The 42,382-nt window shown below is 51.2% G+C and carries 38 protein-coding genes; 34 read left to right on the forward strand and 4 right to left on the reverse strand.

Annotated features, from left to right (window positions below):
- Positions 1–124: 124 nt before the first annotated feature.
- The gene (locus NDA02_RS23815) at positions 125–1,021 is read right to left on the reverse strand and encodes a LysR family transcriptional regulator (RefSeq protein WP_190791215.1); all 897 of its coding nucleotides are present in this window, start codon (positions 1,019–1,021) and stop codon (positions 125–127) included.
- 176 nt (positions 1,022–1,197) lie between these two features.
- On the opposite strand from NDA02_RS23815, the gene NDA02_RS23820 reads away from it, so the two are divergent.
- The 6 genes from NDA02_RS23820 to NDA02_RS23845 all read left to right on the forward strand — a co-directional run bounded on the left by NDA02_RS23820 (position 1,198) and on the right by NDA02_RS23845 (position 5,462).
- Positions 1,198–1,902 carry a pirin family protein gene (locus NDA02_RS23820; protein ID WP_190791216.1) on the forward strand — a complete coding sequence of 235 codons (705 nt, stop codon included), beginning with the start codon at positions 1,198–1,200 and terminating at the stop codon, positions 1,900–1,902.
- Between the two features lie 41 nt (positions 1,903–1,943).
- Positions 1,944–2,564: a glutathione S-transferase N-terminal domain-containing protein gene (locus NDA02_RS23825; RefSeq protein ID WP_348256043.1), complete on the forward strand. Its 621-nt coding sequence runs from the start codon at positions 1,944–1,946 to the stop codon at positions 2,562–2,564.
- Between the two features lie 164 nt (positions 2,565–2,728).
- The gene (locus tag NDA02_RS23830; RefSeq protein WP_190791218.1) at positions 2,729–3,394 is read left to right on the forward strand and encodes a hydrolase; all 666 of its coding nucleotides are present in this window, start codon (positions 2,729–2,731) and stop codon (positions 3,392–3,394) included.
- 115 nt (positions 3,395–3,509) lie between these two features.
- Positions 3,510–4,106 carry an isochorismatase family protein gene (locus NDA02_RS23835; protein ID WP_190791219.1) on the forward strand — a complete coding sequence of 199 codons (597 nt, stop codon included), beginning with the start codon at positions 3,510–3,512 and terminating at the stop codon, positions 4,104–4,106.
- 10 nt (positions 4,107–4,116) lie between these two features.
- The gene (locus NDA02_RS23840) at positions 4,117–4,761 is read left to right on the forward strand and encodes a flavodoxin domain-containing protein (protein WP_190791220.1); all 645 of its coding nucleotides are present in this window, start codon (positions 4,117–4,119) and stop codon (positions 4,759–4,761) included.
- A 122-nt stretch (positions 4,762–4,883) separates the two neighbouring features.
- Entirely contained in the window at positions 4,884–5,462 is a 579-nt protein-coding gene (locus tag NDA02_RS23845) for an antibiotic biosynthesis monooxygenase (RefSeq protein ID WP_190791221.1), read from the forward strand.
- Positions 5,463–5,500: 38 nt separating this feature from the next.
- Here NDA02_RS23845 and NDA02_RS23850 read toward each other — a convergent pair whose 3' ends face one another.
- Positions 5,501–5,896, reverse strand: coding sequence for a transposase (locus tag NDA02_RS23850; protein ID WP_190791222.1), 396 nt, complete (start codon positions 5,894–5,896; stop codon positions 5,501–5,503).
- 43 nt (positions 5,897–5,939) lie between these two features.
- Entirely contained in the window at positions 5,940–6,305 is a 366-nt protein-coding gene (locus tag NDA02_RS23855; protein WP_190791223.1) for a winged helix-turn-helix domain-containing protein, read from the reverse strand.
- Positions 6,306–6,708: 403 nt separating this feature from the next.
- On the opposite strand from NDA02_RS23855, the gene NDA02_RS23860 reads away from it, so the two are divergent.
- The 10 genes from NDA02_RS23860 to NDA02_RS23905 all read left to right on the forward strand — a co-directional run bounded on the left by NDA02_RS23860 (position 6,709) and on the right by NDA02_RS23905 (position 19,975).
- A complete protein-coding gene (locus tag NDA02_RS23860; protein WP_348256044.1) occupies positions 6,709–7,293 on the forward strand; it encodes a thioredoxin domain-containing protein in 585 nt (194 codons plus the stop codon).
- A gap of 256 nt (positions 7,294–7,549) precedes the next feature.
- Positions 7,550–10,762, forward strand: coding sequence for a filamentous hemagglutinin N-terminal domain-containing protein (locus tag NDA02_RS23865; protein ID WP_348256045.1), 3,213 nt, complete (start codon positions 7,550–7,552; stop codon positions 10,760–10,762).
- Between the two features lie 42 nt (positions 10,763–10,804).
- On the forward strand, positions 10,805–13,483 hold the full coding sequence (locus NDA02_RS23870) for a CHAT domain-containing protein (protein ID WP_348256046.1): 2,679 nt from the start codon (positions 10,805–10,807) through the stop codon (positions 13,481–13,483).
- A gap of 4 nt (positions 13,484–13,487) precedes the next feature.
- A complete protein-coding gene (locus tag NDA02_RS23875) occupies positions 13,488–14,213 on the forward strand; it encodes a DUF928 domain-containing protein (protein WP_190793833.1) in 726 nt (241 codons plus the stop codon).
- Positions 14,214–14,254: 41 nt separating this feature from the next.
- Entirely contained in the window at positions 14,255–16,516 is a 2,262-nt protein-coding gene (locus NDA02_RS23880) for a CHASE2 domain-containing protein (protein WP_348249479.1), read from the forward strand.
- A 7-nt stretch (positions 16,517–16,523) separates the two neighbouring features.
- Positions 16,524–17,153, forward strand: a complete 630-nt coding sequence (locus NDA02_RS23885; protein ID WP_348249463.1) for a response regulator transcription factor — start codon at positions 16,524–16,526, stop codon at positions 17,151–17,153.
- A gap of 644 nt (positions 17,154–17,797) precedes the next feature.
- A complete protein-coding gene (locus tag NDA02_RS23890) occupies positions 17,798–18,013 on the forward strand; it encodes an MOSC domain-containing protein (protein ID WP_348256047.1) in 216 nt (71 codons plus the stop codon).
- A gap of 157 nt (positions 18,014–18,170) precedes the next feature.
- Entirely contained in the window at positions 18,171–18,740 is a 570-nt protein-coding gene (locus NDA02_RS23895; RefSeq protein ID WP_348249465.1) for a DUF981 domain-containing protein, read from the forward strand.
- Between the two features lie 119 nt (positions 18,741–18,859).
- A complete protein-coding gene (locus tag NDA02_RS23900; RefSeq protein ID WP_348256048.1) occupies positions 18,860–19,042 on the forward strand; it encodes an alpha/beta fold hydrolase in 183 nt (60 codons plus the stop codon).
- 276 nt (positions 19,043–19,318) lie between these two features.
- Complete coding sequence (locus NDA02_RS23905) at positions 19,319–19,975, forward strand: VTT domain-containing protein (protein WP_348249466.1); 657 nt, start codon at positions 19,319–19,321, stop codon at positions 19,973–19,975.
- A 93-nt stretch (positions 19,976–20,068) separates the two neighbouring features.
- Here NDA02_RS23905 and NDA02_RS23910 read toward each other — a convergent pair whose 3' ends face one another.
- Positions 20,069–23,266 (reverse strand): filamentous hemagglutinin N-terminal domain-containing protein, encoded by a 3,198-nt coding sequence (locus NDA02_RS23910; protein ID WP_348256049.1) that lies wholly within the window; start codon positions 23,264–23,266, stop codon positions 20,069–20,071.
- A gap of 881 nt (positions 23,267–24,147) precedes the next feature.
- Here NDA02_RS23910 and NDA02_RS23915 point away from each other — a divergent pair.
- The 18 genes from NDA02_RS23915 to NDA02_RS24000 all read left to right on the forward strand — a co-directional run bounded on the left by NDA02_RS23915 (position 24,148) and on the right by NDA02_RS24000 (position 41,975).
- On the forward strand, positions 24,148–24,585 hold the full coding sequence (locus NDA02_RS23915; RefSeq protein WP_348249468.1) for a response regulator transcription factor: 438 nt from the start codon (positions 24,148–24,150) through the stop codon (positions 24,583–24,585).
- Positions 24,586–24,979: 394 nt separating this feature from the next.
- Positions 24,980–25,447 carry a VOC family protein gene (locus NDA02_RS23920; protein ID WP_348249469.1) on the forward strand — a complete coding sequence of 156 codons (468 nt, stop codon included), beginning with the start codon at positions 24,980–24,982 and terminating at the stop codon, positions 25,445–25,447.
- 44 nt (positions 25,448–25,491) lie between these two features.
- Positions 25,492–26,346 carry an oxidoreductase gene (locus NDA02_RS23925; RefSeq protein ID WP_348256050.1) on the forward strand — a complete coding sequence of 285 codons (855 nt, stop codon included), beginning with the start codon at positions 25,492–25,494 and terminating at the stop codon, positions 26,344–26,346.
- A gap of 52 nt (positions 26,347–26,398) precedes the next feature.
- Positions 26,399–27,109 carry an SDR family oxidoreductase gene (locus tag NDA02_RS23930; protein ID WP_348249471.1) on the forward strand — a complete coding sequence of 237 codons (711 nt, stop codon included), beginning with the start codon at positions 26,399–26,401 and terminating at the stop codon, positions 27,107–27,109.
- Between the two features lie 4 nt (positions 27,110–27,113).
- On the forward strand, positions 27,114–27,443 hold the full coding sequence (locus NDA02_RS23935) for an NIPSNAP family protein (protein WP_348249480.1): 330 nt from the start codon (positions 27,114–27,116) through the stop codon (positions 27,441–27,443).
- Between the two features lie 296 nt (positions 27,444–27,739).
- Positions 27,740–29,434, forward strand: a complete 1,695-nt coding sequence (locus NDA02_RS23940; RefSeq protein ID WP_348249472.1) for a GMC family oxidoreductase N-terminal domain-containing protein — start codon at positions 27,740–27,742, stop codon at positions 29,432–29,434.
- A 142-nt stretch (positions 29,435–29,576) separates the two neighbouring features.
- The gene (locus tag NDA02_RS23945) at positions 29,577–30,257 is read left to right on the forward strand and encodes a VOC family protein (RefSeq protein ID WP_348249473.1); all 681 of its coding nucleotides are present in this window, start codon (positions 29,577–29,579) and stop codon (positions 30,255–30,257) included.
- Positions 30,181–30,927, forward strand: a complete 747-nt coding sequence (locus NDA02_RS23950) for a DUF6130 family protein (RefSeq protein ID WP_348256051.1) — start codon at positions 30,181–30,183, stop codon at positions 30,925–30,927. Before NDA02_RS23945 ends, NDA02_RS23950 begins: the two co-directional genes overlap by 77 nt.
- Positions 30,928–31,146: 219 nt before the next feature.
- Positions 31,147–32,499, forward strand: a complete 1,353-nt coding sequence (locus NDA02_RS23955; protein ID WP_348249476.1) for an epoxide hydrolase family protein — start codon at positions 31,147–31,149, stop codon at positions 32,497–32,499.
- Positions 32,500–32,501: 2 nt separating this feature from the next.
- The gene (locus NDA02_RS23960; protein ID WP_348256057.1) at positions 32,502–33,506 is read left to right on the forward strand and encodes a nitrilase-related carbon-nitrogen hydrolase; all 1,005 of its coding nucleotides are present in this window, start codon (positions 32,502–32,504) and stop codon (positions 33,504–33,506) included.
- Between the two features lie 41 nt (positions 33,507–33,547).
- A complete protein-coding gene (locus NDA02_RS23965; protein WP_348256052.1) occupies positions 33,548–34,639 on the forward strand; it encodes a redoxin domain-containing protein in 1,092 nt (363 codons plus the stop codon).
- Positions 34,640–34,687: 48 nt separating this feature from the next.
- Entirely contained in the window at positions 34,688–35,623 is a 936-nt protein-coding gene (locus tag NDA02_RS23970) for an SDR family NAD(P)-dependent oxidoreductase (RefSeq protein ID WP_348249478.1), read from the forward strand.
- 57 nt (positions 35,624–35,680) lie between these two features.
- A complete protein-coding gene (locus tag NDA02_RS23975) occupies positions 35,681–36,619 on the forward strand; it encodes an alpha/beta hydrolase (protein WP_348256053.1) in 939 nt (312 codons plus the stop codon).
- Between the two features lie 113 nt (positions 36,620–36,732).
- Complete coding sequence (locus tag NDA02_RS23980; protein ID WP_348256058.1) at positions 36,733–37,329, forward strand: redoxin domain-containing protein; 597 nt, start codon at positions 36,733–36,735, stop codon at positions 37,327–37,329.
- A gap of 11 nt (positions 37,330–37,340) precedes the next feature.
- Positions 37,341–38,420: an alpha/beta hydrolase gene (locus NDA02_RS23985; protein ID WP_348256054.1), complete on the forward strand. Its 1,080-nt coding sequence runs from the start codon at positions 37,341–37,343 to the stop codon at positions 38,418–38,420.
- Positions 38,421–38,470: 50 nt separating this feature from the next.
- On the forward strand, positions 38,471–39,835 hold the full coding sequence (locus tag NDA02_RS23990; RefSeq protein WP_348256055.1) for an epoxide hydrolase family protein: 1,365 nt from the start codon (positions 38,471–38,473) through the stop codon (positions 39,833–39,835).
- Between the two features lie 267 nt (positions 39,836–40,102).
- On the forward strand, positions 40,103–40,534 hold the full coding sequence (locus NDA02_RS23995; RefSeq protein WP_348256056.1) for a cupin domain-containing protein: 432 nt from the start codon (positions 40,103–40,105) through the stop codon (positions 40,532–40,534).
- 64 nt (positions 40,535–40,598) lie between these two features.
- Positions 40,599–41,975, forward strand: coding sequence for an FAD-dependent oxidoreductase (locus tag NDA02_RS24000; protein ID WP_348250073.1), 1,377 nt, complete (start codon positions 40,599–40,601; stop codon positions 41,973–41,975).
- Positions 41,976–42,382 lie beyond the last annotated feature (407 nt).

Genomic DNA, 42,382 nt, shown 5'->3' on the forward strand with positions numbered 1-42,382 from the left:
TCCTCCAATTCTCATCCAGCTAAAAAGGCTTGTGTCACTTTAGCTTGAGTCGATGAAAGTTGAAGCAGATAGAGGCTTCCAGACAAATTCACCCAGAGAGCAAAACCCGCAACCAGTTGAGATTCTAATTTGATCGATCGCCAAAGTGTTCCTGAAGGAAATGGACCAGTAAGCGAACCTTGGTAGACAGATGACGATTGACCGGATAAATCACCGAAATCGAAAGTTCAGGCGGATGATAACTAGGCAACACTCTTTGCAGCGTCCCTTGTTGCAATTCCGGTTCCACAACAAACGTCGGCAATATCGTAATTCCTAACCCGCGAACTGCCGCATCTCGAAGGACTTCCCCATTGTTAGAACACAATACCCCAGTCACTGAAATCGTTTGTTCTCCCTCGGCTCCAATCAGTGTCCACTGACTTTCAACCGCAAGCTGACCGTAGTGCAAGCAGGAATGGTGGCGCAGTTCATCGGGATAAGTCGGTGTTCCGTTCGCCTCCAAATAGCTCGGAGCCGCACACAGAACTCGTGGAGCTGGAGTTAGCGGATGCACAATCAAACTGGCGACCTCTTGGGGTTTAGCAATTCGCACCGTCACATCGAAGCCTTCTTCGATCGGGTCTACAAAGCGATCGTTCAAGGTCAACTGCACTTGAAGATCAGGATACTGCACCAGAAAGTCAGCCAAAGCAGGCGCTAAGTGCATTGTGCCAAACGTCATTGGCGCATTCACCCGTAGTCTCCCTCTGGGTTCTGCCTGAAGCTGAGTGATCGATCGCTCCGCTTCTTCCAAACTCGCTAAAATCTCAACACAGCGCTCATGAAACGCCAGCCCGCTTTCGGTTGGCGTCACCACTCGTGTACTGCGATGCAGCAACTGCACACCCAGTTCGTTTTCCAGGGCAATCACCAACTTATTGACCTGCGATCGCGACAGTTCCATCTCTCTTGCCGCTGCCGCAAAGCCACCGGCGTTGACCACTTGAGTAAAGGCACGAATGCTTTCAAACTTATCCATCACTCACCATTGTAGCTTTTTAGGAGACAATCTGTAGATAAAATAGCATATTGTCTTTTATTTGAATCTATATCATAATCATAGTGTCCCCACGAAGGAAAGCGCGAACGGAACTTTCAGGCAGTTCGCCCTTAACCTTTCCCCTTTTCCTCTCAAACCCACTGGAGGTTTGTTCGATGATTACCTTACGACCCGCTCAAGCTCGAGGTGCTGCAAACTTTGGTTGGCTCGATAGTCGTCATACCTTTTCCTTTGGCGAGTATTACGATCCCAATCACATGGGCTTCGCTGACCTGCGCGTAATTAATGAAGATAAGGTAGCCCCTGCTCAGGGCTTTAGTACGCATAGACACCGCGATATGGAAATCATTTCCTATGTCCTTGAAGGCGCACTAGAACATAAAGACAGCCTTGACACAGGATCGGTGATTCGTCCTGGAGATGTGCAGCGGATGTCGGCTGGAACGGGCATCAGGCACAGTGAATACAATGCCTCAAAGACTGAGCCTGTGCATTTCCTGCAAATCTGGATTCTGCCAGAACAGAAAGGCATTGAACCAGGCTACGAGCAGAAAACATTCACCGACGAAGACAAGCGCGGTCAGTTGCGTCTGGTTGGGTCGCGCAATGGTCGCGATGGCTCGATTACGATTCATCAAAATGTTGACCTCTATGCGGCTGCGCTACACGATGGCGACGAAGTTAGCTATACCTTTGTCAATGGGCGAGTGGCTTGGCTGCAAGTGGCACGAGGTGCAGTGCAACTTAATGGTCAAACACTGACGGCTGGCGATGGGGTGGCGATCGCGCAGGAATCCCTGATTACGCTGCGAGGCGCTGCGGATGATGCGGAAGTGTTGCTGTTCGACATGGCGGCATAGGTTAGCGCGACAATTGGGCGATCGCCCCCAAGGAGAATGTGATGAAACTGTTCTACATGCCCGGAGCCTGTTCGCTTGCCCCTCACATCGTTCTGGAATGGATTGGCAAACCGTTTGAACTCGATCGAGTGGAACGGGGCAAAACTCGTGAACCGGAATTTTTAGCTGTCAATCCAGTCGGTAAAGTGCCAGCCTTGATTGAGGAGGATGGGCGGGTGCTGACGGAGGCAGAAGCAATCCTGCTGTATCTAGCTGAGAAGTTTCCAGACGATCATTTGGGTGCCAGTCCAACGCTAGAGGCGCAGTATGAAATGCACAAGTGGATGTCTTACCTGACTGGAGATGTTCACCCTGCTTTCTATCCATACTTTTTGCCACAGCGCTACATCACGGACGAGCATCAGTATCCTGCCGTGCGCGAGGCGGCTTACAAACAGATTGATGCCTGCTTTCAACTGCTCGATCACCACATGCGCGATCGCACCTACATGGTTGAGAAGCGACGCACCGTTCTCGATCCGTATCTGTTCGTTTTCTGTCGCTGGGGTAAGTCGCTGTCAAAACCCTTCACCGACTACCCCAACTTGCACCGCTTCCTGATGCAGATGGCAGACGATGCGGGTGTACAACGAGCGATGCAGGCACAACGTATCACGCTTTAAGTTTTATTTGTCGAAGGTTCAATTAAAGGGTAGTAAGTCGATCCTTTTGCACAAACATAGTCTTTGTCTCCGCTGACAAGGAGTATGGCAGGGAAGTGTCACCGCGCTCCCCAATTCCATGCTGCAACAAACTCGGTTCTTCAACCTTCAGGAGTTATTTCATCATGACTGTTCACAGCTTGTTAACGCCCGAAAATTCCACCGTCATCTTCATCGATCATCAACCCCAAATGATGTTCGGAGTGACGAATATCGATCGCCAAACGCTGATCAACAACACAGTTGGTTTAGCAAAAGCCGCTAAAGTGTTCAACGTGCCTACCATTCTGACGACTGTTGAAACCCAAAGCTTCAGCGGCTATATGTGGCCCCAGCTGCTAGAAATCTTCCCCGACCAAACTCCGATCGAGCGCACCAGCATGAACTCCTGGGAAGACACCAAATTTGTGGCTGAGGTTGAGCGAATTGGTCGCAAGAAGCTGGTGATCGCAGCGCTGTGGACAGAAGTGTGTCTCGTCTTTCCAGCGATTCAAGCGATTGAAGCAGGTTACGAAGTCTACTTTGTTGTCGATGCTTCTGGTGGCACCTCTCAAGTCGCCCATGACATGGCAGTACAACGGCTCATTCAGGCGGGTGCTGTACCCGTCACCTGGCAACAAGTGTTGCTGGAATACCAGCGCGATTGGGCACGCAAGGAAACCTACGATGCCGTGATTGAGATTGTCAAAGAACACTCTGGCGCATACGGTGTGGGCGTGGAGTATGCCTACACGATGGTACATGGTGCGCCTCCCAGTAATGCAAAAGCGACTGCTTTAACTCATGCATAATTGATGATTTGTGTTATCTCCGCTGAGCTGGCGATCGCACTTCAAACTCAGCGGAGATAAACATTTCTGTCTGATAACGATCTGTAAAGTCCTTTCAGAACCCTAGGAAAATCCCATGAAGAACAAGTTTACCGTTGAGAACACGGCAATGCTGTTGATTGATCATCAGCAGGGCACGATCAAACTGGCGCGTAACTTGCCCCGTGAAGAAATTGTGCAAAATACTCGTGCGTTGGCTCGTGTGGCAGTTGAAAGTGGAATGTCGCTAGTGTTAACTAGCAGCATGGAAGATCACTTTCAGGGTTTGCTGCTCGATGATCTACAGGAGATCGCACCTGAAGCCTATAGCAAGCGAATTAAGCGTCCGGGCGTGGTGGACTGTTGGGAATACGACGAGTACAAAAATGCAGTAATCGCCACGGGTAAGAAAAAGCTGATTATGGCAGGGCTGACGAATGATGTATGCATCGTCTATCCCGCCATCAGCGCGATCGAAGATGGGTTTGAAGTACAGGTTGTGGTGGATGCAGGCGGCTCACCTACAACGCTGGCAGACGAAACTGCCCTCCGGCGCATGGAAAAGCATGGGGTTACATTGACCTCAACCAACCAGGTGATGGCAGAGCTTGCCAATTCATGGTCAGAAGGAGTTGGGCAGACGATCCAAACCATTATGTACCAGGAAATTCTGTCTAAATTCCTGGAAGCGTAGGATAGTTGCCATGACAAACATCCTGGTGGTCTACACATCAACGCTGGGGAATACGCACAAAATGGCTGAGGCTGTTGCGGACGGGGCACGATCAGTAGAAGCAATGAGTGTCATTCTACGCGAGGCAACAGCGGCAACCAAAGAAGAGGTTCGCGCTTGTGATGCGCTGTTGCTCGGGACGCCTGTGCGCCATCGCTCCGCTGATGCACGGGTGAAGCAGTTCATTGAGAACACGATCGAAATCCTGTGGCTGACCGATGAGTTGGTCGGTAAAGTTGGCGGTGTGTTTTCTGTGGGCGGTGGTTATGGCAATGCCGGAGCGGGCGTTGAAATTACGCAACTGGGACTGCTCGCAGCCATGGCTGCGGCAGGAATGATCATCGTGCCGTTGCCCAAAACCACACCCGGAGCAGGCGTGGCTGGCAGTCACTGGGGCGCGCATGGCAGAAGTGGTGGGCCGAATATGGAGCCGATTGGCATCACCGATGAGATGCTTCAGTGTGCTTATCATCATGGAGCAAATGTGGCGCGGGTGGCAGCAGCACTACAGGGCAAAGACTTGATGGCACGGGGTAATCAAGCTCCTTCACCCGAGCTAATTGCCTTATTCTCGGGGTCTGGACCCCCTGTGGATGAGCAGCAGATGTCACTATAGCCATGCTGCCTCGATGACGATCGCTGGCTTGCGATCACCATCGTCCATCCTGCCCCAAATTGCGATTATTCAGGAGTAGTGCCCTATTGCTTAACCCTTAGCCTATTGGAGATACAAGCTTTATGTTGGAAGATTCGCTCACTATCGGTAAAGACGAAGACGCTCAAGTCACCGCCATCATCTCTCATGTAATTCGTTCAGGGCGCGAGCAGGGATACGAGAAGTGGTTTCAGGGCATTGCCGCAGATGCCCGAACCTTCAAAGGACATTTGGGCGTGAGTGCGATTCGACCGCGTGATCATGTGCATCCTGAGTACGTGGTGATTCTCAAGTTCGATCGCTACGACAACCTCAAAACCTGGCTAGAATCTGATGTTCGACGGCAATGGATTGAGCGCTTGCAGCCGCTGATTGAAAAGCCAGAGTTAATTCAAACGCTGACCGGACTAGAGACCTGGTTTACGCTGCCGAAGCAGCCGCTTAGATCTCTGCCGCCTCGCTACAAGATGGCAGCCGTCACTTGGCTGGGTGTGTTCGTTACACTCGCTGTCGTGAGTCGTCTACTGGCACCGCTTTTTTCCCGGTTACCAATACTGCTCAACCAACTGATTACGACGGGACTGGTTGTCGCACTCCTCACTTACGTGATCATGCCTCGCCTAACTCAGCTATTCCAACGCTGGTTATACCCTGAACCCTAATCTCCTGGGGTAGCGTTTTACATTTGTTGATGCTTTAGTTAGAGTTGAAGCCCGAACTCATAATGATTGATGTACAACCCTATCACTGTATCGTGCATTTGCTCAGATTTTGAAAAGCAAATAGTCTGCCCTAGAAATTCCTGCACGACCTTTGAGCGGTGGTAGCTCACCCCATCCCAAACAATCACCAAGCGCGTGTCCTCAGCATACAAAGACTGGAGATACTGCAAGAAGGCAACCGTATTGTCTTCGTTGCCTGCGCTGTACTCTTTGACAACAAACTGCTTGGTGAGATAATCCAATGCCCCATAATAGGTCTGCCGTTGCTTGGTAGACTTGATTTCCACATCCACTCGTTGCTTGCGCCGACTCCACCCATAGCCGCTGATATCACCCCACAGCAGTTGGCATTTATCGAGAAATAAAACTCTCAATTGTTCGCTAGCGATTTCGGATTGATGCGTTGCCAGTAGCGATTCAAGTTCTCTTTTTTTCCTGGATCAGGGTTTCATTCTTGTCGGGGTGAGAGAGTTGTGCCTTCTTCCAACTGAAGCCAGCGTCTTTGAGCAGAGCATAGTAGCTCTGAAGCGATTGGTAGACCACCCCATACTCATCCTCAACATGGTCAATCACCTCCTCCAGCGTCCAAGCATTCTGCCCGTCGAGCCACCGGAACAACGCTTGCTTCTGCTCGGCATCAAGATAGCCTTGGGTGCCCCAATAATTAGAGCGCAGTCCCTCCACACCTGAGCATTTGTAGCGTTGATAGCTGGCTGGGATGAAGCCAACCGACACTTGCAGGATGTCACGGATCTGCGGATAACTGTAACCACTCTGACTCATCTGCACGGCGAGCGTGCTTAAGTTCCAACGGAGGTGGGTTACTTTGAATAAACTGCTCGAGCGTTTCCATCGGCTGAGCGAATAGAATTTGGGGCACACCCTCAACCTACCATTTGTTCAAATCCTATCTAGGATACCTATAGTTGCATAGGTTCTACATCGTGCAAACTGCAAGCTATATTCATCATGAGCAACTTAAGTTGGATGTGAGCTTGAACTTAAGTTCATATGCAGACTAGTACTTAGGACTAACTCATTACTGATCGTTCTATTGCTTACAGGACGAACCCTAGTTTGATGACAAGTTTTCGTTAATTCCATAAGTTAAGGTTACATAAATGAATAGAGCATTGAAGAGAAGCAATTTTTACATGATTATTGCTCCCTTTTTTAAAGATTGAGAATGAGTCAAGATATTTTTGCTGAATCTGCTGGCGATCGTCAGCTATTAGCGGTGTCTCCCTCTGAACGAGATCATCGGCAGGGTTCACTAGACGCACGAGTTGTACTCGTTGAGTATGGGGATTATCAATGCCCGCAAAGTGGAGAACTTTATGCTTTGATTCAAGCAATTCAAGTACAGCTTAATAGAAATCTTAATGAGAAGAACTATTTATGCTTTGTGTTTCGACATTTTCCTCAACCTCAACTCAATCCGCAATCTCAGAAGGCAGCCGCAGCAGCAGAAGCAGCAGGAGCGCAAGGACAGTTTTGGCAGATGTCAGAAATTTTATGGGAGCATCATCAGGATTTAGGGGATGGCTATTTAGTGGAATATGCTGCCAATTTAGGACTAAACGTTACTCAGTTTTTGCGAGATATTGCTGGAGAAGTGTATGGCGATCGCATTCGCCAAGATATTGAAAGTGGAAGGCGCAGTGGCGTAACCCGCACACCAGCTTTGTTTATCAATAGCATTCGTTATCAAAATGCGTTGGAATTTGGGCCACTATTAAATGCAGTGATTGAATCTGGAGGTCTGGTGTAATAGGGTTTATCTATACTCACCATTAGCATTAAGCAGTCGCTCGATCGAAATGTTGCAATTGTGTGGTAAATGTACAAGTGAAAGGAAGATCAGTGATATGTTGCATAGGTGTGAAGAGCAATATTAGATATCTGTCAATCTTAAAGTAGGCTAACAGCCATAGACCGAGCACAGGTAATTGTTTTATCTGAATAAGGGTTGTCTGTCTTAAATAGAGGCACGATCGCATCGAGTAACCGCAAAAGGTGAGACAGCCATGAGCAAGTCGTATCTGGGTCGATGGATGTTGATAGGCAGTGCACTGTGGGTACTCAGTTGCCCTCAACCGATCGCCGCTCAAGTTGTACCTGATGATACGTTGCCAGTGGGAGAGCGATCGCAAGTTTCAGGCAATCCCAACTTCCAGGTTGACGGGGGAGCCAGACGAGGCGGCAATCTCTTCCACAGCTTCAGCCAGTTCTCAGTGCCCACAGGTGGGTCTGCCTTCTTTAACAATGCGACTGATGTGCAGAACATCTTCAGTCGAGTTACAGGTGGGTCAGCCTCAAATATTGATGGGATAATTCGGGCAAACGGCACGGCAAATCTATTTTTGCTCAACCCCAGCGGCATTCTGTTTGGTCCGAATGCGTCGCTTAATATTGGCGGTTCCTTTATTGCCACGACTGCTAACAGCATCAACTTTGCCGATAATTTTCAGTACAGTGCCACGAATCCCCAAACGACATCGCTACTGACGGTGAGTGTTCCAGTTGGCTTGCAGATGGGAACGAATCCAGGACGAATTGAGGTGCAGGGGAATGGCTATAACCTATCCGGGTCCACTCAGTCAGTCACTCCCGTGATTCGAGGCAATGCCTCAAGCCGTCTGCAAGTACCAACCAGACAAACCCTGACATTGCTTGGGGGAGACATCAATATTCAAGGCGGTATGCTGACGGCAGAGCAAGGACGCATTGAGTTAGGCAGTGCGCGGGATGGAATTGTGAATTTGGGGGCAGGGTTTGCTCTTAGCTATTCAAGGATTCAAGGATTTGGTGATATTCACCTATCACAAAGGGCATTAGCAGATGCAAGTGGTTCTCCGGGTGGTTCGATTCAAGTGCAGGGAAATCGCGTTTTACTGACCGATGGCTCACTCCTCCTGATTCAAAATCAAGGGGAGCAAGCGGCAGGAAGTCTACAGGTTAATGCTACCGATTCTTTAGAACTGAGTGGCGTCAGCCCCGATGGTCAGTTGAGCGGTGGGTTGAACACGGGGACGACCAGCAGTGGACGGGGAGCGGATATTGTCGTGTCTACCCGTCAACTTCTGGTTCAAGATGGCGCAGGCATTATAAATTCATCCTATGGCGCTGGTCGTGGAGGAGATGTCACGGTTGCTGCGACTGATTCTATCCAATTAATTGGATACTCCTTAGGCAATTTGGTCACCCGTATTGCCGGTGTGACAAGCAGTTCTGGTAATGGTGGAAATATCACGCTGTCTACTGGACGATTAAGCCTGCTTAATGGAGCACTGATCGGAACTAGCCCACTTGTTGGTAGTGGCAATGCAGGAAATTTGACGATTAATGCGACCGACTTGGTAGAACTGATTGGATTTGGGTCTGCCTCAATCAGTAATGTGAATTCCACTGCTGCTATCGGAGGGAATACTGGAAATGCTGGAAATGTGACTATTAATACCTCTAGGCTTGTCGGTCGCGACGGGGGCACCGTCACTGCTTTGACCTTCGGAGCGGGTAGAGCCGGAAGTATCACTATCAACGCCACCGAGTCAGTAGAATTCAGTGGGGTTGCACAACTTCCTCTGACCGGTATTCGCTTTCCCAGCCAGGTGAGTGCATCTGCTCAACTGCTTCCGCCAACGGTGTTCTATCCAAACACACCTATCCCGAATCAACCCTCTGGCAACGTGAGCATCTACACCGGACGCTTGAGCGTGACTGATGGGGCAAAAGTGGATGTGAGCCATGAAGGCACAGGGAGCGCAGGCACCCTACAAATCAATGCCAACTCCATCTTGCTCGATCGAGGCGGCTCGATTACTGCCGCGACCGCATCCGGGGAAGGCGGCAGCATTAACCTCAACGTGCGAGATACTATCCTGCTGCGAAACAACAGTCCGATTACCGCGTCGGCAGGTGGCACAGGCAATGGTGGCACGATCGATATCACAGCAGGCACACTCTCACTGCTGGGTGACACTCAACTCTCGACTGCGGCTTCTGGAGTCGGAAACGCAGGTGACATCACCGTGAGTGCCGATGCAGTGCGACTGAGTGGTGGTGCTCAACTGCTTACTAGCACTTCAAGTCGTGGTCAGGCAGGCAATATCACCCTCAATACGCCCAACCTCCAGCTATCCGGAAGAACCAGCGGTCTGTTTGCAGGCACGACCAGCACGGGCAATGCAGGGAACTTAACGATTCAACCCCGTGGAGACGGGCAAGCTGTGCGGGTAGACCTGCAAGACGGTGCACAAATCTCTGCTTCTACCTCCAGCAGCGGTCGGGGTGGACAATTAACCATTACCGCGCCTGAGTCCATCACCCTCACTGGAAATGGCTCCATCATCTCAGCCGAAACCAGCGGCAGCGGAATCGGAGGTAACTTAACGCTCCAAACCGGAGACCTCAACATCCAAAACCAAGCTCAAGTCACCGTCAGCAGTTCTGGCAGAGGTAGTGCAGGTTCTTTGTTTGTGGATGCCGATCGCATCTTCCTGGACAACGGCGGCAGAATCCGAGCGGACACTTCGGGTGGTGGCGGGAATATTAGTTTACGATCGCCTTTCATCGTCTTACGTAACGGCAGCAACATTACCACCAATGCGACTGGAGCTAACATTCCTGGTGGCAACATCGACATTGATACTCGGTTTCTAGTTGCAGTGCCAAACGAAAACAGCAACATCAGCGCCAACTCCCAGGACTTTCGCGGGGGCAATGTCAGCATTAATGCGATCGCACTCTATGGCATTCAGCCCAGTTCAACTTCCACTCCCTTGAGTGACATTACTGCCACCGGAGCAACTTCTGCCTTACCCGGCACAGTGGATGTCACCACCGCAACGATTGACCCAACATCAGGATTAGTGGCATTACCTGCTGACGTAGTAGATGCATCTCAGCTTATTGCTCAAGGCTGCCCTGCCGACGAGGGCAACTCGTTTGTCGTTACGGGTCGCGGGGGGTTACCTCCCACCCCAGAGCAGCAACTCGACGACGATGCCGATTGGCAGGATCGCCGCAGGCTCACCATCCCTCAGCAGACTGCCCCTCAGCAGACTACACCCGACAGCCCCAGCGATCGCCCTTTCCCTGGCACAGCTGATGCCCTGATTGTGGAAGCAACCGGATGGCAAACCACTGCCACAGGAGAGGTGAGGCTTGTTGCTACCCCTGCTGATTCCACGGTGCACACAGCGCTAAATCACTCGATCGCCTGTGAGGGGCGGGACTAACTCAGTTGCTCACATCAGCACCAGAAGGAGCCACAACATCAGATGAATGAGGGATATCCAAACAAGCGAACCAATCAAAAAGCGTCGATCGAGCAGCGCCACTCTGTCAACAAACGCTGGCTGCGATTTCTGCGATCGACTCTGTTAGGGCTGCTTGTTACCGTTATCCTTCATGCCGAGATCGCCGTTGGAATTGGTATAGAGAATACCGGGCAGCAGGTAGAGGCTGTACCTAATTTCATTCAAACTGATGCCACTTCTCCCCTGGCTCAACTCGTGCAGCAGGCAGAAGAGCGCTATCGGACAGGGCAGGTTTCAGAGGCGATCGCCCTTTGGCAGCAAGCAATGACCCGCTACGAAACAGCAGGCGATGTTCTCAATCAAGCACTCACGCTCAGCTTTCTCGCGACAGCTTTTGCCGATCTGGGACAGTGGACGCAAGCCAATGGTGCGATCGAGCAGGCGATGACGCTGCTAGCAGCTCAAAACTCAGCATCTAATCCGGAGATTTCATCTGCTCTTGCCCAAGTGCTGACGGTTCAGGGAAAACTCCAGCTTGATCAAGGTCAAGTGTCAGAGGCTGTGACAACCTGGAAAGCTGCTGAAGCAGCCTATCGCGAGACAAACGACTCAATCGGCATTGTGGGCAGTCAAATCAATCAGTCCAGAGCTTTACAGTCAGCCGGACTATACAGACGAGCCACAGATCTCCTGACACAGGTCGAACAGTCGCTGCACAACCAACCTGATTCGCGGCTTAAGGTGACGAGCTTGCGAAATCTGGGCAAGATGCTGAGACTAACGGGCGAGCTGGCTCAGTCTCGAACGGTTTTAGAGCAGAGCTTGGCGATCGCTCAAGCACTCCAAGACGGAACGCCCGAATCAGCAGCAGATCTTAGCGGGATTCTGCTAAGCCTAGGAAACACAACTCGCGCCCAAGGAGAAACTGACACAGCACTGGCACTCTACCAGCGGGCAGCAGCAATCGCGCCTTCGTTGATGGCAAAAACTCAAATTCAGCTTGTTGAGTTTAGTCTGCTAGTTGAAGTCGATCGATCGGCTGACGCGCAACGCCTGCTGCCAGATATTCAAGCTCAGCTTGCCCAATTTCCGCCAGGGCAGCAGGCAGCTTATGCTCACATCAGTTTGGCTCAAAGCTTAATCAAACTGCGAGAGCCTGCGAATCTGACCGCTTCGGCTCAAGCACTCGCCGCTGTAGTGCAACAAGTTCGGGCTATAGGTGATCACCGGACTGAATCCTACGCGCTAGGCACATTGGGGGGCCTGTATGAGGCAACTCACCAGTGGGACAGTGCTAAAACGCTGACTCAGCAAGCGCTCAGCCTATCTCAATCCATTGATGCACCTGACATTGCTTATCAATGGCATTGGCAGCTTGGGCGCATCTTCTGTCAAGACGCACAGCCTTGCCTGTCAAAAGGTCTGCAAAACGCTACAACTGTCTATGGCGAAGCGGTTAAAACGCTGCAATCGCTACGTACCGATCTCGCTGCCATTAGTCCAGATGTCCAGTTTTCGTTTCGAGAAAGTGTCGAACCCGTCTACCGACAGTTTGTGGAACTGCTGTTGCAGTCGGACGGCAATGCGGCTAGTCAGGACAATCTGAAACAGGCGCGTGAAGCGATCGAAGCACTTCAGCTTGCAGAACTTGACAACTTCTTTCGAGAAGCCTGCATCACGGCGAATCCAATCGAAATTGAGCAGATTGATCCGCAAGCTGCCATTATTTATCCCATTATTTTGCCGAGCCAGTTGGCGGTGATTGTGGCTTTGCCCAATCAGCCATTGCGCTATCACAAGACAGACTTGACGCAAGCAGAAGTCGATCGCATCCTCAGCCAGATGCGGCAATCCCTCAGACCGACCGCCTTTGTCGAAGACTGGATGCCCAGCGTTCAACAGGTCTATGATCTGCTGCTGCGCCCTGTAGAAACGGAGCTGGAAGCAAGTGGCGTTAAAACCCTTGTGTTTGTGCCTGATGGCTTGCTTCGCAGTTTGCCAATGGCTGCCCTGCACGATGGACAGCAATATCTGATTGAAAAATATAGTGTTGTGCTGACGCCCGGTTTACAGCTTCTGCAACCCCAACCGATCGAACAGTTGCAGCTGCGTGGACTGCTAGCCGGATTAAGTGAAGCACGGGAAGGCTTTTCGGCACTGCCAAATGTTGTGGTTGAAATTGATCAAATTCAAGCCGAAATTCCCGCTCAGGTGCTGCTTGATCAGACGTTCACCAATCGATCGCTGCAAACCCGTATGGATTCTACGGACGCGCCGATTGTTCACTTGGCAACGCATGGTCAGTTCAGCTCGAATGCCGAGGACACCTTTATCTTGGCATGGGATGGACGCATCAACGTGAAACAACTCGATCAACTGCTTCGCGCCAGGGAAGAGCTTAGTCCGATCGAGCTGCTAGTGCTGAGCGCGTGCCAAACCGCAACGGGCGATCGTCGAGCGGCTTTAGGAATGGCAGGCATGGCGGTGCGATCGGGAGCTAGAAGTACGCTGGCTTCGCTATGGTCAGTGAGCGATCAATCTACCGCAGCTTTAATGATTGAGCTTTATCGCGAGTTAGGTCTGCCTGGGGTGACAAAAGCTGAGGCACTCCGTCGTGCTCAGGTCAGTTTGCTGCACCAAAGCAATTACACGTCCCCTTACTATTGGGCACCGTTTGTTCTTTTAGGAAATTGGCTATAAAACCATGATGCATTTCATTAAATCTCTGTTTTGCAGTCTATCCATTGTTATTACTCTGAGTTTAGAACTGGCGATCGCCCCCGCTGTCGCAGCAGAAAGTCAGCAGGCAGGGAGCAATCCGCCGCCGCCACCGAGCAATCCAGGTAGCTCAGCCGCAGGGGGACGGCGCAACCCACAGACCTGTCCTCAAGATACAAGCACAGCAGCAACCACTCCAGTATTGACTGCCCTTAGCCCAACCCGCGAACCAGGTTTAACGGTGGCAGAGCGTCCGACATTTCTCGTCTATGTGCCTAGAACGAGTGCTGAGAATGCAGAATTTAGCCTTCGTAGTCAAGAGGGTCAGGGTGTTTATCGAACCACTGTTGCCTTAACCCAAACTCCTAGTCTAATCAGCATTACCCTCCCCGATCAGGTAGCGCCTCTGGAGGTTGACAGACCCTATGTGTGGTCGTTTGCCTTGATTTGTAATTCGGACGATCGCCTTGAAGATCGATTTGTCACCGGCAGTATTCAACGCATTGCACTAAATCCAACTCGCCTACAACAAATTGAGAAATCGTCTCCCAGACAACGCATTACGTTATACCGGGACGATAACATTTGGTACGATCCCCTTGCTCTCCTGTTTGAGTTGAGGCGCACTCAACCAGATGATCCTAGCCTCAACGCCGCTTGGCGCGAATTTCTGCAACTAAACGGCATCAGTATCATGATAAGTAGCAATTGAATTGGTAAAAATCATTAACCTTGAGCGATCGCATTTATCCAGTGTGGACAACTCTGAGACAGCAATTATGGCAATGGCGTGGAGTCCTGATAACAGTCCCCTGCATCGCTGGAGGATTGCTGACTTTACGATTGGCAGGAGCGCTCCAATTTATGGAACTGATGGCGCTTGACCAAATGGTTCGTCTACGTCCGTCTGAGCCTGCTGACTCTCGAATTGTTCTGGTGACGATCGACGAATCTGATATCCAGCAGCTTGGGCAGTGGCCGATGTCAGATGCTGTGCTTGCTCAGGTAATCTCATCGCTTAAACAGCAACAGCCCAGGGTGATTGGTCTTGATATCTTTCGAGATTTGCCTGTAGAACCGGGTCATCAAGCATTAGTCGAGGTCTTCACTTCCACACCCAATTTGATTGGCATTGAGAAGGTGATCGAAACAGCTAAGGGTGAAGTCATTCAAGCTCCACCCCTTCTAAAACAACGAGATCAAGTTAGCGCTAGCGATCTGTTATTAGATAGGGATGGCAGAATTCGCCGCAGCTTGTTGTATTTGAGAACTCAGGACAATCGCTCAATTCTCACGTTGGGCGCACGATTAGCATTCTTTTATCTTGATCGTCAGGGAATCACCCGGCAATCTCTAAACTCTGAACAGACGCAGTTTCGATTGGGTCGAGCCACATTTATGCCTCTGCAATCCAATGATGGTGGTTATGTTGGCGTTGATGCACGTGGATATCAGATTCTGTCTGGTTTTCCTAAATTCCAACCTGGGTTTCATACAATTTCGCTTACAGATGTATTGCACAGACGCATACCACAAGATTTGATGCGCGATCGCATTGTCGTAATTGGGCTAACCGCAGAAAGCCTTGAAGACCGCTTTTTTACCTCCTATACAACTGACTCGATTGCTGCTCCCGCTGGGGTTGAAGTTCATGCGTTGTTAACCAGTCAGTTGCTCAGCGCTGCGCTAGATGGACGACCTCTGCTGCGCGTATGGCCGGAACCGATTGAAATTTTATGGATTGTCGCTTGGTCAGCGATCGGAGCAGCCATCGGTTGGACATCTCCATCTCCACGAAAAACCGCGTTGGGAGTGATTCTATTGGGAGTTGCATTATGCGGTAGCGCCTACGGATTATTTTTAGCAGGTTGGTGGCTAATTATCATTCCACCACTCCTAGCTTTAGTTGGATCTGCGATTACAAGCAGCGGCTACCTACTGTGGGACAACCTCAGAGAGTATGCTCGAACGCTGGAACAAAGGGTTGAAGAGCGGACTTTGAAGCTAGAGCAAGAAATTGTTGAGCGCAAACAGGCAGAAGAAACGTTGAGTCAGCAAAAACTTCTTTTACAAACGATCGTAGATCATATTCCAGTTATGATTACGCTCTACAACTCAGATGGACAAATTGAGTTTGTGAATCGTCAGTTTGAGCAAATTTTAGGCTGGTCGATCACAGATTTAAATCATATTGACCTGATTGCTGAATGTAGTCCTGATTCAGAACAGCGCCAGCAAATTTTAGAGCATATGTTAGCTGCAACGGGCACCTGGTTAGACCTGAGAGTTAGAACAAAAGACGATCGCTTCATCGACACCTCTTGGGCAAATGTTCAATTGGCGAATTGCTTATTCGTTGGAATTGGTCAGGATATTAGCGATCGCAAACGTGCCGAGGAAGCCTCAATTTTAGACGAACGCAACCGCATGGCGCGGGAAATTCACGATACCCTGGCACAAGCCTTTACAGGTATTTTGCTACATATCGGAGCAGCCATGGAACTGATTACTAAAAAACCCGCAACGGTACAAGCACGCTTAGAAACCGTTGATGAATTGGCGCGGACAGGATTGTCTGAGGCGCGGCGATCGGTGGCAGCCCTGCGACCAAAATTATTAGAAAAGGGTAGCTTATTTGATGCCCTCAAACACTTAACTGCTCAAATGAAGTCGTCCACGGATACTTCTCTCATTTGTGAAGTCATTGGCACAGCTTATCCCTTATCACCCAATGTTGAAAATAATCTACTTCGCATTGGACAAGAAGCCTTAACCAATGCCATTAAATATGCTCATGCCAGCGAAATTCGCGTTGAATTGGTTTACGAAGAGACTCATTGTCTTTTACGGGTTAAAGACAATGGACAAGGATTCGAGATTGACCAGATACCTCTAAATCAGGGATTTGGTTTAGTAGGAATGAGTGAGCGAGTTGAGCAGATTGGCGGTGAATTAATTATTCAAAGTCAACCTGATCAAGGTACAGAAGTTGTTGTCATCCTGAATCGGGAGTAGGTACCTCATGAGTCAGCCAGCCGTCATTCGGGTTTTGATTGTGGATGATCATGCGATCGTTCAGCAGGGAATTGCCGCTATTATCCAACAAGAATCAGATATGACGGTGGTTGGTCGAGCCAAGGATGGGATTGAGGCGATCGCTCTGTTTCGCCAGGAACAGCCAGATGTGACCTTGATGGACTTACGAATGCCTCAAATGGGAGGGGTGGAAGCAATTACTGCAATTTGCGCCGAATATAACACAGCTCGCGTCATTGTGTTGACCACCTATGATGGAGATGAAGATATCTATCAAGGTCTACGAGCAGGGGCAAAGGGCTATCTGCTCAAAGACTCTAAACCCAGCGAGTTACGAACTGCCATTCGCACCGTTCACAAGGGGCATCAGTATATTCCACCTGATGTGGCTGCCAAGCTAGTGCAGCGAATGTCCAATCCAGAGTTGAGCGATCGCGAGTTAGAAGTGCTTCAGTTAGTGGCAAAAGGCATGAGCAATCTAGAGATTGGTGCTGCCTTGAATATTACTGAAAGCACCGTTAAATCAAATGTAAACCGAATTTTAAGTAAGCTGGGAGTAAAAGACCGCACTCAAGCAACCATTATTGCCTTAAAACGAGGGCTTACTAGCCTGTAAGTTTGCTATGCCCCACTTAGGTTTGATGTAAGCTTGAACTTAAGTTTGATTCTCTCGGCCCCTCAGATTGCCTAATAATCGATCGTTTTGTTGCTTAAGATATAGCTTCTGAGTTGACGACAGACCTGAGTTTCTCCTCTACATTAAAGTCATACAAACAACGACTTGTGCATTTCTAGCTCAAGCAAGTTTAGAAACGTATAAGTCTGTCAAAACGATGCTGTCAATGAGTTGAATTAGTACGTTGGAAGAAGTGGTGAATGTCATGCTATGGCTCAGTTCAGACGCTTCTAGTTTTGTCACTACGCGATCGATCGCGGTTGGTGGTGAACATACCAAGTAGTAACAAAAAGTTGATCACACAAATTATTCACCAATAGGGGCATCATGGTACAACCTCCCTAGTTTTTTGGTACTCGTCTCACCATCATTGCTGATCACACCACGACCGGAGGGCAATACGGGCCGATTGAAGGCTACTTTCCACCTAGCACGCAGTCTCCTCCCCACCACCACACGTGCTACTCTGAACAAACAAGAAGATGAAACTTCTCTCTGTCAACGTGGGACTGCCACGTGAAGTAGTCTGGAAGAGAAAAACAGTTAAAACTGTGATTTTCAAAGAGCCAGTCAGAGATCGAGTAATGGTGCGCGCAGCGAAGCTGATCCCTTTAGGATCGCCCAATCTAGACGACGATGAACAGGTTGACCTTAGCGCTCATGGTGGGGCAGACAAAGCAGTTTATGGCTATCCGTCTGAGCATTACGATGACTGGCAAAGTGAATTGCCTGACACAACGCTAACACCAGGCAACTTTGGTGAAAGCTCAACTGAAAGCTTTACCCGAAAGTTGGCGTAACTACTTTCAGGAGCAAAGCCGTCGTCAGGATGTGAAATAGAGGCTGTTATTTTGAGTATCTCTAAAGCCGAAACGGTTGCAGAAAGCAATGCAACAGGCGTCTTCGCTTCAGTTTTTGTCTAATTCCCAATAAAACCAAACATTTGTAGGAGATCTAATGTTTATCGACTACGTTACACTCATGCTCATTAACCTGGTGGCTGGACTCGTTTTGTTAGCTGCCTATGTATACTTTGGCCTTGGTAGTTCAAACCAGAGACGCTGGATTCCAGGCTTTGGTGTCGTTGGTGCGATCGCGTTAGTCACTGGCTTACACATGACGTTTACCTGGCCTATTCCTGGTAGTTTCAATATTGCCTTTGGTGAAACAACTACCCTGTTTGGCATTCTGTTCGTAGCAACTTCACTTACTCTGGCAATGGGTTGGGAGTTATTGAGCCTTGGTATTTATGGATTCTTTGCAGGGCTTGTATCGCTTCTCATTGGCTTTCGCTTCATCAACCTGGGACTAACACAAATTGCTGTGCCAGCAGGAACTGGGTTCATCTTAGTTGGTTTAGGAGGAATTTTTGCTGCACTGACGCTCTATCTCAAAGAAAACCGCTTCTTGCGAGCTACTGGAGCAATTGTGTTAATTGTGGCAGCCCTCATCTTTGCTTATATTGGATTGATTAGCTATTGGATACATCTTGCTGACTTCTCGACATGGCAACCCTTACCAAGATAGTGGCTATGATCGCGGACTAGTGCGACTAGTAGGAACAATCTTGATCCGAGTGACACTCAAGAAAATGATAGTGAATTAGGTCTTGAATGAGTTCGTGTAGATTTACAAGGAGAAAACCCATGACTACATTCCGCATGGTCTCGATCAATCGTTTAGATATTTTTTATCGTGAATCAGGTTCTCGTGATAATCCGACTATTCTACTGTTACATGGCTTTCCAACTTTCTCTTACATGTTTCGCAACTTGATGCCTGCGCCTGCTGATAAATTCTGTCTCATTGTCCCTGATTATCCTGGTTAAGAGCATCTTCCCTGCTGAAGGCACTTATCCCTACCAGCGCGACCTAAAAAACATTGAGTTTCATTTACTTGACACTGGGCATTTTGCCCTAGAAAAAGATGGGGACGCGATCGCAAATCACACCACCCAATTTCTCGGACCACGACTGCAACCTCTTCATGCCTGACGGGCCAAAGAAACATCACTTGGTTAGTAAGTACCAGACAAAAGCTTGCGAAGACAGGCTAGGAAGGATTTCATACTGTTGATCGATAAATTAAAAAGGTGGTTTTTGCAATGCAGCAAAGAATCATTAAAGTTCTTGAGTTTAGTTTGGTTGTCCTGCTAATTGCGAGCGCAATTTGGTTTGTTAATCAAGTCGGAATTGATCAGCTCAGAGCCAATGTTGCTCAATTTGGCATTTGGGCACCGTTCACGATTCTGTTACTGAGACTGACAAGTATTGTGGTTCCTGCATTACCAGGTACAGCTTATGCAGTTTTGTCCGGTGCTTTGTTTGGGTTTGCAAAAGGTTTAATTGTGATCGCGATCGCAGATTTTCTTGCCTGTGCGATTAATTTTTTCATTGCTCGTCGCTATGGTCGTGGGGTAGTGCGAAGGCTTGTCGGGAAGCGATTTATGAACAAGCTCGATCGCTGGAGTCAGAAATATCTGGAAGGCAATTTCTTCTTGATGACCGGCGCTTTGATGACGAGCTTTTTCGACTACATTTGCTACGCTGCTGGCCTTAGCCGGATGTCCTGGAAGCGGTTTATCAGTGCTGTGGGATTGAGTATTGCGATCGTCAAGCCTCCCATTGTGGCGGTTGGCGCAGGCATTTTGGAAGGTGAAAAGCTATTGATAGGCGCTTCAGTTATTGGGGTGTTGGCGATCGCCATTATCACCGCTTGGATTCGGCGCAAAGGAAATCAAACTGCTACTTTAGACAAATAAACATTACACAGCCTTGTTACGAAATAATGTAGATATTGAAGAGCTAAAGCTCTGATGTTGTGGCTCCTTCTGGTGCTGATGTGAGCAACTGGGTTAGTCCCGCCCCTCACAGGCGATCGGGTAATTTAGCGCTGTGTGCACCATGGAATCAGCAGGGGTAGCAACAAGCCTCACCTCTCCTGTGGCAGTGGTTTGCCATCCGGTTGCTTCCACAATCAGGGCATCAGCTGTGCCAGGGAAAGGGCGATCGCTGGGGCTGTCAGGTACACTTTGCTGAGGTGCACTCTGTTGAGGGAGGGTGAGCCTGCGGCGATCCTGCCAGTCGGCATCATCATCAAGTTGCTGCTCTGGGGTGGGAGGTAAACCCCCGCGACCCGTAACGACAAACGAGTTGCCCTCATTAGCAGGGCAGCCTTGAGCAATCAACCCGGATGCGTCCGCTACGTCAGTCGGTAATGCTACTAATCCTGATGTGGGGTCGATGCCTGCCGTCGTGACATCAATCGTGCCAGGTAAGGCAGACGTGGCTCCAGTCGCGGTGAGGTCGCTCAAGGGAGTGAGTGTTACACTGGGCTGAATGCCATAGAGCGCGATCGCATTAATGCTGACATTGCCCCCGCGAAAGTCTTGGGAGTTGGCGCTGATGTTGCTGTCTTCGTTGGGCACTCCCACCAAGAATCGAGTATCAACATCAATGTTGCCACCCGGAATATTAGCGCCAGTGGCGTTCGTGGTGATGTTGCTGCCGTTACGTAAGACGATAAACGGCGATCGCAAGTTAATATTGCCGCCACCCCCCGATGTATCGGCTCGAATACTGCCTACATTGTTCAGGAAGATGCGATCGGCCTCCACCAACAAGTTGCCTGCCCTGCCTTGCCCCGAACTACTAACAGTCACCTCAGCTTGGTTTTGGATGTTGAGGTCTCCTGTCTGCAACACTAAGTTCCCTCCGGCTCCTCTGCCGCTAGTTTCAGCGGAGATGATAGAGCCATCTCCAGTGAGGGTAATGGAATCTGGAGCGGTAATGGTGAGCCTACCTCCACGACCGCTACTAGAAGTGGAGGCAGAGATTTGGGCACCAGCGCTCAGTTCTACCCGTACAGCTTGCCCGTTGCCACCCGGTTGAATGGTTAAGTTTCCTGCATTTCCAGTATTGGTTGTGTCTGCAAACAGACCGCTGGTTCTTCCCGATAGCTGGAGGTTAGGTGTATTGAGGGTGATATTGCCTGCCTGTCCACGACTTGAGGTGTTGGTCCGCAGTTGAGCGCCACCGCTCAATCGCACTGCATCGGCACTCACGATGATGTCACCTGCGTTTCCAACCCCAGAAACCGTAGCTAAGAGTCGAGAGTCATCAAGAAGTGAGAGTCTACCTGCATTAATCTGAATGTTGCCGCCATTGCCATTGCCACCTGCTGATGCAGTAATCGAACTGTTGTTTCGCAGCAGCACAAGATCTCGCACGTTGAGGTCAATGTTGCCCCCCTCTCCAGAGACAGTCGCTGCAGTAATTGAACCGCCACGACCAAGAGAAATGGAGTTGGCGTTGACCCACAGGGTGCCAGCATTTCCAATTCCATCATTACTAACAGTAAGGTTTGCTCCATCAGTAATACTTAAGTGGGGCGTGTTAATAGTCACGCTGCCTGAATTTCCGCTTGGCCTGTCAGGCAACCCAAAAGCCTGTTGTACGGATTCAGGCACAACAGGGGCAGGCGAACCAATATGGCTTGGAAGAGAAGCCCCCGGGGGGTGTCCACTGAGTTCTACGGACTCTCTAGCATTAATAGTGACACTACCTGCGTTACCAAATCCTGCAGTGGAGGTTGCAATAACTCCTCCATCTTGAATTGCCAATCTTGAGGTATTAACTATAAGGCGACCAGCGTTCCCAGCACCTAGAGTAATAGCAACCACACTACTTTGACCGAAGCTAGTGGTTTGCCCAGTTATTCTGATCAAGTCAGACGCATTCACCATTACAGTTCCACCTTCACCAGTTCCAAAAGCGGCAGTTCCTAAACTTCCTCCTTCTAAAAGATTTAACTGCCCTGTTGATACCGTCACCACTCCTCCATCTCCAGAGTTGTACGAGCCATTACCGATAGTACTACCAAGAGTAGGGTTTAAAGGCGCAAAACCAATTAGTTGTGTAGAGTCAGAAGCATTTACAGTTACATTGCCAGTATCCCCAGAACTGTAGGAATTAGCAAGAATTGCCGCTCCACCCTGTAGGAGTAACTGCTGAGTTGAAACTGTAAGATCTGCTCCACGTCCAACTCCCGCAGTATTACTGATCAAGCCGCCATAAAACCTGCTATCTGGGCTACTTTCACTCAGTTCTAAAGACTGAGAAGCATTCACTCTAATGCTCCCCCCTGCCTGAGTGCTTTGGTTTTGAATCAACATAATTGAACCATCTGCCAGCGAGACTTGGCTCCCCTGCACCTGAATTGAACCGCCTCCACTGGCATTGGCTAATGCCTGTTGCGAGAGACGAATATTGCCAAAGTTTCGTACTCCTGGATAGCTCAAGGCAAAGCTATCACTAAGGCTCACTTGCCCACCGCGAACGCTACCCAATTCAATTCGTCCTTGCTCCGCCGTCAGCGTGCCACCATTAATGTCTATATCCCCGCCAATCAAAGCGAGAGTTCGACCTGTTGGCACCTGCAACCCTACTGTACTACCACCTCTAACAATCGGGGAAAAACGAGGCACTGCAACGGATAAATTATATCCATTCCCCTGCACCTCAATCCGTCCAGGATTAGTTCCCATCTGCAAGCCAATCGGAACGCTGACCGTCAATAGCGGGATGGCTTGAGGATTGGTAGCGCTGTACTGAAATTGATCGGCAAAGTTGATGCTATCAGCTGTACTGGCAACAAAGGAACCCCCAATATTGAGTCGTGCGTTGGCACCAAATAGAATGCCATTCGGGTTGAGCAAAAACAGATTCGCGGTGCCATTCGCCCGAATTACCCCATCAATATTCGAGGCAGACCCACCCGTAACGCGGCTAAAAATGTTTTGCACATCCGCCGCATTGTTGAAGTAAGCAGATCCACCCGTCGGCACCGAGAACTGACTGAAGCTGTGGAATAGATTGCCGCCTCGTCTGGCTCCACCATCGATTTGAGCATTGACATCGCCTCTCACTTGCGATCGCTCTCCCGCAGGTAGGGTATCGTCAGGCACAACTTGAGCAGCGATCGGTTGAGGGCAACCGAGTACCCATAGCGTACCGCCTATCAACGTCCATCGACCCAGATACGACTTGCTCATGGCTGTCTCACCTCTTGCGGTTACTCGATGTGATCGTGCCTCTATTTAAGACAGACAACCCTTATTGAGATAAAACGATTACCTGTACTCGGTCTATGGCTTTTAGCCTACTTAAAGATTGACAGATCTCTGACAGCGCTCTTCACACCTATGCAACATATCATTGATTCTCCGATCAGTTGTATATTAACTGTACAATCGCAACATTTCGATCGGAACTAAATCATGCACTTGAGGGTACTGCCATTCCACAATCGGCATCTCCTCTAACGATGTCCCCCATCCTTGGCACGTCTCAATTTGGTGCTGCTCAATCTCATCGGGCGCATCCACCCTTCCCAAAAAGCAGTGGATACGTTTGATGTGTGAATCGGTATACGCTTTGCCACCAAAAGCGGTTGCAAGCTCGACAAAATTGACAGTTTTAACTTGTAAGTTGTACTTAAGTTTGCTTTTGCACTCCAACTTAAGTTGGAATCAATTTCATCCTTGAGCGTTTGATTGCCCACTCTCTTGATGGTGCAAAAATGCCAACTTCAGATGGGTTACAAACCAAAGGTAACTCCCTATAGTTGATTCACGCTAACAGGCATAGTCAATGACTAATCTATAGGATTTCAGTTCACTTAAATCAATCAAGAAGACGTTGTAGATGATCGATTGTAAGTAGCATACTCTCCATCGGAAGTATCAGTAAAGCATGATCATAAACCAAATTTTGTTGTCAGTTCAACCCTCTATAGCGTCAAATTTATTCTCGTGTTCAACGGGCTGCGGAAGCAGTCGAAGCGGCAGAAGTTCAAGGTTTGCTCTGTAGTAATGCTGCAAGTGGCTGGAGATTTTCAGGCTTACTTCAATCAATATCTGAATGAGGAGCGTTCATGGTTTTTACTCAACCACTGACTAAAAATAAGTTTGAGTATTTGGAATTGCCAACTCAGGAATTATCAATTCAAATTAATCCTTCTGAGAATTTTTCGGTTGATCATGCACTTATTCACGTTGCACAAACAGTCGCACAGACGCTGAAACATACTTATTCTGCTCAAGTTGAATGCTGCAATTACACTCAAACCATTTCAATTCGAGCAATCGAACCAGAGTACAAACATCTCGTGTGCACTGAACCTTTAACTGCTCGTGAATTAGAGGTGGTACAACTGATTGCTAATGGTGATAAAAATTTTATCATTGCTCAAAAACTTCACATTACTGTGGCAACGGTTAAAACTCACGTTCGCAACATTCTAAAGAAGCTTTGTGTGAACGATCGAACTCAGGCAGCAATTCGGGCACTCCGCTCCGGTTTAGCTCATTGAGCAACTCCACAACCGAGTTATGTCCGTTGCACTTCTTGTGTATTTCAAGAAGATTGACCATGCAATTTCAGCAAATGATCAGCAGCATAACCCTGGCAACCGCAACCACGGTGGGTTTGTCATCAGCATCTCATGCTTCAACTAAGTATGAAGCCCAGGAGGACACCCATCATGAATATCACAGCACAGGGCCACTCAATCGCTGAATGATGCAATCTCTACCTGAAGCATATCAGGTCTAACTATTTCCGGCTCACTTCCTGTTGCTTTCCTCGAATGCCAAATAATTGAATTGCGTTCTAACTCAAGGAACTTGAGTGGTGTGCATAGAGCGATCGCTCAATGAAGAGTAACCAATCTGAACATCAAACCTACTAACCAAAAGGAGAACAAAATGAGTAGCAATCAAGTCACCAATCAAACCATGAAACTCGAAGTTGTGGTACTGCCTGTTGCCGATGTCGATCGCTCCAAAGACTTCTACAAAACGTTGGGATGGCGACTCGATGCCGACTTTGTCACCAGTGAAGACTTTCGAGTGGTGCAATTGACTCCTCCTGGATCGGCAGCCTCGATCATTTTCGGTGAAGGAATTTCATCATCCGCGCCGGGTTCAGTTCAAGGTTTGTACCTCATCGTTTATGACATCGAAGCCGCCCATGCTGAACTGGTCGATCGGGGGGTCGAGGTAAGTGAGATATTCCACGACGTCGGCGGGATCTTCCCCCACGCTGGAACTGAAGGACGAGTGCCAGGTCCTGATCCAGAACGTCGCGACTATGCCTCCTATGCCTCGTTTAGTGATCCAGACGGCAACGGTTGGGTGCTTCAGGAGATCAGGGTGCGGAAGCCCGGACGGTAATGAAACATCAGCAAACTAGAAACCACCTAAACCAAGGACATACCATGAAAACCCAGAAAGTATGGTTCATTACCGGAGCCTCTAGGGGCTTTGGATTAGAAATTGCCAGAGCCGCTCTAGCAACGGGCGACCAAGTCGTAGCAACGGTTCGCAGCCAGCCCACACAACTCGCCACTATCCTGCACAACCATCCAAATCTGTACATGGTGCAGATGGATGTCACCCAGGAGAATCAGGTGCAGGCGGCTGTTCAGCAAAGCATTACCCGTTTCAATCGGATTGATGTCTTAGTCAATAATGCTGGGTACGGCATGGTAACGGCGATCGAAGAAGCCACGGATGCCGAAGTTCGCAACCAGTATGATACCAACGTGTTTGGGTTACTCAATGTGACTCGTGCTGTATTGCCGCACCTGCGTCAGCAAAAGTCTGGGCATATCATCAATATCTCATCGTTGTTTGGCTACGATGCAATTCCAGGTTGGGGATTGTACGGGTCTACTAAGTTTGCAGTTGAAGGTCTTTCCAAAGGGCTGGCAGTTGAACTAGCACCACTCGGCATCCACGTTACGGTAGTTGCTCCCGGTCTTTTTACGACCGATTTCCTCAGCACTGACTCCTATGTTGCGGCTGAAACCATCATCGCCGATTACCAGGAAACGGTAGGACTAATGCGGAGCGGAGCTGATGCGCTACACGGGAACCAGCCCGGTGATCCAAAGAAGTTTGCTCAGGTAATTCTCCAACTCGCCACTACAGACCATCCTCCGCTGCATTTACCTGTTGGAAAGGACGCGGTTGCAATGTATCAAAACAACGCCGCAAAAGTAGCACAGGACATCGAAGCATGGTTGCCCGTCGCGACCAGCACTGACCATGACCACCGCGTTGCAGCTTAGATCATCGCCTGACTTACAACATTCACCCATGATTTCCAAAGGAGTTTTTACGATGAGCACTGAACAGAAAGTTGCTGTGATTACCGGCGCGTCCCAAGGCATTGGCGCAGCCCTCGTCAAGGCGTACCGCGATCGCAACTATCGGGTAATTGCAATCTCACGCTCAATTAAACCATCAGACGATGATGAAGTCCTCGCAGTGTCAGGTGACATCGCCGATCGAAAAACTGCCGAGCGTGCAATCATCGAGGGCGTAACCCGATTTGGGCGCATTGACACGCTGATTAACAACGCTGGCACCTTCATCGTCAAGCCATTTATCGAATATACCGAGGCAGATTACGCAGCGTACTTGGGCACCAACATCGCTGGCTTCTTTCACATGACGCAACTCGCCATCGCTGAGATGGAGAAGCAGGGTAGCGGTCACGTCGTGCAAATCTCAACGAGCCTAGTTGACAACGCGATCGCTGGCATACCCTCCGTACTCGCGTCGCTGACCAAGGGCGGACTGAATGCCGCAACCAAATCACTGGCGATCGAGTATGCCAAACGCGGCATCCGGGTGAACACGGTCGCGCTGGGTATCATCAGGACACCAATGCATCCCCCTGAGACCCATGCTCAGCTCGATGCCCTACACCCAGTCGGTTATATGGGCGAGATTTCCGACGTCGTCGATGCAATCCTCTACCTCGAATCAGCCAACTTTGTGACGGGCGAAATCCTTCATGTTGATGGTGGACAGAGTGCGGGGCATTGAAGGCATGATCTACGAATTACGCATTTATCACGCCATGCCTGGCCGACTACCAGCCCTGCTCGCACGCTTTCAAAACCACACGCTGCAGATTTGGGAAAAGCATGGCATCTGCCAGGCAGGATTTTGGACAACGCTGATCGGCAAGAGCGAGAGTAACCAACTCACCTACCTACTTACCTGGAACAGCTTAGCTGAGCGTGAGGAGCGATGGAACGCATTCCTCGCTGACCCTGAATGGATCGCGATCAAAACTGAAACCGAGAAGGACAGTCCACTGGTGCAGAACATCAGCAACGAGTTGTTAGCACCGACCGCCTTTTCCTCGGTGAAGTGAGCGGTGGAGCGAGTGACGGAACTCGAACCTGTAGCATCCGACCTATAGACTCCTCTCTACCATAACAATTGGATGGCGCGGATAGGCAATAGCCGTGATGCCGTTGTAGTAAACGCGACGGGCTTGGAGAGCTGGACGGAGTAGCGGCATTCATTTGTAAATGCAATCTAGGCAGAACCTCAAGATGCTGCAGACAATTTCTCACATGAGCGCTAACGGTCGCGCTCATAGAGCGGTGATGGCAACGGACAGGAAGCAGCCTGAGTGAATTCGATTTTGCAAACGAGCTAGGCACAATGAAAACGAATTTTGAGAACGAGTCCTTTGAGGATGGTGACAGCTATCAACGTGAGACTGATGACCGCGATAGTTTCGCCGAGCGTGTCTGCAGCAACCAGCGCCAGCTCACCTCTGAGCTAAGGCACCAGTACGATTTTATTGTTTGCGGATCTGGCTCTTCTGGCTCGGTGGTTGCCCGCAGACTGGCTGAGAATCCCGATGTCAGCGTTCTGCTGCTTGAAGCTGGAGGCAGCGATGACGTGCCAAGTGTCATGGCAGCGAATCAATGGCCGCTAAACCTTGGAACTGATCGAGACTGGAGCTTCCCGGGCCAGCCGAATCCACACGTGAACGGTCGTTCGATTCCGTTTTCGATGGGCAAGGTACTCGGCGGTGGATCGAGCATCAACGTCATGGTTTGGGCACGCGGACACCAACAGGATTGGGATTTTTTTGCCTCCGAAGCTAACGATCCGGCTTGGAGTTATGAATCCGTCTTGCAGATTTATCGCCGCCTGGAAGATTGGCATGGCGCACCAGACCCAATGTATCGCGGCACGGGAGGAGCTGTATTTGTCCAGCCTGCGCCAGATCCAAACCCGATCGCACCTGCAACGGTCGAAGCAGCGCGGACGGTGGGTATTCCTACTTTTGAAAATCCGAACGGGCGCATGATGGAAGCGGCGAAGGGTGCTTCTATCACCGATGTGCGAGTCCGCAATGGCACACGCGAATCAATATTCCGTTCCTACGTCTTCCCTTATATGGATCGGCCAAACCTGACGGTTCTCAGTCATGCACTGGTCACACGGCTGACATTCCAGGGCAAGCGGGCTACTGGCGTGGAGATCTCTTATCGGGGCGCAATCTATCGCATTGGTGCGGCAGTCGAAGTCGTGCTGTCGCTCGGTGCCATCCATACGCCGAAAGTACTGATGCAATCCGGTATCGGCGATGAGGCCGAGTTGCGGCGATTTGGAATTCCTGTTGTGCAGCATCTTCCCGGTGTAGGGCAAAATTTTCAAGACCACGTTGCATTTGATTGTGTCTGGGAATATCAAACTGTTCTCGAACCGAGAAACAACCTGTCCGAGGCAATCTTTTTCTCGACAAGCCAGCCCGGGCTTGACAGCCCAGATTTATTTGTTTGTCAGGCCGAGGTACCAAAATCCAGTGCCGAGAATGCCGTCCGGTTTAGGCTGCCTGATGCGGGCTGGACGTTATTTGGAGCGATCGTGCACCCCAAAAGTCGAGGTCGTCTGCGCCTGACAGGAGCCGATCCATCCGACCCGATTCTGATTGATGCAAACACGCTGTCTGACGCGGAGGATCTCAAAACTGCGATCGCCTGCGTAGAACTCTGCCGCGAAGTTGGCAATTCCACTCCGCTGCGTCCGTTCGTCAAGCGCGAAGTCATGCCAGGAAATTTGAAAGGGGCCGAACTCGAACGCTTTATTCGGGATGCGGCAACAAGTTTCTGGCACGAAACCTGCACCGCGAAAATGGGTCGCGATGCCATGTCGGTGGTGGATAGCAACCTGAAAGTGTATGGAATCAACAATCTCCGAATCGCGGATGGATCGGTTATGCCGCAAATCACCACCGGTAACACGATGGCTCCCTGCGTGGTCATCGGGGAGCGGGCAGCAGAAATTCTACAGCTCGAACATCAGCTGCAAACCACCGTAGAAACAGTCTCAAGCACGCAATAAAACTACCGCACTTTTCATTGGCGAACACCCATTTAAGTCGCGTGTTAACTCAAAGAACTTGAGTGGTTTGGATCGGGCGATCGCAGAAGAATGAACAGTAACCGAAGTAGATATTCAACTCACGAATCTAAAGGAGAACAAGATGAGTAGCAATCACGTAAACAGCCCAAACATGAAACTCGAAGTTGTGATGTTGCCTGTCTCCGACGTCGATCGCGCCAAAGCATTCTACGAGAATCTTGGCTGGCGGTTCGACATCGACGTGGTGGAGGGCGACTTCCGCGGCGTACATTTTACACCACCCAACTCGGACGCCTCGATCCTCTTCGGCAAGGGAGTCACTTCAGACAATTCTGGCTCGACACAAAACCTGGTTCTCGCTGTGGACAACCTCGACGACGCCCGTAAAGACTTGATCGATCGCGGTGTCAACGTCAGCGAGATCTTCCACTACGTTGGCGGTCCCTTCAACAACGCCGTGGAAAATCCACGCATTCCCGGGCGCGATCCGCAAGGTCGTTCCTACTTCTCATTTGCCTCATTCGAGGACCCAGACGGGAATCTTTGGCTGCTCCAGGAAATCACAACACGGCTTCCTGGTCGCCTATGGGACGCTCCACAAACAGACGTTGCAACCCTGGCAGACCTGCTCCGCGAGACGGCAGAGCACCACGACCCCTACGAGAAGACGCACGCTGAGCATAACTGGTGGGATTGGTACGCCCCCTATCTGAGTGCACGTCAAAATGGCAGCACTCCAGAAGAGGCAGCAGCAGCCGCTGACCGCTACATGGAAGCGCTTTTGCCTGTTCTTTCCAAATGATGCGGACAGAATGTTTAGCCTGAGCCGGGAAACGGACAATTTGCAGCAAGTAGAGAACACAATGACCAAACTAAAAAAAGTACGCTACACAATCAAAGCCCGTACCGTAGGTGACTTCGTCTTGCTCTCAGGACTTCTCGTCACGCTCTTTGCAGCAGCAGTGTTGCTGGCACTGCCCGATCGCGTACTGGCGCAGCAATCCCCCCAAGCTAACGCACAAACCCAGGTTACGACCGTGGCGAGTGCGAGGGACATCCGCGGCGCTTCACCGTACGTTGCGATCGAGAACGAGCCCGCACCCAAGCTGATCGTGGACCCTCCGCTTCCCGAAGGGCTAGTCCAGGGTGTCTACTGGGCTCAATACCGGGTGGAGAACTTGCACATCGTACCCGTGTTTGGGGAGGGTGGCCGCCAGGTATCTCCGCGTGCTGGGCATCTGCACATTATTGTCGATGATCTGCCCTGGTGGTGGGCGGATGCGAGTAACAACAATACGGTTGACATAGCTAACCTGCCGCCTGGCCAGCACAAGGTGAGGATCGAGTTAGTTGATCCTCACCACACCATCTTCCCCGGACAGGTGGTGACGCAGACGTTTATCATCCCTGATTACAACAGCGCAGCAGCGCACCAACGGAACCTCCATGCCCGGTCCACCTCGCTGGAGTAAAGAACACGCAAGCCTGCTTCGAGCTTTGGTGCAGCAGGCAGGACAGTCCACTCGTGCAGAACATTACTAACAAGTTGCTGGTACCAATCGCCTTTGCCTCTTTGAAGTGAGCGATCGGGCGAGTAACGGAACTCAAACCCACAACTGCCTCACCATCACACCTGAGTAATGCGGACAGACAATACGTAACCTCAGTTAAATCTAATTGGAGAAAGATCAATGTTTGACAAAATCAACCATCAACGCCGCCGCTTTTTAGGCATTGCAGGCATGACCATTGCTGCTACACAATTCGGTCGATTCAGTTCTGCGATCGCCCAATCCAGCACAACAAGACCCGAAACCGCTACGACTCAACCTGGAACTGGGCAGTCCACCAACCCAACCGCCATTCGCCCCTTCCGCATCAATATGTCAGAAGAGGCGATCGTTGATCTCCGTCGCCGCATTGCATCGACGCAATGGCCTGAGAAGGAAACTGTCGCCGACCACTCGCAGGGTCTACCGCTTGCAACAATGCAAGAACTCGCGCGTTATTGGGCGACAGATTACGACTGGCGCAAGGTCGAGGCAAAGTTGAACACCTTGCCGCACTTCATTACCGAGATTGATGGACTAGACATTCATTTCATTCATGTTCGTTCAAGGCACGAAAACGCGTTACCGCTGATCGTCACGCATGGATGGCCCGGCTCGATTATCGAGCAGCTAAAGATTATCGATCCACTGACTGATCCCACGGCACATGGCGGAAACGCATCCGATGCTTTCCATGTAGTGATTCCGTCGATGCCGGGCTATGGATTTTCTGGCAAGCCAACGAGCACCGGCTGGGGTCCCGAGCGCATGGGACAGGCATGGGACGTGTTGATGAAGCGTCTGGGATACCCCCGTTACGTCGCTCAGGGGGGCGATTGGGGTGCGTTTGTCGTCGATCAGATGGGTTTGCAGGCACCTGCGGGATTGCTCGCCATCCACACCAATATGCCTGCCACCGTTCCGGCTGATATCGACAGGGCGCTTCAGGTTGGCGATCCGGTGCCATCAGGTCTCTCAGCTGACGAACAGCGCGCCTATGAGCAGTTGATCAGAACGTTCAAGCAAGTTGACTACGCCAAAATAATGGCGTCACGTCCGCAAACCTTATATGGAATTGCGGATTCGCCCGTCGGTCTGGCCGCTTGGCTCCTGGACCACAATGATGCTGGCGGTCAGCCAGCCACAGCAATCGCCTCGGCTCTAAACCGGACGACCAGCGCCACGGGCGAACTGACGCGGGATGAGATTCTCGATAACATCACGCTCTATTGGCTGACGAACACGGGAGTCTCCGCATCCCGTCTTTATTGGGAATATAAGGGTGGCTTTTTCAACGCCAAGGGCGTCTCCATTCCAGTGGCGGTGAGCGTCTTTCCCGGTGAGCAATATGAGGCCCCACGGAGTTGGACCGAGCAGGCGTATCCCAATCTCATTTATTACAACCAACTCGACAAAGGCGGACACTTCGCAGCGTGGGAGGAGCCAACGATTTTTACTCAGGAACTCAGGGCGGCATTTCGATCGCTGCGTTAGTGATGAAAAATATCCTTACCAATACAATCGTTAAAGCCGCCGCCGTGCAGATTAGCCCTGTGCTGTACAGCCGACGAGGTACTGTTGAGAAGGTCATTAAGAAGATTCGTGAGCTGGGACAACAAGGTGTCCAGTTCGCCACCTTCCCCGAAACCATCATTCCCTATTATCCTTACTTCTCTTATGTGCTAGCTCCATTTGCGTTGGCAAAGGAACATTTGCGGTTGCTTGAAGAGTCGGTTACGGTGCCGTCTGCTGAAACCTGGGCGATCGGCGAAGCCGCGAAGGAAGCAAACATGGTTGTTTCGATCGGCGTTAATGAGCGCGACGGTGGCTCGATCTACAACACGCAACTTCTCTTCGACACAGACGGGACACTGATCCAGCGCCGCCGCAAGCTTACACCGACTTATAATGAGCGGATACTGTGGGGCCAGGGTGATGGATCGGGTCTGCGTGCCGTCGATAGTGCCGTTGGGCGCATTGGACAACTTGCCTGCTGGGAGCATAACAATCCTTTGGCACGTTACGCCCTGATCGCCGATGGTGAGCAAATTCACTCGGCGATGTATCCCGGATCGTTCGCCGGACCCCTGTTCGCGGAGCAGGCGGAAATTAACATCCGCCAGCACGCCCTTGAATCTGCCTGCTTTGTTGTCTGTGCGACCGCGTGGTTAGATGCCAACCAGCAAGACCAGATCATGAAGGACACGGGTTCTCCGATCGGGCCGATTTCGGGTGGCTGCTTCACTGCGATCGTGAGCCCGGACGGCCGGATCATTGACGGGCCGATACAGGCTGAAGGCGAAGTGATTGCCGATCTTGATTTTGCCCAGATCGATGCCCGTAAGCGGCTAATGGATGCGCGCGGTCACTACAGCCGCCCCGAACTGCTCAGCTTGCTGATCGATCGAACGCCTGCATCACACGTTCATGAGCGTACCGCATACCCCAATGCGAATGGTTCGCACGCGATCGTCGAGGAGAGGACTATGGAGGTTCTCTAATTCCACCGCACTTCTGAACGCAATGACAGGGAGGTCAGCGTGTGTTCGAAGAAATCAATCCTAATCGCCGCTACTTTTTAACAACCATGATTAAAACCATTGCTGCCACCCAGCTCGGCAGGCTCGAACACACCAAACAGCACGCTACATCGGCAACGGCTGAATTACCGATTGAAGGCGAACTGCCTTTTCTTGGCGGCGCGATCGCGTGGCTCAATTCGCAGCCATTAACCGTTGACGAACTGCGTGGAAAAGTCGTGCTGATCAACTTCTGCACTTATACCTGCATCAATTGGCTGCGCCAACTCCCCTATGTCCGTGCGTGGGCTGAGAAGTATCAGGATCAGGGATTGACCGCGATCGGTGTGCACACGCCCGAGTTTGAATTTGAGAAGAATATTGATAATGTCCGCCGAGCCTTAATGGACATGAGAATTGACTACCCGATCGCCGTGGATAACGATTATGCCGTCTGGCGTGCCTTCGGGAACCATTATTGGCCGGCCCTTTATTTTGTAGATAGGCAAGGACGGATTCGTCATCACCAATTCGGCGAGGGCAACTACGAGCGATCGGAACGGGTGATTCAACAGCTCCTATCTGAGTCCAGTACTGGCGGTGTCGGGCAGGAAATGGTCGAAGTCGAGGCTCGCGGTTTTGAAGCTGCTGCCGATTGGGACAGCCTGAAATCGCCTGAAAACTACCTCGGCTACGAAAGAACAGATAATTTTGCGTCTTCCGGCAGCACGGTGTTAAACAAGCCTCATTTATATACCGCCCCCGTGCAATTGAGACTTAATCAATGGGCCCTTTCGGGCGATTGGACCATCGGAAGACAATCTATTGTCCTGAATCAGTCCGGTGGGCGGATCGCGTACCGCTTCCACGCTCGCGACCTTCATCTCGTTATGGGACCGAGCGAGCGAGGAACATCTGTAGGGTTTCGCGTGCTCATAGACGGACAGCCAGCTGTTGCAGCTCGCGGACTTGACGTCAATGAGCGAGGCGAAGGCACGGTTACTGAACAGCGGTTGTACCAACTGATCCGACAGCCGCAGCCCATCGGCGATCGCCAGTTTGAGATCGAGTTTCTAGATGCTGGAGTGGAGGCGTTTGCGTTCACATTCGGTTAATCACGCAACAGATACGTCCTCACAACGAGTGACAGGAAGGTAAATGATATGACGATGAAATTCACACATGACAGCCCGATTCTCGTGACCGGAGCGGCAGGAGATATCGGCGGCATTGGTCGCCACCTCGCTGCCATGTTGCTTGCTAAGGGGTATAAAGTACGCGCCCTGGTTCGACGGGAGGATGAACGTGCTGAAAGTCTGCGCCACCTCGGAGCTGAGGTCGTGCAGGGCGACTTGACCGATCTTGCCTCAATGCACCGGGCGATCGCAGGGGTTGCGCGCATCTATTTTGGTATGTCGGTCTCGGCGGCGTATCTTGAAGCCACGGTCAATGTTGCTGCGGTAGCACGGCATTACGGTGTCGAAGCCTTCGTAAACATGTCGCAGATGACGGTAACGCAAATGAGCATCACTGAAACCACCGACAGCCCACAACACAAGCTGCACTGGCTTGCGGAGCAGGCATTGGCATGGTCAGGGCTACCGATCGTCACAGTGCGACCGACGGTCTTCCTCGAAGGCTTCTTCCTGCGTCTCGCCGCTGCTGGCGTTCGGGATAACGACGAACTGGCACTGCCGCTGGGTAATGGCAAGACTTCACCGATCGCGGCGGTTGATGTAGCGCGTGCCGTGTCCGTGATCCTTGACGATCCTGCCCCGCACATTGGTCAGGTTTACAATCTGACCGGATTTGAATCAGCCGATCTGAACCACTACGCGCACGTCTTTTCCGAAGCACTCGGTCGAACGATTCACTATCGCAACCTACCACTCTCCGGGTGGGTTGCTACGCTTCGTGAGTTTGGGGTGCCAACGCACCTCGTCAACCACCTCGCAGTGATGGCTGAACTTCACACGCAGGGGCGGTATGACCGCATGACGGATGACTTGTTCAAGCTTACTGGCAAGATGCCGACGAGCTTGTACGACTTCGTGAAATTGCACGCTGCTGAATTCACACAAAGTCAAGTCGCGGCTTGAGGACAGGTTGCTCGTATATTACCGAAAAAATCCAAGACTACTCCAAAGGAGGACACCGTGGCTCAATCAGAAGTTACGCAACGAAACAGCAAGCAGGCATCTGATGACAGTGCGATCGGGAAGAATAAACCCATGACCGTCTCATTGCACAGACCCATCCAGCCGCAATTCCGCACCATTGACGGGCTATCCATCCGCTACGCTGAGAGTGAAGACCTTGGGCGGGGTGTGCATGCCCTCCTCCTCAGCCCGTGGCCAGAAAGCTTGTATGCGTTCGAGCCAACGTGGTCGCAGCTTGCCCAGCACGCGCACCTCGTAGCGGTGGATCTCCCAGGTTTCGGACACTCAGAGCGACGCGACGCGCTCATGTCTCCGCGTGCGATGGCCGAGTTTGTCGTTCACCTTGCCGATGCGTTCGGGCTGGAGCAGCCGCACGTTGTCGGACCCGACATCGGCACCAGTGCCGCACTCTTCGCCGCAGCCCTTCATCCGGGACGACTGCGCAGCCTTGTAGTCGGGAGCGGGGGCGCGGCAGTTCCGCTACAGTTGGGCGGCGTGCTGAAGGAGTGGGTCGAGGCCCCCGACCTTGAGCCGTACCACCGCCTCGACGGGCGACAGATTGTCAATGCAGCGATCGAGAAGTTTGAGCGATACACGCCGACCGATGCCGCACGCGAGGATTACCTCTCGTCCTATGAGGGCAAAAGGTTTGCCGAGTCGATGCGCTACGTGCGTGCGTATCCGATGCAGCTCCCTGACCTCGCTGGTCTGCTACCAACAATCCAAACGCCAGTGCTGATCATTGCCGGACGACGGGATCACGTCGTACCCTTTGTCAACGCGGAGTTTCTCCTCGAACGGCTGCCCACGCGCAAACTCGCCGTCATCGAAGCGGGGCACTTCACCTGGGAGGATGCTGCCGACGAGTACGCGGCGTTCGTTACAGGCTGGTGGGACAGAGGCTACGCGATCGTCGGCTATCAAACTGGTGGCTGATCTCGCCAATGCAGGTTCAAGAATTTCATTTACCCGCGTCAGGCTTACGGTTTCCTGGGATTTCAGCCCTAGAAAGTCCGGTAGCGTGCATGAACTATTCAGGAGAATCCCATATGCGCTCTGACATTGTTCCGGGAGCTGTCTTCCCCGATTACGAACTGCCCGACCACACTACGAAACGCCGGAAGCTCTCTGAGCTGCAAGGACAACATCCAATGATTCTCGTCCTCAGCCGCGGAGGGTACTGCCCCAAGGACCGCCGACAAGCTGAAGGGCTGGTTCAACTTCATCGTGAGATTGAGGTTGGCTATTGCCGGTTGGTCACAATTAGCACTGACAACATCATGGAAACGAATGAATATCGCAGCGGCGTCGGTGCCCACTGGCCTTTTCTCTCCGACGCAGGACGCAAAATCCAAAAAGACCTCGACATTACCGAATACACAGACCCGCTCCACAACCCTATGATCCCCTACACGATCGTCCTCGAGCCGGGTCTGGTCATTTACAAAATCTACATGGGCTACTGGTTCTTTGGGCGACCCACTGTGGAAGAGCTGCGCCAGGACTTGCGGGCCGTGCTTAAGAAATGCCGACCGGACTGGGACATCACCACACCTGAACTGAAAGCAGCGTGGCAGGAAGGACGCAAGGACCTCTTCTACCCGTACGGCAAAACCTACGCCCAAACGATCGGTGAACAGGATTAGAAATGGAATCAATGCCCGACAAGATTAACCATCGACGCCGCCGCTTTGTAGCCACTGCGGCTATGACTATTGCGACTACACAGCTCGGTCGATTTGGTTCTGCGATGCAAAGCAGTTCCCCCTACGGGGTAATCGCTCAATCAAGCCAAACAGAATCAGCCGCTCTGTTCAGGATGAAATCGGGAACAAACCCATCATTCGGCTCACTCAAGCAGATTGATGCTGGTGTCTTGAATGTTGGATACGTTGAAGCGGGTCCCGCAAACGGTCGTCCGGTTATCCTCCTGCATGGATGGCCCTACGACATTCACAGCTATGTTGATGTCGCCCCTTTGTTAGCGTCGGCGGGATATCGGGTGATCATCCCATATCTGCGTGGCTATGGCACAACGCGCTTTCTTTCAAGTCAGACGTTCCGCAATGGTCAGCAGTCGGCACTTGCAGTCGATATCATCGCATTGATGGATGCGCTTAGGATCGAGCAGGCAATCCTCGCTGGTTATGATTGGGGCGCGCGCACCGCCAACATTATCGCAGCACTCTGGCCGGAACGCTGTAAGGCGCTCGTCTCCGTGAGCGGTTATTTGATCGGTAACCCTGAAGCCAACCAGACGCCACTGCCGCCGCAAGCCGAACTTCAATGGTGGTATCAATTTTATTTTGCGACGGAGCGAGGCCGCGCGGGTTACGAACAATATCGGCATGACTTTAACAAACTCATTTGGCAGCTTGCTTCGCCACAATGGCACTTCGATGATACGACGTTCGATCGCAGTGCCACGTCCTTCAATAATCCGGATCACGTTGACATCGTCATCCATAACTACCGCTGGCGACTCGGACTGTCCGAAGGCGAGACCCAATACGACGATCTTGAGAAGCGTCTTGCCGAAGCTCCAGTCATCATCGTGCCCACCATTACGCTTGAGGGTGACGCCAACGGCGCACCACACCCGGACGCTAGTTCCTACGCCAGAAAATTCTCGGGCAGATACACACACCGAGTCATCACTGGTGTTGTTGGGCACAACCCGCCGCAGGAAATGCCACAGGAGTTTGCTAATGCTGTCGTCGAAGTTGACGGTTACTAATCGTATTTAGCCTGAGTCGTGGAACGGACCATTTGCAGCAAGGAGACACCATGACCAAACTGAAAAAAGTACGCTATAAAACTAAAGCCCGCACAGGTGCCTTCGTCCTGTTCTCGCGACTCTTCATTGCGCTCTTTGCGGCAACGGTGTTGCTGGCACCGCCCGTTCGCGTGCTGGCGCAGCAATCTGCCCAGACCAGCGGACAAACCCAGGTTGTGTCCAAGGCGATCGCAACTGAAGACAACACCATCCGCCCCTTTCAAGTTCACGTCCCGCAAGAAGCGATCGACGATCTCCACCGCCGCCTTGTCCTGACGCGCTGGCCCGAACAGGAGACGGTCACGGATCGATCGCAGGGTGTGCAATTGGCGACGATAAAGGAGCTAGTAGGCTACTGGCAGACAGACTACGACTGGCGAAAGGCGGAGGCGAAGCTCAACACCCTGCCGCAGTTTATGACCACGATTGACGGTGTTGACATTCACTTCATCCACGTCCGCTCCCGTCACCCGAATGCGCTGCCGCTGATCATGACCCACGGCTGGCCCGGCTCGGTGTTCGAGCTGCTCAAGGTCATCGGACCTCTCACCGATCCCACTGCCTATGGAGGGCGCACAGAGGACGCGTTCGACCTCATCATTCCGTCTATACCTGGCTTCGGTTTCTCCGGCAAGCCAACGGGCACTGGCTGGGGGTCTGAGCGCATCGCCCGCGCGTGGGATGTGCTGATGAAGCGCCTCGGATATACGCGCTACGTGTCACAAGGCGGCGACTGGGGTGCAATCATTTCTGATGCTATGGGACGTCAGGCTCCTCCAGGTTTGCTCGGCATCCACGTCAACAGGCTTGAGCGCGCGGCGACCCTCCCGCCGGAAGTTGCAGAGGCGCTAACCAATGGGAAGCCTGCACCAGCGGACCTGACCGCTGAGGAACGGACGGTGTTCGATCAGATCAGGGACTTTTATAAAACAGGCAGTGGCTATGCTGCGATCATGGGTACGCGTCCGCAAACGATTGGGTACGGACTCGCGGATTCGCCAGTGGGCTTGGCAACGTGGATCTATGACAAGTTTGCTGATTGGGTGTTCACCCGTGGCGAACCGGAGCGATCGCTAACCCGCGACGAGATACTGGACGCCATCACGCTCTATTGGCTGACAAATACCGGGACGTCGGGCGCGCGGATCTACTGGGAGAACAACGCCGACAACGTCGGATCGTTCGAGATCTCGATTCCCGCAGCAGTGACAATTTTCCCTGGAGAGATCTACCAGCCGCCAAGGAGTTGGACGGAGCGGGCATACCACAACCTGATCTATTATCACCGAGTGGACAAAGGCGGGCACTTCGCAGCGTGGGAGGAACCGCAGCTCTTTTCTCAAGAGATCCGTGCAGCATTTAGGTCACTGCGCTAGTTGAAAAGAATCCCAGGTCTAGATCAATTAAGGCATTTCTAACTCTGAGTTGGAAATCCTTGAACCGGCGGCTGGTGACAAACATTTTGCATTCATTGAAATTCAGAAAAGTTTAATTAATGAATTTTGTAGTTTCTAGCGCGATCGCTTGAAGTGAACCAGGAAAGGCAGGTGGCAGGGAATAAAGCTGGTGCCTCCAATAATCAAACGTTGAGGCTGATCTAATAACTGTAATAAATAACTTACGCATCAATCGGTAGCAATCTCATGACACAATCTTTCTGGCTTTTGGGTTCTCGCCTCAATATCATTGCCGATCACACTACAACTAACGGTCAGTACGATCTGATTGAAGGCTACTTCCCACCAGGTACACAAACACCGCTCCATCGTCACACACGCTATTCAGAACAACTCTATGTACTTGAAGGAGAATTCACGATCTGGGCAGGTGAAAACAAGTTTGTACTCAGTGCTGGTGAAAGCTTTTTGATTTCTCCTTCCACAGCGCATGCGATCGGCGTATTCAGCAATCAATCTGCTCGTGGATTGGTTGTTGCTGCGCCCAGTAGCTTTGCTCGGCTGATTGCAGCAGTCGGCACACAGGATAAAACAGCAACACCGGACATGGCACTATTTGAACGCATTTCTGCTGAGATTGGTGACGAAATTTTGAGTCCACCCGGAGCCTACCTTTAATCCCGGCTGTGAGAACATTCACGCTATTTAATTGCTCACTTTATCAACATCAACAGAGGTAACTATGGAAACAGCAGATGTAATTGTGATTGGCAGCGGTCAGGGCGGAGTTCCGATCGCGGCTGACTTTGCCAAAGCAGGGAAGAAGGTCGTTTTATTTGAGCGCGATGCCTTGGGCGGCAGTTGCATCAACTATGGCTGCACTCCTTCTAAAGCCTTTTTAGCCGCTGCCCATGCCGCAGGTCGCGCTCGACAAGCCGCAAAGCTCGGTGTACACGCGCAGGTCGAAGTCGATTTTCCTATGGTGATGGAGCGGGTGCGGGGCATTCGCAGCCAGTTTAACCACGGTACTAAACGCCGACTAGAGAGTGCAGGGGTTAAAATCGTCTGTGCTGAAGCTGTGTTCACCGGAAAACGAACGGTCAGCGGCGGCGGGGTAACGGTACAGGCTCCGATCGTCGTTATCAACACAGGCACATCTTCTACCATTCCTGACATTCCTGGTTTAGCAGGAACGCCCTATCTCACCAACCGAAACTTCTTTGATTTGCAGCAAATTCCGCCCCGGTTGCTTGTGGTTGGCGGGGGCTATATTGCTCTGGAGTTAGGGCAGGGAATAGCGCGTTTAGGCAGCCAAACCCAATTAATCGTGCGGGGCGATCGCCTGCTGGCTCAAGAAGAATCTGAGGTCAGTGCTGTGCTGCTGGATGCCTTGAAGCAAGATGGAATTGGCGTACATTTCAACGTGACGGTTAAGCAGGTTGCTTATACCAACGGTGTGTTTACCCTGACGCTGAGCAATGGTGAAGTGCTCGATGGAGAGGCATTGCTGCTTGCACCAGGACGCAAACCGAATACTGGAGCATTAAATGCTGCGGCGACCGGCGTTGAATTAGATGAACAGGGGTTTATCAAAATCGACGATCAGTTTCAGACAACGTGCCCTGGAATTTATGCGATCGGAGATGTTGCCAAACAGCCTGCTTTCACCCATGTTTCTTGGGAGGACTATCGTCGCTTAAAAGCGATTCTGTGTGGCGAACACCGGACACGCAACGATCGCGTGTTGGGTTATGCCGTTTATACAGAACCACAAGTGGGTCGAGTGGGGATGACGTTAGAGCAAGCGCAGGAAAAGGGTATCGCTGCCCGCGAAGTTACCCTGCCGATGGCTCATATTGCTCGCAGCGTTGAGTGGGGGCACGATCTGGGTTTCTACCGCATGGTCATCGACATTCAAACGAATTTGATTTTAGGAGCAACGCTGGTTGGATACGAAGCGGCTGAACTGGTGCATGTCTTTTTGTCACTGATGGAAGCGAAAGTATCCTGGCAATTGCTTGAACAATCGGTTCATATTCACCCAACTTACGGTGAGGCCTTGCCCAGTCTCGCCAGGCTACTCGCTGGAGAGGATATGCCAACCTGTCCCAATATGTAAGAAAGGAGTAATCAACAACGACTAACTTTGCAACGGTTGCCAGGTGCTGATGATTTATCAGCACGATTTGCGTTTGCCAACAGAGCGCAAATCCTCAGTTAGAAGCTCTATGCTCCTTCTCGTCAAGCTTTCGAGCAACTGCTCAAGTTGGCTCAATCTTTGTTTGCCGATGGGCAATTTGTAAGCAGGTTTTAGAGTTACTGCTCCAACTTAATTTTCCTTCGTTGCGAATTTTCAAGTCGTGAAAAATATGCATCTTGCTTCTATTAGCAAGCGTGGGAGACAGTTATTAACCCGGCAAGGTGAGAGGAGGAGGCAGAGAAGGGTAATTGCTAGGATAAAGGCATGAACAAATCGGATGCTCGAAGGCTCAATCCAGCGACTCAAAACTACTTGCGACAGCAGGC

The organism is Leptolyngbya sp. ST-U4, assembly GCF_039962215.1.
Taxonomy (GTDB): domain Bacteria; phylum Cyanobacteriota; class Cyanobacteriia; order Elainellales; family Elainellaceae; genus Leptolyngbya_A.

What these genes read in the sequence shown, in the direction of transcription:
- NDA02_RS23815 (WP_190791215.1), bottom strand. Translation starts at nt 1,021, where the DNA reads ATGGATAAGTTTGAAAGCATTCGTGCCTTTACTCAAGTGGTCAACGCC.
- NDA02_RS23820 (WP_190791216.1), top strand. Translation starts at nt 1,198, where the DNA reads ATGATTACCTTACGACCCGCTCAAGCTCGAGGTGCTGCAAACTTTGGT.
- NDA02_RS23825 (WP_348256043.1), top strand. Translation starts at nt 1,944, where the DNA reads ATGAAACTGTTCTACATGCCCGGAGCCTGTTCGCTTGCCCCTCACATC.
- NDA02_RS23830 (WP_190791218.1), top strand. Translation starts at nt 2,729, where the DNA reads ATGACTGTTCACAGCTTGTTAACGCCCGAAAATTCCACCGTCATCTTC.
- NDA02_RS23835 (WP_190791219.1), top strand. Translation starts at nt 3,510, where the DNA reads ATGAAGAACAAGTTTACCGTTGAGAACACGGCAATGCTGTTGATTGAT.
- NDA02_RS23840 (WP_190791220.1), top strand. Translation starts at nt 4,117, where the DNA reads ATGACAAACATCCTGGTGGTCTACACATCAACGCTGGGGAATACGCAC.
- NDA02_RS23845 (WP_190791221.1), top strand. Translation starts at nt 4,884, where the DNA reads ATGTTGGAAGATTCGCTCACTATCGGTAAAGACGAAGACGCTCAAGTC.
- NDA02_RS23855 (WP_190791223.1), bottom strand. Translation starts at nt 6,305, where the DNA reads ATGAGTCAGAGTGGTTACAGTTATCCGCAGATCCGTGACATCCTGCAA.
- NDA02_RS23860 (WP_348256044.1), top strand. Translation starts at nt 6,709, where the DNA reads ATGAGTCAAGATATTTTTGCTGAATCTGCTGGCGATCGTCAGCTATTA.
- NDA02_RS23865 (WP_348256045.1), top strand. Translation starts at nt 7,550, where the DNA reads ATGAGCAAGTCGTATCTGGGTCGATGGATGTTGATAGGCAGTGCACTG.
- NDA02_RS23870 (WP_348256046.1), top strand. Translation starts at nt 10,805, where the DNA reads ATGAATGAGGGATATCCAAACAAGCGAACCAATCAAAAAGCGTCGATC.
- NDA02_RS23875 (WP_190793833.1), top strand. Translation starts at nt 13,488, where the DNA reads ATGATGCATTTCATTAAATCTCTGTTTTGCAGTCTATCCATTGTTATT.
- NDA02_RS23885 (WP_348249463.1), top strand. Translation starts at nt 16,524, where the DNA reads ATGAGTCAGCCAGCCGTCATTCGGGTTTTGATTGTGGATGATCATGCG.
- NDA02_RS23890 (WP_348256047.1), top strand. Translation starts at nt 17,798, where the DNA reads ATGGTGCGCGCAGCGAAGCTGATCCCTTTAGGATCGCCCAATCTAGAC.
- NDA02_RS23895 (WP_348249465.1), top strand. Translation starts at nt 18,171, where the DNA reads ATGTTTATCGACTACGTTACACTCATGCTCATTAACCTGGTGGCTGGA.
- NDA02_RS23900 (WP_348256048.1), top strand. Translation starts at nt 18,860, where the DNA reads ATGACTACATTCCGCATGGTCTCGATCAATCGTTTAGATATTTTTTAT.
- NDA02_RS23905 (WP_348249466.1), top strand. Translation starts at nt 19,319, where the DNA reads ATGCAGCAAAGAATCATTAAAGTTCTTGAGTTTAGTTTGGTTGTCCTG.
- NDA02_RS23910 (WP_348256049.1), bottom strand. Translation starts at nt 23,266, where the DNA reads ATGAGCAAGTCGTATCTGGGTCGATGGACGTTGATAGGCGGTACGCTA.
- NDA02_RS23915 (WP_348249468.1), top strand. Translation starts at nt 24,148, where the DNA reads ATGGTTTTTACTCAACCACTGACTAAAAATAAGTTTGAGTATTTGGAA.
- NDA02_RS23920 (WP_348249469.1), top strand. Translation starts at nt 24,980, where the DNA reads ATGAGTAGCAATCAAGTCACCAATCAAACCATGAAACTCGAAGTTGTG.
- NDA02_RS23925 (WP_348256050.1), top strand. Translation starts at nt 25,492, where the DNA reads ATGAAAACCCAGAAAGTATGGTTCATTACCGGAGCCTCTAGGGGCTTT.
- NDA02_RS23930 (WP_348249471.1), top strand. Translation starts at nt 26,399, where the DNA reads ATGAGCACTGAACAGAAAGTTGCTGTGATTACCGGCGCGTCCCAAGGC.
- NDA02_RS23935 (WP_348249480.1), top strand. Translation starts at nt 27,114, where the DNA reads ATGATCTACGAATTACGCATTTATCACGCCATGCCTGGCCGACTACCA.
- NDA02_RS23940 (WP_348249472.1), top strand. Translation starts at nt 27,740, where the DNA reads ATGAAAACGAATTTTGAGAACGAGTCCTTTGAGGATGGTGACAGCTAT.
- NDA02_RS23945 (WP_348249473.1), top strand. Translation starts at nt 29,577, where the DNA reads ATGAGTAGCAATCACGTAAACAGCCCAAACATGAAACTCGAAGTTGTG.
- NDA02_RS23950 (WP_348256051.1), top strand. Translation starts at nt 30,181, where the DNA reads ATGGCAGCACTCCAGAAGAGGCAGCAGCAGCCGCTGACCGCTACATGG.
- NDA02_RS23955 (WP_348249476.1), top strand. Translation starts at nt 31,147, where the DNA reads ATGTTTGACAAAATCAACCATCAACGCCGCCGCTTTTTAGGCATTGCA.
- NDA02_RS23960 (WP_348256057.1), top strand. Translation starts at nt 32,502, where the DNA reads ATGAAAAATATCCTTACCAATACAATCGTTAAAGCCGCCGCCGTGCAG.
- NDA02_RS23970 (WP_348249478.1), top strand. Translation starts at nt 34,688, where the DNA reads ATGACGATGAAATTCACACATGACAGCCCGATTCTCGTGACCGGAGCG.
- NDA02_RS23980 (WP_348256058.1), top strand. Translation starts at nt 36,733, where the DNA reads ATGCGCTCTGACATTGTTCCGGGAGCTGTCTTCCCCGATTACGAACTG.
- NDA02_RS23985 (WP_348256054.1), top strand. Translation starts at nt 37,341, where the DNA reads ATGCCCGACAAGATTAACCATCGACGCCGCCGCTTTGTAGCCACTGCG.
- NDA02_RS23990 (WP_348256055.1), top strand. Translation starts at nt 38,471, where the DNA reads ATGACCAAACTGAAAAAAGTACGCTATAAAACTAAAGCCCGCACAGGT.
- NDA02_RS23995 (WP_348256056.1), top strand. Translation starts at nt 40,103, where the DNA reads ATGACACAATCTTTCTGGCTTTTGGGTTCTCGCCTCAATATCATTGCC.
- NDA02_RS24000 (WP_348250073.1), top strand. Translation starts at nt 40,599, where the DNA reads ATGGAAACAGCAGATGTAATTGTGATTGGCAGCGGTCAGGGCGGAGTT.